At 46.7% G+C, this 56,657-nt stretch carries 57 protein-coding genes, 1 pseudogene, 1 riboswitch and 2 other annotated features (2 of these 61 only partly in view); of the genes and pseudogenes, 44 read left to right on the top strand and 14 right to left on the bottom strand.

From position 1 onward, the window contains the following. Positions 1–1,204: the 3' portion of a YjiH family protein gene (locus CYJ37_RS05600; protein WP_101548369.1), read on the top strand. It extends 128 nt beyond the left edge of the window; 1,204 of the gene's 1,332 nt are visible here — the last part of the coding sequence; the start codon falls outside the window, past its left edge; its stop codon occupies positions 1,202–1,204. A gap of 53 nt (positions 1,205–1,257) precedes the next feature. On the opposite strand, the gene CYJ37_RS05595 is transcribed toward CYJ37_RS05600, so the two are convergent. The 3 genes from CYJ37_RS05595 to CYJ37_RS05585 form a co-directional block, all read right to left on the bottom strand. Further along, positions 1,258–2,301, bottom strand: coding sequence for a ribonucleotide-diphosphate reductase subunit beta (locus tag CYJ37_RS05595; protein ID WP_101548367.1), 1,044 nt, complete (start codon positions 2,299–2,301; stop codon positions 1,258–1,260). Positions 2,302–2,318: 17 nt separating this feature from the next. Then, positions 2,319–4,550 carry a ribonucleoside-diphosphate reductase subunit alpha gene (locus CYJ37_RS05590; protein WP_022544057.1) on the bottom strand — a complete coding sequence of 744 codons (2,232 nt, stop codon included), beginning with the start codon at positions 4,548–4,550 and terminating at the stop codon, positions 2,319–2,321. A 134-nt stretch (positions 4,551–4,684) separates the two neighbouring features. Continuing rightward, positions 4,685–4,881: riboswitch (cobalamin riboswitch) on the bottom strand. Between the two features lie 222 nt (positions 4,882–5,103). After that, the gene (locus CYJ37_RS05585) at positions 5,104–5,487 is read right to left on the bottom strand and encodes a hypothetical protein (protein WP_009795560.1); all 384 of its coding nucleotides are present in this window, start codon (positions 5,485–5,487) and stop codon (positions 5,104–5,106) included. A gap of 227 nt (positions 5,488–5,714) precedes the next feature. On the opposite strand from CYJ37_RS05585, the gene CYJ37_RS05580 reads away from it, so the two are divergent. The 3 genes from CYJ37_RS05580 to CYJ37_RS05570 are packed head-to-tail and all read left to right on the top strand — an operon-like array spanning position 5,715 to position 9,263. After that, positions 5,715–6,467, top strand: coding sequence for a DeoR/GlpR family DNA-binding transcription regulator (locus CYJ37_RS05580; protein WP_009795561.1), 753 nt, complete (start codon positions 5,715–5,717; stop codon positions 6,465–6,467). Continuing rightward, a complete protein-coding gene (gene pfkB, locus CYJ37_RS05575; protein ID WP_009795562.1) occupies positions 6,464–7,375 on the top strand; it encodes a 1-phosphofructokinase in 912 nt (303 codons plus the stop codon). The genes CYJ37_RS05580 and pfkB overlap by 4 nt, the downstream gene beginning before the upstream one ends. 13 nt (positions 7,376–7,388) lie before the next feature. Next, positions 7,389–9,263: a PTS fructose transporter subunit IIABC gene (locus tag CYJ37_RS05570; protein WP_101548365.1), complete on the top strand. Its 1,875-nt coding sequence runs from the start codon at positions 7,389–7,391 to the stop codon at positions 9,261–9,263. 53 nt (positions 9,264–9,316) lie between these two features. On the opposite strand, the gene CYJ37_RS05565 is transcribed toward CYJ37_RS05570, so the two are convergent. Next, on the bottom strand, positions 9,317–9,850 hold the full coding sequence (locus CYJ37_RS05565) for a DJ-1/PfpI family protein (protein WP_094768956.1): 534 nt from the start codon (positions 9,848–9,850) through the stop codon (positions 9,317–9,319). 157 nt (positions 9,851–10,007) lie between these two features. Between CYJ37_RS05565 and CYJ37_RS05560 the strand changes: the two genes are divergently transcribed. The 6 genes and pseudogenes from CYJ37_RS05560 to CYJ37_RS28075 all read left to right on the top strand — a co-directional run. Further along, entirely contained in the window at positions 10,008–10,805 is a 798-nt protein-coding gene (locus CYJ37_RS05560; RefSeq protein WP_101548363.1) for a DUF2935 domain-containing protein, read from the top strand. Between the two features lie 91 nt (positions 10,806–10,896). Beyond that, positions 10,897–11,247 carry a hypothetical protein gene (locus tag CYJ37_RS05555; protein ID WP_009795566.1) on the top strand — a complete coding sequence of 117 codons (351 nt, stop codon included), beginning with the start codon at positions 10,897–10,899 and terminating at the stop codon, positions 11,245–11,247. 102 nt (positions 11,248–11,349) lie between these two features. After that, complete coding sequence (locus CYJ37_RS05550) at positions 11,350–11,586, top strand: hypothetical protein (protein ID WP_009795567.1); 237 nt, start codon at positions 11,350–11,352, stop codon at positions 11,584–11,586. Positions 11,587–11,732: 146 nt separating this feature from the next. After that, the gene (locus CYJ37_RS27635; protein WP_009795568.1) at positions 11,733–11,855 is read left to right on the top strand and encodes a hypothetical protein; all 123 of its coding nucleotides are present in this window, start codon (positions 11,733–11,735) and stop codon (positions 11,853–11,855) included. A gap of 2 nt (positions 11,856–11,857) precedes the next feature. After that, positions 11,858–12,622: an alpha/beta fold hydrolase gene (locus CYJ37_RS05545; RefSeq protein WP_101548360.1), complete on the top strand. Its 765-nt coding sequence runs from the start codon at positions 11,858–11,860 to the stop codon at positions 12,620–12,622. A 1,016-nt stretch (positions 12,623–13,638) separates the two neighbouring features. Next, positions 13,639–14,193: pseudogene (locus tag CYJ37_RS28075) on the top strand (methyl-accepting chemotaxis protein); the annotation flags it as partial. 75 nt (positions 14,194–14,268) lie between these two features. Here the strand turns inward: CYJ37_RS28075 and CYJ37_RS05535 are convergent. Beyond that, positions 14,269–15,540 (bottom strand): MFS transporter, encoded by a 1,272-nt coding sequence (locus tag CYJ37_RS05535; protein WP_009795571.1) that lies wholly within the window; start codon positions 15,538–15,540, stop codon positions 14,269–14,271. A 168-nt stretch (positions 15,541–15,708) separates the two neighbouring features. Here CYJ37_RS05535 and CYJ37_RS05530 point away from each other — a divergent pair, with 168 nt between their 5' ends. The 12 genes from CYJ37_RS05530 to CYJ37_RS05465 all read left to right on the top strand — a co-directional run bounded on the left by CYJ37_RS05530 (position 15,709) and on the right by CYJ37_RS05465 (position 27,443). Beyond that, entirely contained in the window at positions 15,709–16,353 is a 645-nt protein-coding gene (locus CYJ37_RS05530; RefSeq protein ID WP_022544055.1) for an MOSC domain-containing protein, read from the top strand. A 61-nt stretch (positions 16,354–16,414) separates the two neighbouring features. After that, positions 16,415–16,662 (top strand) — a binding site (T-box leader). Positions 16,663–16,704: 42 nt separating this feature from the next. Beyond that, positions 16,705–16,953: a binding site (T-box leader), on the top strand. Positions 16,954–17,026: 73 nt separating this feature from the next. Beyond that, entirely contained in the window at positions 17,027–18,430 is a 1,404-nt protein-coding gene (gene trpE / locus CYJ37_RS05515) for an anthranilate synthase component I (protein ID WP_101548358.1), read from the top strand. Further along, the gene (locus CYJ37_RS05510) at positions 18,414–19,025 is read left to right on the top strand and encodes an anthranilate synthase component II (RefSeq protein ID WP_009795575.1); all 612 of its coding nucleotides are present in this window, start codon (positions 18,414–18,416) and stop codon (positions 19,023–19,025) included. The genes trpE and CYJ37_RS05510 overlap by 17 nt, the downstream gene beginning before the upstream one ends. Then, a complete protein-coding gene (gene trpD, locus CYJ37_RS05505; RefSeq protein WP_101548356.1) occupies positions 18,997–20,022 on the top strand; it encodes an anthranilate phosphoribosyltransferase in 1,026 nt (341 codons plus the stop codon). Before CYJ37_RS05510 ends, trpD begins: the two co-directional genes overlap by 29 nt. Before the next feature lies 1 nt (position 20,023). Continuing rightward, the gene (gene trpC, locus CYJ37_RS05500) at positions 20,024–20,812 is read left to right on the top strand and encodes an indole-3-glycerol phosphate synthase TrpC (protein WP_101548354.1); all 789 of its coding nucleotides are present in this window, start codon (positions 20,024–20,026) and stop codon (positions 20,810–20,812) included. Further along, complete coding sequence (locus CYJ37_RS05495) at positions 20,809–21,438, top strand: phosphoribosylanthranilate isomerase (RefSeq protein ID WP_101548352.1); 630 nt, start codon at positions 20,809–20,811, stop codon at positions 21,436–21,438. Before trpC ends, CYJ37_RS05495 begins: the two co-directional genes overlap by 4 nt. Beyond that, complete coding sequence (gene trpB, locus CYJ37_RS05490) at positions 21,435–22,643, top strand: tryptophan synthase subunit beta (RefSeq protein WP_009795579.1); 1,209 nt, start codon at positions 21,435–21,437, stop codon at positions 22,641–22,643. The genes CYJ37_RS05495 and trpB overlap by 4 nt, the downstream gene beginning before the upstream one ends. Continuing rightward, the gene (trpA, locus tag CYJ37_RS05485) at positions 22,636–23,424 is read left to right on the top strand and encodes a tryptophan synthase subunit alpha (RefSeq protein WP_009795580.1); all 789 of its coding nucleotides are present in this window, start codon (positions 22,636–22,638) and stop codon (positions 23,422–23,424) included. The genes trpB and trpA overlap by 8 nt, the downstream gene beginning before the upstream one ends. Positions 23,425–23,627: 203 nt before the next feature. Then, on the top strand, positions 23,628–24,416 hold the full coding sequence (locus tag CYJ37_RS05480; RefSeq protein WP_009795581.1) for an ABC transporter ATP-binding protein: 789 nt from the start codon (positions 23,628–23,630) through the stop codon (positions 24,414–24,416). Further along, the gene (locus tag CYJ37_RS05475) at positions 24,400–25,161 is read left to right on the top strand and encodes an ABC transporter permease (RefSeq protein ID WP_094768947.1); all 762 of its coding nucleotides are present in this window, start codon (positions 24,400–24,402) and stop codon (positions 25,159–25,161) included. The genes CYJ37_RS05480 and CYJ37_RS05475 overlap by 17 nt, the downstream gene beginning before the upstream one ends. Positions 25,162–25,172: 11 nt before the next feature. After that, on the top strand, positions 25,173–26,168 hold the full coding sequence (locus CYJ37_RS05470; RefSeq protein ID WP_009795583.1) for an aliphatic sulfonate ABC transporter substrate-binding protein: 996 nt from the start codon (positions 25,173–25,175) through the stop codon (positions 26,166–26,168). A gap of 267 nt (positions 26,169–26,435) precedes the next feature. Beyond that, positions 26,436–27,443, top strand: coding sequence for a YeiH family protein (locus CYJ37_RS05465; protein ID WP_257964179.1), 1,008 nt, complete (start codon positions 26,436–26,438; stop codon positions 27,441–27,443). Between the two features lie 99 nt (positions 27,444–27,542). On the opposite strand, the gene CYJ37_RS05460 is transcribed toward CYJ37_RS05465, so the two are convergent. Then, complete coding sequence (locus CYJ37_RS05460; protein ID WP_009795585.1) at positions 27,543–28,151, bottom strand: class I SAM-dependent methyltransferase; 609 nt, start codon at positions 28,149–28,151, stop codon at positions 27,543–27,545. Positions 28,152–28,274: 123 nt separating this feature from the next. On the opposite strand from CYJ37_RS05460, the gene CYJ37_RS05455 reads away from it, so the two are divergent. From CYJ37_RS05455 to CYJ37_RS05420, 8 genes are all read left to right on the top strand, one after another. After that, positions 28,275–29,084, top strand: coding sequence for an MBL fold metallo-hydrolase (locus tag CYJ37_RS05455; RefSeq protein ID WP_009795586.1), 810 nt, complete (start codon positions 28,275–28,277; stop codon positions 29,082–29,084). Between the two features lie 18 nt (positions 29,085–29,102). After that, positions 29,103–29,711: a sporulation-specific diadenylate cyclase CdaS gene (gene cdaS, locus CYJ37_RS05450; protein ID WP_009795587.1), complete on the top strand. Its 609-nt coding sequence runs from the start codon at positions 29,103–29,105 to the stop codon at positions 29,709–29,711. A gap of 150 nt (positions 29,712–29,861) precedes the next feature. Beyond that, the gene (locus CYJ37_RS05445; protein ID WP_009795588.1) at positions 29,862–30,725 is read left to right on the top strand and encodes a manganese catalase family protein; all 864 of its coding nucleotides are present in this window, start codon (positions 29,862–29,864) and stop codon (positions 30,723–30,725) included. Between the two features lie 464 nt (positions 30,726–31,189). Further along, the gene (locus CYJ37_RS05440; protein WP_180827253.1) at positions 31,190–31,858 is read left to right on the top strand and encodes an SOS response-associated peptidase; all 669 of its coding nucleotides are present in this window, start codon (positions 31,190–31,192) and stop codon (positions 31,856–31,858) included. Positions 31,859–31,900: 42 nt separating this feature from the next. Continuing rightward, complete coding sequence (locus CYJ37_RS05435; RefSeq protein WP_094768944.1) at positions 31,901–32,365, top strand: STAS domain-containing protein; 465 nt, start codon at positions 31,901–31,903, stop codon at positions 32,363–32,365. A 20-nt stretch (positions 32,366–32,385) separates the two neighbouring features. Beyond that, the gene (locus tag CYJ37_RS05430) at positions 32,386–32,724 is read left to right on the top strand and encodes a nuclear transport factor 2 family protein (RefSeq protein WP_009795592.1); all 339 of its coding nucleotides are present in this window, start codon (positions 32,386–32,388) and stop codon (positions 32,722–32,724) included. 156 nt (positions 32,725–32,880) lie between these two features. Further along, complete coding sequence (locus CYJ37_RS05425; protein ID WP_257964178.1) at positions 32,881–34,404, top strand: M3 family metallopeptidase; 1,524 nt, start codon at positions 32,881–32,883, stop codon at positions 34,402–34,404. 87 nt (positions 34,405–34,491) lie between these two features. Beyond that, on the top strand, positions 34,492–36,207 hold the full coding sequence (locus tag CYJ37_RS05420) for an ABC transporter ATP-binding protein (protein ID WP_009795596.1): 1,716 nt from the start codon (positions 34,492–34,494) through the stop codon (positions 36,205–36,207). A gap of 59 nt (positions 36,208–36,266) precedes the next feature. Here the strand turns inward: CYJ37_RS05420 and CYJ37_RS05415 are convergent, their stop codons facing one another. Next, a complete protein-coding gene (locus CYJ37_RS05415; protein WP_101548346.1) occupies positions 36,267–38,648 on the bottom strand; it encodes a putative bifunctional diguanylate cyclase/phosphodiesterase in 2,382 nt (793 codons plus the stop codon). Positions 38,649–38,914: 266 nt separating this feature from the next. On the opposite strand from CYJ37_RS05415, the gene CYJ37_RS05410 reads away from it, so the two are divergent. Genes CYJ37_RS05410 through CYJ37_RS05400 form a run of 3 tightly spaced genes read left to right on the top strand, consistent with a single transcriptional unit; the run spans position 38,915 to position 41,164 of the window. Next, the gene (locus CYJ37_RS05410; RefSeq protein ID WP_009795598.1) at positions 38,915–39,790 is read left to right on the top strand and encodes a carbon-nitrogen hydrolase family protein; all 876 of its coding nucleotides are present in this window, start codon (positions 38,915–38,917) and stop codon (positions 39,788–39,790) included. A 4-nt stretch (positions 39,791–39,794) separates the two neighbouring features. Next, positions 39,795–40,472, top strand: a complete 678-nt coding sequence (locus tag CYJ37_RS05405) for a GNAT family N-acetyltransferase (protein WP_009795599.1) — start codon at positions 39,795–39,797, stop codon at positions 40,470–40,472. Between the two features lie 20 nt (positions 40,473–40,492). Beyond that, positions 40,493–41,164 carry a hypothetical protein gene (locus tag CYJ37_RS05400; protein ID WP_009795600.1) on the top strand — a complete coding sequence of 224 codons (672 nt, stop codon included), beginning with the start codon at positions 40,493–40,495 and terminating at the stop codon, positions 41,162–41,164. A 146-nt stretch (positions 41,165–41,310) separates the two neighbouring features. Here CYJ37_RS05400 and CYJ37_RS27630 read toward each other — a convergent pair whose 3' ends face one another. Both CYJ37_RS27630 and CYJ37_RS05395 read right to left on the bottom strand, forming a co-directional pair. Continuing rightward, positions 41,311–41,445 (bottom strand): hypothetical protein, encoded by a 135-nt coding sequence (locus CYJ37_RS27630; RefSeq protein ID WP_022544052.1) that lies wholly within the window; start codon positions 41,443–41,445, stop codon positions 41,311–41,313. 16 nt (positions 41,446–41,461) lie between these two features. Further along, positions 41,462–41,623 carry a hypothetical protein gene (locus CYJ37_RS05395; RefSeq protein ID WP_022544051.1) on the bottom strand — a complete coding sequence of 54 codons (162 nt, stop codon included), beginning with the start codon at positions 41,621–41,623 and terminating at the stop codon, positions 41,462–41,464. Positions 41,624–41,813: 190 nt separating this feature from the next. Here CYJ37_RS05395 and CYJ37_RS05390 point away from each other — a divergent pair, with 190 nt between their 5' ends. Then, on the top strand, positions 41,814–42,137 hold the full coding sequence (locus tag CYJ37_RS05390) for a MerR family transcriptional regulator (RefSeq protein ID WP_009795602.1): 324 nt from the start codon (positions 41,814–41,816) through the stop codon (positions 42,135–42,137). A 294-nt stretch (positions 42,138–42,431) separates the two neighbouring features. Here the strand turns inward: CYJ37_RS05390 and CYJ37_RS05385 are convergent, their stop codons facing one another. Continuing rightward, positions 42,432–42,737 (bottom strand): antibiotic biosynthesis monooxygenase family protein, encoded by a 306-nt coding sequence (locus CYJ37_RS05385; RefSeq protein WP_009795603.1) that lies wholly within the window; start codon positions 42,735–42,737, stop codon positions 42,432–42,434. Positions 42,738–42,897: 160 nt separating this feature from the next. Between CYJ37_RS05385 and CYJ37_RS05380 the strand changes: the two genes are divergently transcribed. From CYJ37_RS05380 to CYJ37_RS05370, 3 genes are all read left to right on the top strand, one after another. Continuing rightward, positions 42,898–43,776 carry a MurR/RpiR family transcriptional regulator gene (locus CYJ37_RS05380; protein WP_101548345.1) on the top strand — a complete coding sequence of 293 codons (879 nt, stop codon included), beginning with the start codon at positions 42,898–42,900 and terminating at the stop codon, positions 43,774–43,776. A 125-nt stretch (positions 43,777–43,901) separates the two neighbouring features. Further along, positions 43,902–44,837, top strand: a complete 936-nt coding sequence (locus CYJ37_RS05375; RefSeq protein ID WP_101548344.1) for an MBL fold metallo-hydrolase — start codon at positions 43,902–43,904, stop codon at positions 44,835–44,837. A gap of 146 nt (positions 44,838–44,983) precedes the next feature. Beyond that, on the top strand, positions 44,984–45,748 hold the full coding sequence (locus CYJ37_RS05370; RefSeq protein WP_101548343.1) for a Cof-type HAD-IIB family hydrolase: 765 nt from the start codon (positions 44,984–44,986) through the stop codon (positions 45,746–45,748). A 101-nt stretch (positions 45,749–45,849) separates the two neighbouring features. Here the strand turns inward: CYJ37_RS05370 and CYJ37_RS05365 are convergent, their stop codons facing one another. Genes CYJ37_RS05365 through fdhD form a run of 3 tightly spaced genes read right to left on the bottom strand, consistent with a single transcriptional unit; the run spans position 45,850 to position 48,150 of the window. Further along, positions 45,850–46,299, bottom strand: coding sequence for an OsmC family protein (locus CYJ37_RS05365; protein ID WP_009795609.1), 450 nt, complete (start codon positions 46,297–46,299; stop codon positions 45,850–45,852). Positions 46,300–46,331: 32 nt separating this feature from the next. Continuing rightward, on the bottom strand, positions 46,332–47,345 hold the full coding sequence (gene moaA, locus CYJ37_RS05360) for a GTP 3',8-cyclase MoaA (protein WP_022544048.1): 1,014 nt from the start codon (positions 47,343–47,345) through the stop codon (positions 46,332–46,334). A 19-nt stretch (positions 47,346–47,364) separates the two neighbouring features. Then, a complete protein-coding gene (gene fdhD, locus CYJ37_RS05355) occupies positions 47,365–48,150 on the bottom strand; it encodes a formate dehydrogenase accessory sulfurtransferase FdhD (RefSeq protein WP_009795611.1) in 786 nt (261 codons plus the stop codon). 237 nt (positions 48,151–48,387) lie between these two features. Between fdhD and CYJ37_RS05350 the strand changes: the two genes are divergently transcribed. After that, positions 48,388–49,647, top strand: a complete 1,260-nt coding sequence (locus tag CYJ37_RS05350) for an L-lactate MFS transporter (RefSeq protein ID WP_101548342.1) — start codon at positions 48,388–48,390, stop codon at positions 49,645–49,647. A 341-nt stretch (positions 49,648–49,988) separates the two neighbouring features. Here the strand turns inward: CYJ37_RS05350 and CYJ37_RS05340 are convergent, their stop codons facing one another. Continuing rightward, complete coding sequence (locus CYJ37_RS05340) at positions 49,989–51,119, bottom strand: amidohydrolase (RefSeq protein WP_101548340.1); 1,131 nt, start codon at positions 51,117–51,119, stop codon at positions 49,989–49,991. 183 nt (positions 51,120–51,302) lie between these two features. Here CYJ37_RS05340 and CYJ37_RS05335 point away from each other — a divergent pair, with 183 nt between their 5' ends. The 6 genes from CYJ37_RS05335 to CYJ37_RS05310 form a co-directional block, all read left to right on the top strand. Beyond that, on the top strand, positions 51,303–51,749 hold the full coding sequence (locus CYJ37_RS05335; protein WP_009795615.1) for an Lrp/AsnC family transcriptional regulator: 447 nt from the start codon (positions 51,303–51,305) through the stop codon (positions 51,747–51,749). A 25-nt stretch (positions 51,750–51,774) separates the two neighbouring features. After that, positions 51,775–52,836: a M42 family metallopeptidase gene (locus CYJ37_RS05330; protein WP_094768933.1), complete on the top strand. Its 1,062-nt coding sequence runs from the start codon at positions 51,775–51,777 to the stop codon at positions 52,834–52,836. An 86-nt stretch (positions 52,837–52,922) separates the two neighbouring features. Continuing rightward, positions 52,923–53,771: a M55 family metallopeptidase gene (locus CYJ37_RS05325; RefSeq protein ID WP_022544047.1), complete on the top strand. Its 849-nt coding sequence runs from the start codon at positions 52,923–52,925 to the stop codon at positions 53,769–53,771. 48 nt (positions 53,772–53,819) lie between these two features. Continuing rightward, on the top strand, positions 53,820–54,746 hold the full coding sequence (locus tag CYJ37_RS05320) for an ABC transporter permease (RefSeq protein WP_022544046.1): 927 nt from the start codon (positions 53,820–53,822) through the stop codon (positions 54,744–54,746). A gap of 2 nt (positions 54,747–54,748) precedes the next feature. Then, on the top strand, positions 54,749–55,693 hold the full coding sequence (locus CYJ37_RS05315; protein WP_101548339.1) for an ABC transporter permease: 945 nt from the start codon (positions 54,749–54,751) through the stop codon (positions 55,691–55,693). Positions 55,694–55,705: 12 nt separating this feature from the next. After that, positions 55,706–56,657 carry the 5' portion of an ABC transporter ATP-binding protein gene (locus CYJ37_RS05310; RefSeq protein ID WP_009795620.1) on the top strand. Its footprint extends 62 nt past the window's final position, so 952 of the gene's 1,014 nt are visible here — the first part of the coding sequence; its start codon is at positions 55,706–55,708; its stop codon lies beyond the right edge, outside the window.

Below are 56,657 nucleotides of genomic sequence, written 5' to 3'. Positions count from 1 at the left end.
GAAATCCATCCTGCTTGATCATTTTGTGACCTATATCCAAACGGCAGCGGAACCTGCCATCCCTTTTTATACTCTGTTCATTTTGGCTGCAGGAGCCATATATCCTTTTTGGACAGGGAAATGGAAGAAATCCGCTACAGATATAATTTTTTCTATGTTTAAAGTGGCTGGTCTGCTGACAGGCATTATGATTCTCCTGAATCAGGGTCCAGCCTGGCTGTTTGATCCGGATATGGGGCCGTTTTTATACAACAAGCTTGTAGTTTCCGTCGGACTGCTGGTGCCGATAGGGGCTGTATTCCTTTCTTTGCTGGTAGGCTACGGCCTTTTGGAATTCATCGGGGTCCTTGCAAGGCCAATCATGCGGCCCATCTGGAAAACGCCCGGGCGTTCTGCCATTGATGCTGTCGCTTCTTTTGTGGGCAGCTATTCGGTCGGCCTTTTAATAACCAACCGCATCTATAAAGAAGGCAAGTATAACGGCAAGGAAGCAAGCATCATTGCCACCGGCTTTTCAACTGTTTCTGCCACGTTCATGGTCATTGTGGCAAAGACCCTCGGGCTGATGGAAATGTGGAATCTGTATTTTTGGCTTACTTTCTTCGTAACCTTCCTTGTAACAGCGATTACGGTCAGAATCTGGCCGCTGTCGAAAATTAAAGAAGATTATTACGAAGGATCTGTTCCGCAGCCTGAAAAAAAGGTCCAAGGAAACCTTTTCACTGCAGCATGGGCGGAGGCCAGGCAGACAGCGGAATATTCACCGCGCCTCTTGGAGAATATATGGGTCAACTTGAAAGATGGGCTGCTAATGGCTATGGCCATCCTGCCATCCATCCTGTCGATCGGACTGCTTGGCCTGGTTTTAGCTGAGTTCACCCCGGTTTTTGACTGGATTGGCTATATCTTTTATCCGTTCACATCCGTTCTGCAGCTGCCGGAGCCAATGCTTGCTGCCAAGGCAAGCGCACTTGGCATAGCAGAGATGTTTCTCCCTGCCTTGCTGGTCACTGAAGCTGCACTGGAACTGAAGGTTGTCATTGCTATTGTCTCTGTATCAGGTATCATCTTTTTTTCGGCGCTTGTGCCTTGTATTGTATCGACGGAAATTCCTCTTTCAATTCCCGTGCTGATCGTCATATGGATTGAAAGGGTGATCTTGACGCTGATCATTGCTGCACCGCTTGTCTATTTGCTTTTATAAAGATAAAACCAGCATGGCCTGTGCCGTGCTGGTTTTTCTGGTCCTGATGCCATTTATAAATCATCAAACCCATTATCCACTGTATTCACCTTCACATACTGCCTCGGCTTTTGTTCAAAAAAGTCCGATTTTCCAAGATCGACCTCTTCATAGGCCTTGATCCAGCGAAGGGGATTGGTCCTTGATCCTTCGAATGGGCGGTTAAAGCCCAGCTGGTTGGAGCGGACATTGGCATAGAATCTTATATATTCTTCCACATCCCCGATCAGGATGCCGCTTATTTTATCCCCGATGATGGATCGGGCCCATTCAATTTCAAGATAGGCCGCTTCCCTGAAAGTTGATTCTGCGAATTCCGCCAGCTCTTTTGTGTTCTGCTCAGGATATTCATCAAGGATTTCACGGAAAATTTTAACGAAAAGGTCGATATGCAGCTGTTCATCTCTATTAATATAGTTGATCATCGTGCTGGTAGCGACCATTTTCTGGTTTCGTGCCAGATGATAGAAAAAGGCGAAGCCGGAATAGAAGAACAGCCCCTCTAAAACAACATCAAATATGATGGACTTAAGAAGGCTGTCGACAGTGGGCGACTCTGCAAAATTTCTGTAGCCTGAAGCCACGAATTCATTCCGCTTTATTAGGGCAGGCTCGGTCCGCCAGAATTCAAATACCTCATCCTGCTTATTCTTATCAACAATACTTGAAAGCACATAAGAATAAGAATGGTTATGGATCACTTCCTGCTGGGCAAGGATGATCATCAGGGCGGAGAGGCTGGAATCTGTCAGGTAGTCAGCGACCTTACCGGCATAATCAGTCTGAATGCTGTCAAGCAGTGCCAGTAGGCCGATTATTTTTAATAAAGCCTCCTTTTCTTCTTCTGATAAATCAGGAAACTGCTTGATGTCCTGTGACATATTGATTTCAAAAGGGGTCCAGAAATTGGCGAGCATCCGTTTATATTTAGGAAAGGCCCATTGAAACCTCACATCGTCCCAGTTCAGGATATTGGAACATTCTCCGTTGATGATTCCAGTAGAGCGGTTTGGTGCTGTTTTATTCATGATTTCTCTCTTATTGACAGGGGTTGTCATCGAATCACTCCTTTTCATTAGCTTGAGCAGGAATCGCAGTCTTCAAAGTCGGAAGAAGTAGAGCGGACATAGTATGTCGTCTTCAGTCCGTTTTTCCAGGCAGACAGATGCAAATCCAGCAGTTCCTTCGCTTTAATATTGTTCTGCACATATAAATTAAAAGAAATTGCCTGATCGATATGCTTCTGTCTTTTGCTGTTCTGCAGGATGCTCCAATGCTGGTCAATCACATAAGCCGATTTGTAGTACCAGGTTGTATGCTCATTCAGGTCGGGTGCCGTTACCGGAATCTTATAATCTTTCTTTTCCTCAGAGTAGAATTTCCTGAATATCGGATCAATGCTCGGGCTGCTTCCTGCAATGATGCTAGTTGATGCATTTGGTGCTACAGCCATCAGATATCCATTTCGGATTCCATTTTTCCTGACAGCCTGCATCAATGAATCCCAATCATGCACAGAATCCAAACTGCTGTATCCCCGGGATGTAAAATATTCGCCTGAATGCCAGTCAGAGCCCTTGAAGCCCGGGTATGATCCTTTTTCCATCGCCAGATTCATGCTTGCTTTAATCGTCAGGAAGGCAATCTTTTCGTACAATTCATCTGCCAGCCGGACGGCTTCTTCGTTTTCCCACCTGAGCTTTTTCAAGGCGAGCAAATGGTGCCAGCCAAAGGTCCCGAGTCCAATTGCCCTGTATTTCCGGTTGGTGGCCACTCCCTGCAGGACGGGAATGGTATTCAAGTCAATCACATTATCAAGCATCCTGACCTGAATGGGAATCAATCTTTCCAATACATGGTCGGCTGCTGCCCTTGCCAGATTGATAGATGAAAGATTGCAGACGACAAAATCGCCGGGAATTTTCTCTATGATGATCCGGCCATCTTCCTCGCGCTGGTCTTTTGTGATCGTTGCGCTTTGATTCTGCACGATTTCAGTGCAGAGATTAGTGCAATAAATCATCCCCAAATGACGATTGGGGTTCTTCCTGTTTACCTCATCACGGTAAAACATGAATGGAGTGCCGGTTTCCAGCTGGCTGATCATAATCCTTTTCATAATATCGATTGCCGGAACTTTTTGCTTCGACAGCCGCGGGTTTGCGACGCATTCTTCATACTTAACCCTGAATGAACCTGCACCAGGCTTTTCATCATAAAAGTCTTCAAGGGAGAAGCCCATAACGCTGCGGACCTCATGGGGATCGAACAAATGCCAGTCCCCGCGGGCTTCTACCGTTTCCATGAATAGATCCGGCAGGCAGACCCCGGTGAATAAATCATGGGTGCGGTAGCGTTCATCACCGTTATTCAATTTGCTGTCCAGGAAGGAAAAGATATCTTTATGCCAGATGTCGAGATAGACGCTGACTGCCCCTTTGCGCTGGCCGAGCTGATCGACGCTGACAGCTGTGTTATTAAGCTGCTTCATCCATGGAAGGACCCCTGATGAAGCCCCTTTAAAGCCTTTTATATCACTGCCCCTGCTTCTGATTTTTCCCAGATAGACCCCGATGCCGCCGCCGTTCTTGGAAAGATTGGCGATATCTGTGTTGCTGTCATATATGCCCTGGAGACTGTCATCTACAGTATCAATAAAGCAGCTTGAAAGCTGGCCCCAATTTTTTCCTGCATTGGAAAGTGTAGGGGTTGCTGCTGTCATATACAGATTGCTTAAAGCCCAATAGGATTCCTTAATGAGGGACAATCTGCGTTCCTTTGGCTCTGAACGGTTCAAAGTCATGCTGATGATCATGAATCTTTCCTGAGGCAGCTCAAAAAGCCTCTTTTTCTTATCCCGGCTCAGGTAGCGGTCAGCAAGCATTTTCACTGCTATATATGTAAAAAGCCTGTCCTTTTCCGGGTCAATATAAGTCCCGATTATATCAATTTCTTCTTTTGTGTAGGATTCCAGCAGGACTGGGGAGTAGACGCCGGCATCGGTTAAATCGGTGATAAGCCCATACAGTGGGCCATAGCTTTCTCCGGCAGTGGAGCGCCGGTGCTCGGCAGCCTTCTCATAAAGACTTGATAAGTACAGGCGGGCGGCCACGTATGTCCAGTCAGGCTCAGCCTCGCTGATCATGGAAAGGGAATCAAGAATCAGCTGGTTTAGCAGTTCATCATTACTTGGAGTGTGATTATCCTGAAGCTGAGTCGCCCTTTTATAAAGCGGCTGAAAATCCAAATGCGGGAAATCAGAATCAATGGATGCCAATGGCAGCGGTTTTGCGGAAGAAATGTTCATAGTCGTACCTCCTGGGTTGATCAGTATTTTGACAATAAAAAAATCCGCCCACAATTTGGGCGGATCAAACGACGGCATAAAGGAAAATAAAACGATTTATACCATCGTTTCATCTTCCCAATCCCCGAAGAACCGAAACTCGTACAAGCATGGCAGGTCTCCTGGCTTGTGCTTCATCCTACTCTGAGCCCTTCCCATATATGCGCCTATTCAGCGTTCATATACAGTGGATGCTCATTTCGTACACACTTACAGTTGCGGGGACAGCTCCGGCGTTGAACCGGATTCCCTATTATGCCCTAAAAGGGCACCATCGCTTGCGGATTCTTATTCAATTGAAGGCTGGTGCCAAAAATCGGCAGCCAGGACGATTATTCGCTAAAATCCCCGGACTCTCTGCAAAAAAAATCGCTTCCCGAGTTTCAGAAGCGAAAAAGGAAAAAGAGACCATAAACAAAATTCATTCACAAGGACAACAATATGTAGTGCTGATTCCTGGTGGATTATCAATATGTTGTACCATGATTGTAGCATAGTTAAAAACCAACAGCAATCATAAAGCGATAAAATAATAAAAATATGGAAGGAGAAGCATGGCGCTCCCTGCAATTAGCAGAATCCGAGCCGTATTTGTCGAAAGCCTGCCGCTATTTTTCCATTTTTTATACCAGCTCCACCTCTGCAGATTTGTCTTATAAAGAAGAAAAAGAAGCATGCATAAAGCAGCAGACTGAATATAGAATGGCAGACCGAACGCTTTGCCTGTTATATCTTCATCTGCCGGAACCGCAAGTTCAAGAATCTTTTCATGGAATGACCCAAAAAGGGCAAACGCAGCAACAGCAATGATGATTACTTTAATCAATTCAAGATAAAAACCGCCAATATTTTTCACTGAGACACTCTCCAAAACATTTATATATTTTTGCTCTTTCATTATAGCCTCCCTTTATACAGCTAACAAAACATAACGATTATCAAAATAATTAAAATAAAACAAAAACATTCATAAACAATCAAATATTGAATCTATTTGATTGTTTATGAGTGAAAATGATTGATTTTTGAAATCGATTCCATTACAATTGGCTTACATAATAAATCTTAAACTTCTAAGCCAAAAGCCATGAAGCGGCAATAATAAAGAGCTGGGAGGTGACAATCTTGCTGACGCCAGAGAGACATCAGCTCATTCTGCAAATGCTTAAAGAGAAGCATACAGTTAAAATACAGGAACTTGTAGAAATGACAGATTCCTCAGAATCAACCATCAGACGGGATTTATCACAGCTTGAAAATGATAAATTTTTAAAAAGGGTGCACGGAGGCGCTGCCAGGCTGCAGGGAAAGCTTCAAGAGCCGAGCATGGTTGAGAAATCATCCATAAACCGTCATGAGAAGAAGGATATTGCCAAGTATGCAGCAGGCCTTGTAGAAGAAGGGGATTGCCTATATCTGGATGCAGGGTCAACCGTTCAGGAAATGATTCCCTTTCTGCCTCTGAAAGACATTGTTGTCGTGACAAATGGCCTTATGCATATTCAAAGCCTTATGGAAAGAGGGATTAAGACCTTCCTTGTGGGCGGGTATGCAAAGCCGCACACAAATGCCATCATAGGCAGGGGAGCCTTAGCGAGCCTTGGGCAATACAGGTTTGATAAATGCTTTATGGGTGTTAATGGAATTCATCCGCAGTTCGGCTATACCACACCGGACCAGGAGGAAGCAATGATTAAGCAGACAGCTATTTCACTGTCGAGGGAAGCATATGTACTTTCGGATAGTTCGAAGTTTTCTGAAATCGCTTTCGCAAAAATTGCTGAGCTCCATGAAGCCTCCATTATCACAAATGAACTTGATGCAGACAGCAGGGAACAATTTATAAGTAAAACAAAAATTAAGGTTGTGACAGCATGATTTATACATTGACACTTAATCCTTCAGTTGATTATATTGTCGAGCTTGACAATGTCGAGATAGGCAGTTTGAACAGGACAAAAAGTGAATCTAAATTTCCAGGAGGAAAAGGCATCAATGTTTCCCGAGTCCTGAAAAGGATGGGAGTTGACAGCGAAGCAATCGGTTTTGCCGGCGGATTCACCGGCAGATATATCACAGACTCTCTCCAGGAAGAGAATATTAGAACCCGTTTTGTCCAGGTAAAGGATGACACGAGAATCAATATCAAATTGAAAAGCGGTCAGGAAACTGAAATCAATGCCAGGGGGCCTGAAATCAGCAAGGAAGACCTGGATGCATTGACTTTTGAAATCAGCCGGCTGGGACAGGGAGATATGCTTGTGCTTGCAGGAAGCATCCCTTCCACAATGCCGGACAACACGTATGAAGCATTCGCGAAGATGTGCCATGAAGCAGGTGCAGGATTTGCAGCAGACGCAGAGGGCGAGCTGCTTAAAAAGGTTCTTCCGTACCGTCCTTTCCTGATCAAGCCGAATCACCATGAACTTGGAGAATTATTTGGCACAGAGATCCATACGTGCGAAGAAGTGCTTCCATACGCTAAGAAGCTTATCGAAATGGGTGCGCAAAACGTCATTATTTCACTGGCAGGGGAAGGTGCTGTATTCGTGAATGAAGATATGGCCATCGCGGCGACTGTTCCAAAGGGCATCTTGAGAAGCTCGGTGGGAGCAGGCGACTCTATGGTTGCCGGATTTCTTGCCGAATTCAGCCGGAGCGGCAGCTATGAGGCAGCATTTAAATACAGTGTAGCTTCCGGCAGTGCAACAGCCTTTTCTATTGGCCTGTGCACGATTGAAAAAGTAGAAGAGCTGCTGCCTCAGGTAGCGGTCAGAATAATATAAAGGGGAGAGCTTTATGAAAATTACAGAGCTGTTGACAAAAGATACAATCCTGCTCTCTATTAATGGCAGGGATAAGCGCGGAGCGATTGACCAGCTGGCAGAGACACTGGATAGAGCTGGAAAGCTTAATGATATTTCCGCTTTCAAAGAGGCCATTCTTAAAAGAGAAGAACAGAGCACTACGGGGATCGGGGACGGCATTGCGATTCCCCATGCGAAAACCGCGGCGGTTTCCAATGCTGCAATTGCGTTCGGCAAGTCAGCTGAAGGGGTGGATTATGATTCACTGGACGGACAGCCGTCACATCTATTCTTCATGATTGCTGCCCCTGAAGGTGCGAACAATACCCACCTTGAGGCACTTTCCCGCCTTTCTTCCATCCTTATGAGAGAAGAAGTGCGCAGGGAGCTTATGGAAGCGGATTCTGCGGAAACCGTTTTGAATATCATTAATGCACATGATGAAGAAGGCGAAGAAGAAGAGCAGAGCATGGAAAACAAAAAAGATTTCATCGTCGCCGTCACAGCCTGCCCTACAGGAATTGCACATACCTACATGGCAGCAGATTCCCTGAAAGCAAAAGCGGCTGAGCTGGGCATTGATATTAAGGTAGAGACCAATGGTTCCGGCGGAGCTAAAAATGTCCTCACCCGGGAAGAAATTGAAAACGCAGCTGCAGTTATTGTGGCAGCAGACACAAAAGTGGAAATGGAACGCTTCAAAGGGAAGCATGTCATTCAGACCGCTGTAGCAGACGGCATCCGAAAGCCTAAGGAGCTTATTGACAGGGCTGTTAAAAAAGATGCGCCGGTCTATCAGGGATCAGGCAATGCTTCATCTGAAGACAGCGGAAATAAGGAGAAAAAGGGCGGCATCTACAAGCATTTGATGAACGGTGTTTCCAATATGCTTCCGTTTGTTGTCGGCGGCGGAATCCTGATTGCGATTTCCTTTATGTTCGGCTATAACTCTGCGGATCCGAACGATCCTTCTTACAATGAATTTGCAGCGGCACTTATGACAATCGGCGGCGGCAATGCCTTTGGCCTGCTGGTTCCTGTGCTTGCCGGCTTCATTGCAATGAGCATCGCGGACCGTCCGGGCTTTGCACCTGGTATGGTCGGTGGTTTCATGGCAGCGAGCGGCGGGGCTGGATTCCTTGGCGGCTTGATCGCCGGATTCCTTGCCGGTTACATTGTTGTACTGCTTAAGAAGCTCCTATCCGGGCTTCCGGCTGCTCTTGAAGGAATAAAGACGATTCTGCTTTACCCGCTTCTTGGAATATTACTGACTGGCCTTGCCATGCTGTATGCAGTGAATGAGCCAGTCGGTGCACTGAATAATGCAATTACAGACTGGCTTGCCGGTCTCGGCACCGCCAATGCTGTACTGCTGGGTATTGTACTGGGCCTTATGATGGCCTTTGATATGGGAGGCCCTGTCAACAAGTCAGCATATGTATTTGGAACAGGCCTCCTGGCAAACGGCGTCTATGAGCCGATGGCTGCCATCATGGCGGCAGGTATGGTTCCGCCGCTTGCCATCGCTCTGGCTACTACTTTCTTTAAGAATAAATTCACGAAACAGGAAAGAGATGCAGGCACTGTCAACTATATCATGGGTGTATCTTTCATCACGGAAGGTGCCATCCCATTTGCGGCAGCAGATCCAATCAGGGTCATCCCATCTATCATGGCGGGTGCTGCCACAACCGGTGCTCTGTCCATGCTCTTTAACATCGGCCTCCGGGCACCTCACGGCGGAGTGTTTGTTTCCTTCCTAGTAGAAGGAAATGCGCTGCTGTATCTTTTGGCTATCCTGATTGGCTCGGTTGTATCTGCCGTCCTGTTGGGAATCTTTAAAAAACCTGCAGCACAAGTGAAGTGAAAATGACCGGAAAGCCTCTGTGCTTTCCGGTTTTTTCTTTTCTCAATAGTATCTCACCGATACCAGCCAGGGTTAAAATCAAGCTCCAGCACCTGGCCGAATTTAATGGCAAAGTCCACAAAGGCATTGCCCTTCGCTGTCAATATTCCCCTGTCAAACACATAAGGGGCGTCTACATATCTTTCTTCATTGAAAACCCCTAAGAACTCCCTGGACTGTTTGGAAATACCCGCTGTGTAAGAACGGTCATCCAGGATGCCGGATTTCGCCATAAGGTAAGGCGCACTGGAAATTGCGGCAATGACGGCATCTTGTTTATATCCGCTCCGGATAAAGCTGAACAAGTCATCTTCCGCCAGCAGGTGCTTGAAATCATCAACACCTGGAAGTATCAGACTCTGGTATTGGGAAATCTCTGCCTCATTAAGAGAAATATCGGGATTGCACGAAAGTCCTGCTTCTCCTATTACAGGTTCATCATCAAGGCCGATGAAGACCTTTGGATGATTTGCCTGCGTCAATACAGAAATGACGGCTGATAATTCGTACTCGCTGAATCCGGGATACAGAATAATGGCTGTAGTCATCTTTCATACCTCCAATTCAAGGGAATTTACAATACTATTCGCCGCTCCTGCAGTAAACCCTTTTCAGTCCGTGCTTAATCCTGCTTCTTGGGCCAGGCATATTCTCAGTCAAGTTTAATATGAATGAGAGAAGAAGTTTTAACAGGGAGGGAAACATATGGCCAAAACATTCGAAGAAGCAGCAAAGGAAGAAAACGGATTCTGGCTGCAGATCCTCGGGGATCATGCGCGGTTCATCCATGATGCCCTGGCGCCGTCTGAAAAGGAAAATATCCGGACAGCGGAATATTTTATAACGGTCTTCGATGAATTGCTCGCACAGTCAGGAAGCGCAGATCCTATACAATTAAGCATACTGGCAGAAGGAGAGGCTGAAAAGCTGCGAGGCTTTAAGCTGAAGCTGATTGAAGAGCATCTGACCGGCAAAATCAAAATACATCTTGGCCCGACCTTCATCAACCATATGGTGAACGAGCTTGAGGAATACCTGCTTGTGCTTAGTTACTTAAAAAAAGGTGAAGCTCCGCCAGTATTTCATGAGCTTCATCATCATCTGATCTGGCTGCTTGATGCTGCGGGTCATGCTGGTGCGATATCAGACAATATGGACCGGATCGAGAAGATGATTAAAGAAAAAAGCGATGATTATACAAAACATTTTGAGGGCTTTTACTTAAAGGCTGTAGAGCTTACCGGATTTTTGAGGACGAATATCCAAAGCTTTCCGGCACTGGACCGGTTTAACAAAAACGTCAAGCTCGAGATGAAGTTATTTATGAATTTCCTGGATGAAATTGAAGAGCTTGAACTCTCAAACCAGGCCCTCGGAACGTTTGCTCCCCTGATGGCCGACCATATGTTCAGGGAAGAATGCTATTATTTGTCTAAGCTAGCCGAGGCACAGTCAGAAGGAAAGCCGGACTGTGATCCAGCGAAACCCCGGCTTCAGTATTAGCAAGCATTTCCCGGGCTGATAATATTACGCATTTTAACCTTCTCTAATGTGAACATACTAAAAAAGAACACATTTTGAGGAGGAATTCTTAGTGAAAAAAAGAGCAGCATCCATTCTGGCGATATTGTCCATTGTCCTGCCTTTGTCAGCCTGCGGCACAAACAACAATCAAATGAATGAGCCGGAAGAGATGAATTATACACCAATGCGCAATAATGGCGATGGTTTTGATAACGACCAGGTCAATCAGCCTAATAATGACAGCAACAGAGTTATTCCTTCCCGCTATGTTGATCCGGCTGACATGAGGCAGCTTGATGAACAAATTGAAGAGCAAAATGAAAGCAGCGAAGACTGGAGCGACCGGGGAATGCGAAACGACGAGACGCCGAAGACTGAAGACAAACCGGATCTTGGCGGAAATTTGTCTGGTGAAAGATAAAAGGAAAAAGCACAGCCGCAGAAATGCGGCTTTTTCTGTTTATGTGATAATCCCCATGGATTAGGGTAAAGGGTAAAAAACTAATCAGATTGCAGGGATTGTATGGACATTTTAAAATGGGGCTATATGCGGAGGGGGCAAAGAAAAGCAGTCTTTGATAAGTACCCGAATACCACTGTTATTTTCCGCCGGGTCAGGGGGTATTTCCTTGTTTACAGCATCGGATGGAATGAGAAAGACGGCGTTGTGGATCGAAGTGATATAGAACAGATGGAAATCCTTCTGAATAATGAGCTGGGACTGCTGGGAAATTACAAGGAAAGAGGCGGCAGGATCTAGCCAGCCGGTAAATCAAGGCAATCCGTTTCAGGTGCATGGCAGTTCTCTAATGCGAGCCATACTATTAAGGCAGCCAGGGATATGGCTGGAGACATAACGCACCAGTAATGGCTGTCCAATCATGCTTCAGAAGGAGACTAAATTTCATGACTAAGCGCAATAGAAAAACGAAATCCGGCCTGCAAAGCGCCAAGAGCATAAACGATATGGAGTTTTCAAAGGATATGACAGCTTCAGAAAAGAAAGCTGAGAAACAGAGGCCTCACTGACTTTGGCCAGTTTTGAATATCGGGGCGGGAGGATTTTTTATGAAGAGATGGGGAGCGGGATTCCGTTAGTCTTCATTCACCCGCCTGGTATGGGAAGCGAGGTTTTTGAATGCCAAAAGCCCCTTTCTGGATGGTTCAGGGTTATTCTTCCAGATCTCAGCGGGCACGGCAGATCACCTGTCTGTCAGACAAACATATCTATTGGCGGGTATGCTAATGAAATAGCCGCTCTGCTGGATTCCCTGAAGATTGAAAGAGCAGCAGTTCTTGGATATTCTGCCGGGGGGCTGATCGCACAGGAATTTGCCCTCACTTATCCGGAGAGGGCTGCGGCGCTCATCCTGGCAAGCGGCTACCCGGAGGTCCAGTCAGCTGCATTTAAGTATGAACATCTTGCAGGCATGTATATGATCAAGCATCATCCGGATATCCTGATCCCGCTGCTTGCGGCAAGCCATACGCGAGATCATGCTTACCGGGCCAGGCTGGCGGAGCATATGGAGCTTGCAGACAAACAGATATGGTTCCAGTTCTACGGCCAGTCACTGCATTATAGTTGCACAGACAGGCTGAAAGAGCTCAAGGCTCCGCTGCTTCTGATGTACGGTTCCCGCGATTTTGCCAATCAGCATATCAGATCATACAAAAAGCACATTGATTGTCAATCAGCTGTCATTAAAAAAGTGGCCCATCAGCTGCCTACAAAAAAATGGCAAGCTTTTAACCAGGTTATACTTGGATTCCTTTTTTCGGAGGCAAAAATTTAGAACAGCCAGAGTGCTGTTCTTTTTAGCGTAAAAAAGCTTTTCTTAGGTATTATTTCCCATTATAATAAAGTTACTGAATTTATGCTGAGTAAATTTAGGAATAGATGATCAGGAGAATATATATGACAGATTACTTGGCTGACCTGCATAAACGGAATCTATTGCTTGTCTATCTTTTATGGGCATGCGTGATACTTGGGGTTGCAGTAGCATCGGATACACCCAAAACAGTAGTGACCATATTGGCAGCGGGAGGGCCATTCTCCCTGTTTTGCAGCTTTATGATTTGGAGGAAAAAGGCCATCCCTCTTATCATGTATTTTATATCAATAGGATTGGCAGTCGTTTCTTTCTTTTTTGTCCAATCGACTGCTGAATTCACAAATTTGCTTATTTTCTTTTTAGCGCTTGGGATCATCTCCCTGTATCATAATTACCGGCCGCTTCTCTTGAATGGACTGATCGCACTGGTGATGATGAACTATTTCCTGGCTGTTAAACCGGATTATGGCGAGGTTGATAAACTGGCTGTTAATGCATTTTTCATTTTGGTGCTTTCGGCTCTTACCGCCCAAAGCGTGCTGGGGAACGGGATGCTGAAAAAAGTTGAATCAGGCAGAAAGCAGTCAGAGCTCCAAAAGCAGAAAACGGAAGTGGTCCTGCAGGAAGTTCAAAGAACAATCGAGGTATTGGGAAAGTCAAACCGAGGATTGAATGAAAATGCAGAAGTAACGGGAAAAATTACAGGTGAGGTGGTCCTCGCTTTCCAGGAGCTTGCAGGAGGGATTGAATCTCAGGCTGCAAGTATTACAGATGTTAATTCCGCTATTCAGGATGTGTATGATGGAGTTATGAAGGCAAATGAGGCATCAGGCATCATGGAAGCCTCTTCAACTGCTTCGGCTGAAATGACGCTGCAGGGTAAAGAAAAGATGGACAGGCTCTATGAAAAAATGAACAGGATTGGAATGATGGTTGAAACGACCAATTCTGTCATGGCGAAGGTCAATGAGGAAAACAAACAGATTGAGGGCATTGTCAAACTGATTGCCGGCATTGCAGATCAAACCAATCTATTATCACTGAACGCCGCAATTGAAGCAGCCCGGGCAGGCGAGCATGGCAAGGGGTTTGCCGTTGTGGCCGAGGAGGTCAGAAAGCTTGCCCAGCAGGCTCATGATGCTTCCGGCCGGATAACAGGGATTCTGGAAGGGATTCAAGGCACATTCAAAGAGGCAGCGGAGCTGATCGGGAACGGTATGGCTGAGGTCTCTGATGGAAGGCAGTCAGCGGAAGAGGCGGAGAACCTGTTCTCATCTATCCAGGAACAGTCTTCTGCTGTCTTGGGACAGGCGGAATATCTAAGGTCACTCAATGAGCAGCTCCAGGAGGCTGCAGCCAGCGTCCGGGAAGAAATGACTGCTGTTGCAGCCATCACCGAGCAGTCGGCAGCTTCCGTTGAAGAAGTGCTGGCAAGCGCAGAAGTGCAGGAACAGCGGGTAATGGGAATTGTTGAAAACATCCGCGAGCTGAACGAAATGACAGGGAGCCTGGAGAAAGCGATAAAATGACTTAAAGCCCGGCTATTTTGCCGGGCTTTTGGTTTGCCGATTCATTCTTTTCCGGAAGACCCGCTGTATGCTCCCCTACCCCTCTTTATCCGGCTTTATGGCAAACAGGACTGCCAGTGCAGCGAGAATGGAAACTCCGCATAATATATAAAACAAGAGCTGATCTGACTGCTTAACGATGATTGCGACAGCTGGCGGGCCTGCTGCTACGCCGATGAACCTCATCGAGCTGTACAGTGAGCTGATCGTCCCTCTTTCTTCCTTCTCAATGCCCTCAGTGATCAGGGCATCCAGGCAGGGCAGGCTGACACCGATTCCGATTCCCCCAACAGCAAACATGGCCATGAGAAACCAGAGATTGGTTGAGAATCCTAGGATTCCGACTGAGGCAGCCAGCAGGATGCTGCCGGAAAAAGTAATCCACTTCATCAGCGACTTATTCTCTTTGATCAGCTTTCCGGTAATATAGGACGATAAACATAGAGCGCCTAATGGAATGGCAAGAAACAGCCCTTTTTTCACATCTTTGATATCATACTGCTTTTCAAGGATATCAGAGAGGTGAAACAGCACTCCGAATAATACGAACATTAATATGATGCCTGCCACAAAAATGGCATAAAGCCATTTGCCATTATTTTTGAAGATTTCCTTGATTTTTTTGAAAAAAGCTTTAAAGGGAATAGGCTCTGTCCGCTTCTCAGGTGTTTTTACCAGCAAGACCATCAGAAGGATAGAGATGGCACAAAATACCGGAAAAGCAAAAAAAGGCAAAAACCATAGGAAACCTGCCAAAAAGGCGCCAAGAATCGGGCTTAATACCTTGCCAAAGGTGTTTGAAGTTTCTATCACTCCAAGAGAACTGCTGACTTCTTCCTCGTTCTTGAACATATCCCCCACCAAAGGCATGACAATAGGCGCCCCTCCAGCTGCGCCAATCCCCTGCAGTGATCTTCCAATAAGGATAAGCCAGTAGGGATCAGCCATCTTCCAGGATGCCCAGCCGGATATAAGACCGCCGACAGCAGCAATCAGGAGACTGGGAATGATAACCTTTTTCCTTCCGATATGGTCTGAAAGGTATCCGGCAAGCGGTATCAGAATAATGGCCACAATGCTGTACACCGTAATGATCATACTGGACTGGAAGGAAGAAATGCCAAGCTCCCGCTCCATGACAGGCAGAACTGGAATAAGCATGGAATTCCCCAGTGTCATAACTAGAGGGATTGAGGAAATAGAAAGGACAGCCCATTTTTGATTATGCGTGTCATTATTCTTCTGGCTTTTCTTTTCCTTTGCTTTTTTCTTGGATTTCTTTAAAACGACTTTCTCCACATGCTCCATTTGAAAACCTGCCTCCTGTGTTGATACTATTACTATTAGCAAACAGGCTGACTTCTTTCCCTGCTATTTTTTGGCAAAGAGAAGGGTTGGAACATTCCGCCAAAAGAGATAGAATAGGGAATAATGCCAGCGGGCAGACTAATTGGGTTCATGGAGGGGAAAAAAGCAATGAAAGGCCGGATTATTGAATTCAGCATAGGCAAACCAAAGCAATTTGACTGGAAAGGAAAAAAAGAAACTTCTGCAATAGGGAAAACTCCACTGGAGGAAGCCAGACTGGTGCCAGAGGGTTTTGCCGGCGACGGTGTCGCCAATCCTGATTTCCATGGCGGCCCTGACAGGGCAGTATGTTTGTATCCTTACGAGCATTACAGCATGTGGGAAAAAGAATTTGGAAAAGTATTTCAGCCCCCGGCATTCGGAGAGAATATCTGTGCAGAAAATATGAAGGAAGAAGATGTTTTCATCGGGGATATTTTCACACTGGGCGATGCGGTCATCCAAATCACCCAGGGGCGGGTGCCGTGCTCGACCATCTCTAAGTTCAATGAAGCAGATAAGCTGCTGGCAAGAATCGTGGAGACAGGATTTACAGGATATTTTTTCAGGGTGATCGAACCAGGCGTTGTCCGGAAAGATTCACCAATGATCCTTCTTGAACGGAAGCAGGAGGATATTTCGGTCTTGGAGGGAAATGAAATCTTTTTCCGGGGGCGGAAAGATGCCAGAGCAATGGAGAAGATGCTCAGTATAGAGGCGCTGGCGGATGTCTGGAAAACGAAGCTCCAAAAGGCTTTGTATAATATTACATAAATTTATATAAAAAATGATTTGACAAACGGATATATCCGATTTATCATAATAATCAATATATCGCACGGCAATGACGAAGAGTAGTAACTTTTGCAGATGCTTTAGAGAGCTGATGAATGGTGGGAATCAGTGCAGATGCAATCGTGAATGGACTTCCGAGCCTCCAAACCGAACCCTTTTGAGCAGTAGGCTTTGGCGAACAGTCTCATCGTTACAAGAGACAGATGGCAGGAATATTGTCCTGCTGTCTGTAAAGTGAGCTGATTGATCAGCTAATGAAGGTGGCACCACGGGTTTCTCGTCCTTTTTATAAGGATGAGGGACCCTTTTTGTGTTATACAAAAAAGAATATAAAAATCGCTGAACAAGAGGAGTAGCAGAGCATTCGTTCGTTACAGAGAGCCGGGTGTGGTGGAAGCCGGCACGAACAGCATTGTGAATGGACTTGTGAGAGGCATCCTGAAAAAAAGTAGGGATGCACGGGATTCCGCCGTTATCAGGATAGGGTCTGCAGGGCTGAAAGTCTTGCGCACCCGAAAAGAGAGAGCATTTCTTGCTCTAACCAGAGGTGGCACCGCGGTCCGGAATATCGTCCTCTATATGCACAATACCTGTGCGTATAGGGGACTTTTTTTATAGGAGCCGAGCCGAGAAAAGCATAGGAGGAAAAATAATGAGCAGAGCAGAGGCAGTACCAGGCATTCTGATTGAAGAACTGGAAGGTGATATACTGACGCCCATCAGCATTTATCAGCGGATCAGCGGGGAAAAAAAATTCCTGCTTGAAAGTTCGCTGAAGCATGAGCGCTCAGGAAGATATTCGTTTATCGGTGCAGATCCTGTATTTGAATTAAAGGGGAATGGCGGCAAAAGCATTCTGATCAAGGGAGGAGAAGAAACCGAATTGGAGGAGCCTGCCCTTGAAATGGTAAAAAAACTGCTTCCTGAAATACCCATGCATGCACCCTTTCCCCTAGCAGGAGGAGCGGTGGGCTATGTCGGGTACGACAGCATCAGGCAGTATGAGGATATCGGAAGTATCCCAAAAGATGAATTGGGAGTTCCGGATGTGCATCTGATGTTCTTTGAAATCATGGCTGTCTATGACCATGCTGAACAGAAAGTTTACCTGATCGGCACCTCTCTGACACCCGATACGACAGAAGAGAGCCTAAGGCACGGGATTGCCGGACGGAGAAAGGAAATAGAAGAAGGCTCTGCCGGTCCTTCTGACAGCGGTATAAAGATATCAAGGTACTCGGCTTCAGAAACGAAAGAGTCTTTTGTTGAAAAGGTAAAGAAAGCCAAAGAGTATATCATCCAGGGAGATATCTTCCAGGTGGTGCTTTCACAGCGTATGCAGGCAGACATTGAAGGAGATCCGTTCTCGTTCTACCGCAGGCTCCGTATTCAGAATCCTTCACCATATATGTATTTTCTGAATTTTGGTGAATATGCAGTCGCCGGTGCATCTCCGGAAAGCCTGATCAAGGCAGATTCTGACAAAGTAACCACGAACCCCATTGCCGGAACAAGGCCTAGGGGAAAGGACGAGGAAGAAGATGAGAGGCTGTCAGCCGACCTTTTGAACGATGAAAAAGAGCTTGCCGAGCACCGGATGCTCCTGGACCTTGGTAGAAATGACCTTGGCAGGGTTTGCGAATTCGGTTCAGTAAAGATAGAGAAATACATGCAAGCCGAGAAATTCAGGCATGTCATCCATTTGGTTTCTGAGGTATCCGGAAAGCTGAAGCCGGATTATTCACCCGCAGATTCACTTGCTGCCTGCCTGCCGGCAGGGACAGTATCAGGCGCACCGAAAATAAGGGCGATGGAAATTATTAATGAACTGGAGGAATACAAGCGGGGTGTTTATTCAGGGGCGATCGGCTATTTTTCTGCGGGAGGCAGTATGGACTTCGCGCTTGCGATCCGCACCATGCTGATAAAGGGGAATAAGGCCTACATCCAGGCTGGGGCAGGCATCGTACATGACTCGGTGCCCGAAAAAGAGTATGAAGAAACCATTCATAAATTAAGGGCATTTTTGGAGGATCAAGATGATTTTATTAATTGATAACTACGATTCATTTACGTATAACCTGTATCAGTATTTGGGAGAGCTTGGCGAAGAAATAAAGGTTGTCCGGAACGACAAGATCAGCCTTGATGAAATAGGCAGCATGAAACCTGAAGCCATTGTATTGTCTCCGGGTCCCGGCCGGCCGGAAAACGCAGGCATTTGCATAAATCTGATCCAGGAATTCTGCAGCAGAATCCCGATCCTCGGGATTTGCCTGGGACATCAGGCCATTGGCCAGGCATTCGGTGCCAGTATCGAGAAGGCTTCCAGAATTATGCATGGAAAAACATCAAAGCTTAAGCATACCGGCTCTTATTTGTTTCAATACATGGAGCAGCCCATCGATATCATGAGATATCACTCACTTGTCATCCAGACCGGAACGCTTCCGGCACAATTCAAGGTGCTGGCGAGATCGATGGATGATCAGGAAATCATGGCCATCAAACATGAAGACTACCCGCTCTTCGGCCTTCAGTTTCACCCGGAATCAGTCGGGACGATAAACGGAAAAAGGATGCTGGCAAACTTTTTATCGGAAATCAGGAAGGAGAATAGCTATGAGGCACATACTGGAACGCTTATCTGAACGGACAGAACTGACGGAACCAGAGATGATGGAGGCGATGGCCCACCTGCTGTCCGAAGAGGTGACAGACAGTGAAATTGCGGCTTTCCTGGTCGGGCTGAAAACAAAGGGAGAAACGGTTGCTGAAATCGCAGCGCTGGTGAAAGGCTTAAGGGGCAGAAGCCTTAGGTTTGAAAAGAAAATTCCCGGAGCCCTGGACAATTGCGGGACTGGCGGGGATGGATCAAAAAGCTTCAATATCAGCTCAACCAGTGCATTTGTCATCGCAGGAGCGGGAATCCCTGTTGCCAAGCATGGAAACAGGAGCGTGTCCAGTAAGACTGGGAGCGCTGATGTCCTGGAGCACTTGGGGATCAACCTGAACCTGGCGCCGGAGCGTCTTGAAGAAATCCTCCAGGAAATTGGCATTGCCTTTCTTTATGCACCGCATGTTCATCCTCAGATCAAAAGGATCATGAAGGTAAGGAAGGATTTAAGGATTCCGACGATTTTCAACCTGATTGGGCCTCTCACCAATCCGATGGAGCTTGATTCACAGCTTCTGGGGATCTACAGAAGGGATTTGCTTTCCATGTTTGCAGAGGTACTCAATGAACTGGGGCGTAAAAGAGCGGTTGTATTGAACGGTGCCGGATACATGGACGAAGCTTCCCTCCAGGGAGAGAACCATTTGGCTATCCTTGACAACGGGAAGATTACACAGCAAATCCTCCGGCCTGAAGAGACTGGGCTTGGCATATATAGTAATGAAGAAATACGTGGCGGAGATTCAAAGGAAAATGCGGAAATCCTGCGGAAGGTGCTCAGCGGTGAAAAAGGGGCATATCGTGATACTGTCCTGCTGAACAGCGGGATTGGCATTTTCGCCGGCGGAAAAGCGGATACCATCCAGGAGGGAATCAAGCTTGCTGCAGAAAGCATTGACAGCGGTGCTGCACTGGAGAAGCTTGAACTCCTGGTTAACGCCGGCAGCAAGTTCAAACAAGAGGTGATATAAGATGGCGACCATTTTAGATAAAATTATCGAAGAAAAAAAACGGGAAGTTGCAAGGCTGAAAGCTTTTGGGCTGCCTGAGATCCCTGAAACACCAAAACGGTCTTTCATTTCCAGACTTGAAGCAGCCGAACATTTGAGCATCATTGCCGAATTCAAGCGGGCTTCGCCTTCAAAAGGCGATATTAGCATGGATGCATCACCGGCCGAACAGGCTGCCAAATATGTTGAATATGGTGCCGATGCTATTTCCGTATTAACTGACACGTCCTTTTTTAAAGGAAGTTTTGAGGACCTGGCAGCAGTCAGAGGCGCTGTCGATGTCCCGATTCTCTGCAAGGATTTTATGATTGATAATATTCAAATTGCCAAAGCAAAAAGTGCAGGGGCCGATATCATTCTGTTGATCGCAGCAGCGCTTGGGGAAGGGCAGATGAATGAGCTGTACCAGTATGCTTCCAGTTTGGATCTTGAGGTACTGGTAGAGGTTCACAATGAGGGGGAAGCAGAAAGAGCCATAGCAGCAGGCAGCAGGCTGATAGGGGTTAACAACCGTGATTTGCGGACATTTAATGTAAATCTCTCTGTTACAGAAAGCCTCGCTCCGGCAATTAGAGAATCAGGTGCATTTCTGATCAGCGAAAGCGGCATGAAAACGGTCGAGGATGCTAAAAGAGCAGTCTCTGCAGGGGCAGGAGGCATCCTTGTCGGGGAAACCTTCATGAAAGCCTCTGATCTTGAATCATCGCTCAGCGGCATGAAGCTTCCTTTAAAGGAGGTGCGGATCCCATGAAGGTGAAAATCTGCGGCATCACTGATCTGGAGAACGGTCTTTATGCAGCCAAAAGCGGGGCCGATGCATTAGGATTTGTTTTTGCCGAAAGCAGGCGCCGCATCGCGCCTGAGGAAGCGGCCGAAATAATAGCAAAGCTTCCCGGGGGGCCCCTGAAGATTGGCGTCTTTGTTAATGAATCCAAAGAAATAATTGAAAAAACGGCGGAAATTGCCGGATTGGATATGGTCCAGCTTCATGGTGATGAGACTCCGGAATTCTGTGCAGGCATCAATCTGCCAGTCATTAAAGCCCTGAGTGTGCAAGGTGAGGAAGATCTTGCCCGGATTGCGGAATATCCTTGTGATTATATCCTCCTGGACAGCCCAAAGGGAAAATACAGGGGCGGGAACGGAATCGCCTTTGACTGGAGTATTCTTGAAGGCAGGGATTTTGGCGGTAAAAAAGTAATCCTTGCAGGCGGTTTGAATCCAGAAAATGCAAGAGAAGCAATCCGTAAGGCAGCGCCTTTTATGGCTGATGTCAGCAGCGGCGTGGAAAAGGACGGAAAAAAAGATCCCGCCCTGATTGCGGAATTTATAGCAGAAGCAAAAAATGCGCTCAAAAATGAGGAGGAAGTAAAATGACAGCAGTCTATACGATGCCAGATGAAAAAGGGCATTTCGGCATATACGGTGGAAGATATGTGCCCGAAACACTTATGCAGGCAGTTACAGAACTGGAGGAAGAATATAAAAAGGCCCTCCAGGATGAAAGCTTTACAAAGGAACTGAACAGTCTTCTGAAAGACTATGTTGGCCGGGAAACGCCGCTTTATTTTGCCGAAAACCTGACGAAGCATGCAGGAGGGGCTAAGATTTTCCTGAAAAGGGAGGATTTAAACCATACCGGCGCTCATAAAATCAATAATACGATCGGCCAGGCTTTATTGGCAGTCCGCATGGGGAAGAAGAAAATCGTTGCAGAAACTGGGGCAGGGCAGCATGGCGTAGCCACTGCAACCGTCTGTGCCCTGCTGAATCTTGAATGCGTCATTTATATGGGGGAAGAGGATATCAGAAGGCAGGCACTGAATGTATTCAGGATGGAACTACTGGGAGCGAAGGTCGTCGGTGTCAGCTCAGGCAGCAGCACATTGAAAGACGCAGTCAATGAAGCGCTGCGCTACTGGGTAGCCAATGTATCAGACACACACTATATACTCGGCTCTGTGATGGGGCCCCATCCATTCCCGATGATTGTTAGGGACTTCCAAAGCGTGATTGGGGCTGAAACGAAGCAGCAGTATCTTGAAAAAGAAGGAAAGCTCCCGGATGCGGTTGTAGCCTGCATCGGAGGGGGAAGCAATTCCATGGGGATGTTTTATCCTTTCATAAAAGACAAGAGTGTCCGCATGTATGGTGTGGAAGCAGCAGGCCTTGGGGTAGATACCGGAAACCATGCGGCATCATTGACTAAAGGAAAACCTGGTGTGCTTCACGGAGCCCTTATGTATCTGCTGCAGGATGAGGACGGCCAGATCCAGGAAGCACATTCCATCTCGGCAGGCCTCGATTATCCGGGAGTAGGACCTGAGCACAGCTATCTTAAGGATACTGGCAGGGCAGTCTATGAATCTATCACAGATGAGGAAGCTCTTGAAGCGCTTAAGCTGCTGTGCAGGCTAGAAGGAATCATTCCGGCACTCGAAAGCGCCCATGCTGTAGCTTTTGCCTTAAAGCTTGCAGGGACGATGAATAATAGTGAAGGAATTGCCGTCTGCCTGTCAGGGCGGGGGGACAAGGACGTAGAAACGGTGAAAGCCAGATTAGGAGGGAAGAAGGATGAATAGAATTGAAAAAGTGTTCCGCCTTTTGAAAGAAAAAGAGGAAAAGGCCTTTATCCCTTATATTATGGCAGGAGATGGCGGGCTTGCCACACTGGGGGACAAAATCACGTTTCTTGAAAAATGCGGTGCCACAGCTGTAGAAGTCGGCATTCCCTTTTCGGACCCGGTAGCGGACGGCCCGGTCATCGAAAAGGCGGGAATCCGCTCGCTGAAAGAAGGGACTACGCTTAAAACAGTCCTTGAAACCTTGAAAACGATCAGGCCGATCGTCCATATCCCTATCATTATCATGACTTATGTAAATCCTGTCATGGCTTATGGAATCGAACGGTTTACAATGGAAGCAAGCAAGGCTGGTGTAGACGGCCTGATCCTTCCAGATCTCCCTCCTGAAGAAGAAGATCTGATTGCACCCCATGCAGAAAGGGACGGCCTTGAAATCATCAGGCTTGCTACATTGACAAGCCCGATTGAGCGGATACAGCAAATTTCGGAAAAGGGAAATGGCTTTTTATATGCGGTCACAGTCAAAGGGACAACGGGTGCAAGGAGAGATTTTTCCGGAGAGCTTCAGGAGCATTTGCAAAAGGTAAAGAGTGTAAGCAGGCTGCCCGTGCTCGCTGGATTCGGCATCTCAACCCCCGAACATGTCAAGGCTATGAATCAAATCTGCGACGGTGTGATCGTCGGAAGCAAAATCGTCCAGCTTTTTGAAGAAAATAATCTTGAAGAAATCGAGAAGCTCATTAAAGCTTCCAAAAAGGAAAATGCCTTTCAGCCATAATGAAAAGCCTCTCCCGATTAAGGGGGAGGCTTATTTTTTTCCATTCTCCAGCTGCTGAAATACTCTGCCATGCTTGGTTTATGCCGTTAATTTATTATGGGTTTTAAATTTATTCTGAAAGCTTGACATGCCCGGTGAATACATTATAATTACATACTATATCCGAGTATTATAATAAGATTTCTTAGAATAGGTGGTTTTCTGTGTTTATTGATGTTCAATCTGTAAATAAACAGTATTTTGATAAAAACGGCATGGCCGCAGATGTGCTGAAGGATATAAACCTGAGCATTGAAAAAGGCCAGTTTATATCGATCCTCGGTCCTTCCGGCTGCGGTAAATCAACACTGCTGAATATTGTGGCAGGCCTTACCTCAGCGACGAGCGGCAGTGTCCTGATCGATCAGCAGAAGGTGACAAAGCCGGGCAGGGACAGGGGGATGGTTTTCCAGCAGGCCGCATTATTTCCATGGCTGAATGTACTGGAAAATGTGACATTCCCGTTGAAAAAGGAAATGTCAAAGAGTGCGGCTAAGGAGACAGCACTCAGATATCTGCAGATGGTTCAGCTCGGCAAATATCCCGGCCATTATCCGCATGAACTGTCCGGCGGCATGCAGCAAAGGGTCTCAATTGCGCGGGCCCTGGCCATGAATCCTGAGATCCTGCTCATGGATGAACCCTTTGGGGCCCTAGATGAACAAACAAGATCAAGGCTTCACCAGCAGCTTGAAAAGATCTGGATGGAGACAAAGAAAACGATTCTCTTTGTGACCCACAGCATCTCCGAATCTATTAAGCTCTCTGACCGCATCATAGTGATGGGCACCAAGCCGGGAACGATCCTCCAGGACATCACGGTGGATCTCCCCCGGCCAAGAGACCAATATAAAAAGGAAATGCTTGAAATAGAAGATCATATTATGAGCTATCTAAAAAAGGAAATCGATAAAGTCGTAAGCGAGGAATTAGCCAATGAAACCAGCAATTAAACGAATCATCTTCTTTGCAATCGTCATTGGCTTATGGGAGCTGGGCTCAAGGATGGGCCTGTGGCTGCCGACCATCCTTCCATCGCCGACTGATGTGTTCCAATCACTCGTGACAGGAATCAGTGATAAAACACTTCTTTATGATCTTGCGGCCAGCTTCAGGAGACTGCTTATTGGCCTTGGCATCAGTCTAGTGCTGGGCTCGGCCCTCGGGATTCTGCTTGCCAAATCAAAGACGGCCGATGAAACACTGGGCACCGTCATCCTTGCGCTCCAAAGCGTACCGAGCATCGTCTGGCTGCCGCTTGCGATCATGTGGTTCGGCTTAAATGAAGTGTCTGTCATCTTTGTTGTCATTCTTGGCGGCACTTTTGTCATGACCCTGAATATGAGGGTCGGAATCAAGAATGTTTCACCATTGTTCATTCGTGCGGCACAGACAATGGGCTCCTCAGGGATCGACTTGTTCACAAGGGTCATCTTCCCAGCCTCAATCCCATATGTCGTGACAGGGGCAAGGCTTGCATGGGCATTCGCATGGCGTGCATTGATGGCAGGGGAACTGCTCAGCACGGGTCCGGGACTCGGGTATACGCTGAGATATGCTTCTGATTTCGGGGACATGAGCCTTGTAATCGCCGTCATGATTATTATCGGGGTCATTGGTTCCATTGTGGACCAGCTGATTTTCCAGCGTATTGAAAAATCGGTACTTGAAAGATGGGGACTTGAAAATAACAAATAGGGGGAAATAAAATGAAAAAGAAAGCCTTTATCTTCATGGCGTCATTATTGACAGCTGCTGGGATCCTCTCAGGCTGCGGATCCTCAGAAAACAGCTCGGGCTCTAAAGAAAAAATCGTTATCGGCTACTTCCCGAATATCAACCATGTGCCTGCGATGGTTGCAAAGGACCAGGGCTTCTTCCAGAAGCGCCTTGGAGATGGAACAACGATCGAATATAAGACTTTTGCGGATGGTGGCCAGTTTATGACTGCGCTCAAAACAGGTGATTTGGATGCCGGTCTGGTCGGTCCCGGACCTGCGATGAATAATTATTCTACTGGAGCAGATGTTAAGCTGATTGCCGGAGCTTCTACAGGCGGCACAGTTGTTCTGGCAAGTAAAGACAGCGGCATCAAGACAGCAGCTGATTTTGCGGGGAAAACGTATATTACGCCTGCAGTCGGATGTACACATGATGTTCAATACGAAACTTACCTGGAAGAGTCCGGCATCACATCCGAAAGGATCGGCGGAACAATGAAACACCTGACTGGAAATCCGGCACAATATGCCAATATGCTGAAATCCGGCAAGATTGATGTAGCGGTTGCTCCTGAACCATGGGCTGCAGTAATTGAAGAAGAAACCGATGCTAATGTTGTCATCGGCTGGGATGAAGTCGCTTTCGGGGAAACCCTGCCGGCGTCTGTCATGGTAACATCAGGAAAAGCAATTGAAGATAATCCTGAAGTGATCCAAAAGATTGTCGAAGCCCACAAGGATGCTGTGAAATATATTACAGAGAATCCAGAGCAGGCAAAGGAAATCACAATCAAGGATATTAAAGAGGTTACTGGCCAGGAGCTGGAAAAGTCAGTTGTAGACAAAGCCTGGGAACGCATTGGCTTTACTTATGAAGTGGATGAGGATACAGTCCAGGCATTTGCAGACTCTTCTTATGCATTAAAGTTCCTGAAAGAGAAACCTGATTTCTCGAATTTTATTGATAAGGAATTTATCAACTAAGAAAAGCTGAGGGAGATTATCGAGCGCCAAGGACGCGACTTGGATATCGACGAAGTATGCTTGAAATCCGGAAAAATATTTACCGATAAAAGGAGCATCAGGCTTTCGGGCCTGATGCTTTTTTATCGGAATTTTCTTGCTATTCCCGCAGATTTTACTAAGAGTCCTTTTATGTTAAGATTATTTGTGGATTTTAACAAAATAAGAGAAGAGCAGTTTTATAGAAGCTATAAATTTGCCTTATCATCAGGGAGTAGTGAGAGAAAGATGGAACGGCTACAGCAAGCGGCCGCCAGGCTTCCGCAATGGTTGCCGGGGCTCATTTTGGCTATTGCGATTGCAGCAGCGGCAAAATTTCTGGGCGGCATTTTTCCTTTGGTCGGCGGAATATTATTTGCCATCCTGATAGGGGCTGCCCTTCGCAACACAGCAGGCATAAACCCGGTTTTTGAACAGGGGCTTACACTGACGGTTAAAAGGCTTCTCAAAGCCGCAGTCGTATTGCTCGGGGCCGGCCTGAATATTTTTGATATTTTTGAAATAGGGAGGCAATCCCTGCTCATTATTTTTGTATCTGTTTGCTCAGGCATACTTCTTACACTTTGGTTCGGGCATTTTCTGAAGCTTGGTAAGACCTTATCACTATTGATCGGGGTGGGGGCAAGCATTTGCGGAGCAACGGCCATTTCAGCTGTAAAAGGTCTCCTGGGGGCAAAGGACGATGAAACCGCATACGCCATCTCGACAATCGTTTTTTTCAACCTGATTGCCTTTTTTCTATATCCGATCATCGGTCATGTATTTCATATGAACGAGCAGGCTTTCGGAATATGGGCAGGTACGGCAGTCCATGATACCTCCTCTGCAATTGCAGTCGGATATGTTTATGGAAATGAAGCAGGGGAAGTTGCGACCACGGTCAAGTTGGGAAGGACAATATTCCTTCTGCCGCTGATACTCATCCTCCCTATCCTGATGGGAACGGCAGATAAAAGCAGCCGGGCAGGTTCTTTCAAAAAAGCCTTTCCCTGGTTCATCGTCTGGTTTCTGGCTGTCAGCATGCTCAATTCATTCGGAGCATTTCCAGCTGCAGTCCAAGATCTGCTGAGCAGCATTTCAAAGTTTGTCATTATAATGGTCATGGCGGCTGTCGGCCTGCAGACAGACCTTAAACAGTTTGCCAAACTCGGCGTAATGCCGCTGCTTACAGGACTATTTGCATCGGCTGCGGTATCGCTCATCAGCTTTGGGCTGGTCTATTGGCTGATTCTGTGATTCTAAATATAAGAAATGAAAAAATGGAGCCCTTCACTGAAGGAGCTCCATTTTTCAGTATGCTTATTCTTGCGATCGAAGTTTGATTTTCAGCCGTTTTTATTGCCTGCCTTTTTTGGCGGTCACACATACAGCCAGTACAGGCTGCACATCCTTAAAGGATGCCTGTATTTCTTCGTAGCCTGCAGAGGCCAGATCTGCTTCAATGACTTTTGCCAGATTTTTTGTAATAAGGGTGTCAGCATCTTTCTCGCGCGGCTGTACAGTTATGGCAATTTCTCCGCCGGCCTCCGTAATTTCATAAAGCATGCCCAGGGTTTCCCTTGGTTTAGTCCAAAGGGGATAATTGTTTATTGAAACAATTTTATGATAGGTGTCCAGGTCTGATGCAATGCTGTGTATATCTCCTGTAAACAGCCTGACCCTTCCTTCATCTATCCATTCATTATTCCTCTTTTCCGCAGATGCTGCCATGTCTGGTGAGAGATCAACTCCATCGATATAGACACAGCGGAATCGGTTCATAATATATTTTATGCAATAACCGGGACCGTATCCGACTTCAAGGATGCGGTCCTTGTTCTTAATATTAAGCTTCTTGGCCGTCCAACTGTTGATGGTCCGATTTTCGCTGTACATAATTTTGCCTGCCAGCTTGCCGAGCATTCCCTTAGGGTTTTCAAATTGTCTTGCAAGTATATTGAACATGGGGTTCACCTCTAGAAAGAATATTTATATATAAACCACATCCGGCTGCCTGTTAAACCTTTCTATCGAAAAAAAACAAAAAAACGGGGATAGTAAGAATAATTCTTCAGTAGGAGGCACGAAATGGAACAGCAAAAAACATATGTCGAGAAACACAGGATTGCAGAAAATGTATACGTTTATAGAACGGCAATTGCGAATATCGCTTTTTTAACAGGGCTGGGCCCTAAAGGGAGAGATTGGATTCTTGTCGATGCAGGCGTGCCTTTATCCGGCGGTTTCATCATCAGGTTTGCAGAGAAGATGTTCGGGAGGGAATCCAGGCCTCTTGCCGTCCTGATGACACACGCTCATTTTGATCATATAGGCGGGTTGAGGGCAATACTTTCTAAATGGGATGTTCCCGTCTATGCACACAGAGCTGAGCTTCCGTATCTGACAGGAAAAGAAACCTATCCGCCGGCAGACCCTGCTGTCGGGAGAGGATTAATGGCCCTGATATCGCCTTTATATCCCAGAAGGCCGATCGATATCGGGGAGAGCGCTAAGGAACTCCCTGAGGATGCTTCCTTGCCCGGTCTCCCGGGATGGAGGTGGATACATACCCCGGGCCATACTCCCGGGCATGTATCTTTTTTCCGGGATGACGACGGTGTTCTGCTTGCAGGCGATGCCTTTATTACTGTTAAGCAGGAGTCACTGATGGCTGTAATGAGCCAGGCTAAGGAGATACATGGGCCGCCGGCATATTTTACACCTGATTGGGACACCGCAGGACAATCGATCCGCAAGCTGGCTGCTCTTAATCCGAAAGCGGCATTAACGGGGCACGGTCAGCCATTTTATGGAAAAGAACTCACGGAAGGGCTGGAAAAGCTTACAAAAGGTCATGAAACGTTTGTGGTTCCCAAGCAGGGGAAATATGTTCATTAACACAGAACTGTTAAAAGGATGGATAGCGTGAAATATAGCGAAAAGCATTATAGAAGTGACCTTGCCCGCTATTTCCGCGATATAGAAGGACAGCTGGGGACGGTCGAGACTACGATGAAAGAGCTGGACTGCTGTATACTGACAGAGTTCGAAAAGCTGCAAAAGCTCGTAGCAGATGCCCAGAACCTGGCTTCAACCTATTATCTCCAGACCTTCCTCTCTCCGTTCAGCAAAGAGTATGCCGGCATTTCGCTTGCTGCCCAAAGGCTGTCAGAGAAAAGGCATGGAGCCCTTATTGTCGTGCAGCGGGAAGAATCGCTTGCAGCATTCCTCCATAATGGCGTCCCGGTTACGGCCAATGTCAGCCCGATTTTGATTGAAACGATCTTCTATCCGGGCAACCCGCTTCATGACGGCGCCATGCTGATTGAAAAGGATAAGATCATTTCAGCAGGCAATATCCTTCCTGTGGCGGATACGGAGCTTCAAGGCAAGAAGGTCGGAACGAGGCACCGTGCTGCCATGGGGCTGTCTGCACAGACAGACGCTTTGGTCATTGTTGTTTCTGAGGAAACCGGCCGGATTTCCTTCTCGGTGAAAGGAAAATTATACAGTATAAAAAACTGATTCCAATAGGGGTCAGTTTTTTTCAGCCCAATTTGATGGGTAATTACCATTGTACGTGCAATATTGGCCGATTATTCCATAAATATATAAGGGCTGATATCACGGAATGTACAATTCCAGATATATAGAGGGAATTTGAGGAGGGTATTTATGTTTTATCATATTAAAGAGCTTCAGTATCAGGCAAAGCCGGATCGGCCGGATCCCCTATTTGCTAAAAAGCTTCAGGAAGTATTGGGGGGGCAATTCGGTGAAATTTCTGTAGCACTTCAATATCTCTTTCAAGGCTGGAGTGTGAGAGGAAATGGAAAATATAAAGACTTGCTAATGGATACGGGCACAGAAGAACTAGCCCATATTGAAATGCTCGCAACGATGATTGCCCGTTTGCTTGATGGTGCTCCTGTTGGTGATCTGGAAGATGCAGCCAAGGATCCAATCATGGCGGCCATCCTTGGCGGAATGAATCCTCAGCATGCCATCGTCTCAGGCTTGGGGGCAATGCCGGCAGACAGTGTAGGCAACAGGTGGACAGCAGATTATATCATAGCGAGCGGAAATCTTCTCGCCGATTTCAGGGCCAACCTGAATGCGGAGTCGCAGGGACGTCTTCAGGCTGTAAGGCTGTATGAGACTACAAACGACAGAGGCGTAAAGGATATGCTGTCATTCCTGATTGCCAGGGATACGATGCACCAGAACCAATGGATAGCAGCTATTAAGGAATTAGAAGCTGCTGAAGGCGGAATCGTAGTTCCTGTTTCTTTCCCGAAAGAATTGGAAAAGCGCCAGGTCAGCTATACGCTGTTTAATTTCTCCCAAGGAAATCAGAGCGCTGAAGGCCGCTGGGCGCAGGGTGTCAGCATGGATTGCCAGGGAACCTTTAATTATGTGGAAAACCCGCAGCCGTTTGGCAAGGCGCCGAAGCTGAAGCCGGCACCTCCATATATACACGACACACCGCCGGCTGCGCTTAAAGCGAATCCAGCAAATATTCCACCAAGCATGTGCTGAAGGACACCGGAGAACCTTCGAATGCGATTAAAATAAGGCCCAATGCCTCAATATAAATAATGGTCCTTCTTAGTAAAGCAAGCTGCTTTACAAAGAAGGGCTTACATAACACTGGTATGATAGAAAGACTCTTTGCCGATCCGATTGCTGCTGCCAAATCTCCAAGAGGCCTGGAAGGGCTATTTTTGAATATTTGGCAGCTTTATAAACAAAATATTAGGACTAACTGCCTTATATCTGGTTAAATAGATATTAGGTACACATTAAAAATGTGCATATAAACCAGACAACCTGTCTATACGGACAAAGCATACGAGCATATGATACAGTAACCACTAACCACTAACCACTAGTACCCATTAACACCTTCCTTTTCAGCGGGGGATCTTCCTCCGCTGCTTTTGCTTGCCCTTGAGCAGTTTCCTGGGCAGAAGGAAATCCAGACAGAAAGCGGGATGATCTTTTTGTGCGGCAGGTTTACTTTAACAGAAGTAATACATGAGCTTCAGTCACAATTCAATTTTTCCTTCGAAGGGGAAATATCACCAAGATACAATATTGCTCCAAGCCAAAATATCCTGGCAGTAGCTGCTGGAAAAGGCGGAAGGAAAGCTGCTGAATTGCAATGGGGGCTTATACCATTCTGGGCGAAAGATCCGAAAATCGGCTATAAAATGATCAATGCCCGTTCAGAAGGGATTGAAAGCAAACCAAGCTTCAGGGATGCATTCAAACAAAGGCGCTGCCTGATTCTGGCTGATGGATTTTACGAATGGAAGAAAACGGCGGATGGGAAGCAGCCTTACCGTTTCATTTTGAAGGAGGGCAAGCCTTTTGCCTTTGCCGGGCTGTGGGAAAGATGGGAAGGGCCGGATGCACCTGTTTTCTCCTGCACGATCATTACAACCGAACCAAACAGCGTAACAGAAGAAGTTCATGACCGGATGCCTGTCATCCTGAAAAGCAGTGATTATGATACATGGCTGAATCCCAGAGAAAAAGACCTTGGGAAACTCAAAGAGCTTCTTGTACCTTATCCTGCGGAGGAAATGGAATCTTATCCAGTATCAACGCTTGTGAATTCACCCAAGAATGAGCTGGCTGAGCTGATATCGCCGCTCAACAGCCAATAAAAGTGCAACTTTAAATAAATAGAAGATTGGTGAAGAGTAACAATGACGAAAGAATACATAAGAATGCTTGAAGAAAAGGTAAAGGAATATGAAGAAGTAATATCGCTGATGTCTGCACCGATCATTCCATCCATTATTCCCAGTACAATCCTTGTTCCGATAACAGGTTTGCTGGTTGCTGAAAGGTTTGAGAAAATCCGGGGGAAGATCATGCAGTATATCCAGAAAAATGAAGTGGAAACGGCTATTATCGATTTTACGGATATTACAATCGACCGGATCGAGCAGATGAGCCTGTCAGAGCTGGGCATTGAAATCGATCAGCTGACAAAGTCGGTGCGCCTCATGGGGGTTGAACCTTACTTTGTCGGACTTTCCCCGGTTCTTATCCGTGAGGTTGTTCTGACTGGCATCAATCTTCAGGCAGAAACTTTTTCTGATTTCCAGGCAGCTCTGAAATATCTGATGAAAAAAAAGGGACTTTCCTTCTCAGCATCTGATAACTGATAGAAAATGGGGGAGTAAGGATGGCTATAGTGGAGCAATTAGCAGAAAGGCAGCTTGAAGCCTATAATCGCCAGAATCTTGAAGAATTCCTTGAAGTGTATAGTGAAGATGTTGAAATCCGCAGCTTTCCTTCACAGGAACTGCTTTATGCAGGAAAAGAGGAAATGCGCAAAGTGTATAAGAGATTGTTTGAAAGCAATCCCCGCCAGAAGGCAGTCCTTTTATCCAGAATAATAAAAGGCAGCATCTGCATCGACCATGAGAGCGTGAAGGGAAGGGCAAGCGGAGAAGAAACAGAAGCAGTTGCCATGTACGAGGCGGAAGCTGGCAGGATCAAAAAGGTATGGTTTGTTTTATGATCACCTTGTAAAGCGGCGTGGAACCACGCCGCTTTTCCTGTGAAAGGCACAATAAAAGCTCCAAGCTGCAAAAATCCTTCTTGCTGGCAGAATATTCTTTTTATATAATAGATTCAATGTATTTCGATTATAGAAATAAAAAATGGGGGAATCAGCTTGGGACAGCATATGGAAGAGATTGAAGGAATATACAGTGAAGTGCATGATGCACAGACGCAGTACGGGCGTCTCCTTTGGACACAATATACAGCCGGATACGATTTCGGCCTAAAAGACCAGTACCAGAAAATAACCAGCCTTCTGAAGAATGAGAAAAGCTATGAATTGGTGAGGGAAGCACTGGAAACAGAGCAGGACCCACTGAACAAAAGAAAACTGCAGCTGGTTGACAATCTATTCAAACCTTACCATTTGTCACAGTCGCTGAATGAACTGGATGAGGAAATCCAGGGGAAAGTCAGTGACCTGTCCAAGTTGTTGAACCAGTTTCGATACACCTTTCAGGGCAAGGAGGTTTCCTCTGTTGAACTTGGCCAGGTAATGAGCCGGGATGAGGATAAGAACAGGAGAAGGGAGGCTTTCTTTGCCAAAAATCAGATCAACCAGCCCATGATTGATGCAGGATTCCTCGATCTTATCAGCCTGAGGAAAACGTATGCCAAAGAATATGGATCAGCCAATTACATAGCGCATCAGCTTGAGATGAATGAATTGGACGAAGACATCTTCAGCAATTGGCTCCCTGAGCTCCATCAGTCCCTGCCTGCCATGGAGAAGGCGAGGGCCGGATTTGCAGAGCAGTTCCTCCATGAAGACAGGATCCTGCCCTGGGATGAGCAGTATATCGATGCAAAGATTGCCCCTCTGCTGAATCAGGAAGTGGATATGTCCGATTATTTCGGGAATATCAATAAATTATTTTCTCTATTCGGGTTTGATATTAGCAGCTATAATATTACGTATGACATTTTTCCGAGAAAAAACAAACCGGAATGGGGCTATAACTTCCCGATTGAAACGGCAAAGGATTCACGGATACTGGCTAATGTGAAAAATAAATTTCATGAGTATGGTGTGCTTCTCCATGAAACAGGCCATGCCGTCCATTCCTTTCTGCTGGATCCGGAGGAATTGATATTGAATACAGGCGTGAGCGGGATCATCAGTGAAGGGATTGCCAACCTATTTCAGGGATTTCTTTACAGCCCGCAGTTTTCCGGGAGCTTTTTCAGCGGGTCTGATGGCGCGGCAGAGCAATTTTCCAGGCTGAAGGAATACCGGAAGACAAACTCGCTGCGAGCCATCAGCCGGATCTTTTTTGATCACAGCTTTTATCTCAATGAAGCCTCTTCACTGGATGACGTGTATCAGCTTTACTGGAAGAACCACAGGGAAGTGCTGCAGGAGGAGCCGTTTGGTGATGAGCCGCCATGGGCTTTCACGATTCATTACACTACCCATCCGATTTATCTTCACAATTATTTCATGGGCGATGTGACTTGTGAAATGCTTAAGGGGGTTTTTGAAAAGAAGCATGGAAATGGCCTGCTCGCAGACCCTGAAGCTTTCGGCAGCTTCCTTCTGAATGAAGTCATCAGGCCCTCAGGCAGTCTGAAGTTCGGGGAACTGTTCAAAAGGATAAGCGGGGAAGAATTTTCTTTGAAATTCATGAGATCATAATAGATTGCGCAATGCTGCGGCGCTGGCAGATCCTGCTCCGCAGCATGCTGTATTTGAAGATGCACCACGAAAAGGAGAAAAAGAAAGATGCTAAAACGCTTTTTTTCATATTATATACCTCATAAAAAACTATTTACGCTCGATTTCAGTTCGGCCGTCATAGTCGCCCTTCTGGAGCTTGCCTTCCCCCTTGCTGTACAATGGTTTATCGATAAGCTCCTGCCAAGCGGCAACTGGTCGATGATAGTTTCAGTCAGTGCAGGTCTGCTGGCTTTATATATAGCGAGCACTTTCCTGCAGTATATCGTCAATTACTGGGGCCATAAGCTGGGCATCAACATTGAAACAGATATGCGCCATCAGCTGTTCACACATGTCCAAAGGCAGTCTTTCCGATTTTTTGACAACACCAAAACAGGGCATATTATGAGCCGGATAACGAATGACCTTTTCGATATCGGCGAGCTTGCCCATCATGGGCCGGAGGATCTGTTCATTGCCATCATGACCTTTGTCGGGGCCTTCTGGATCATGCTGACCATCAATGTGAAGCTTGCTCTCGTAACGATCCTGATCGTGCCATTCCTCGTATGGCTGATCACTTTCTGCAATATCAGGATGAACAAAGCCTGGAAGCAGATGTACAGCGACATAGCTGATGTCAATGCCAGGGTAGAGGACAGTGTCTCCGGAGTCCGCGTTGTCCAGTCATTCACCAACGAAGACTTTGAAATCTCCCGCTTCTCTGTCAATAACCGGAAATTCCGTAAAGCAAAGCTTGCCGCATATAAAATCATGTCCTACAGCTCATCAGGCATTTATATGATGACAAGGATGATGGTGCTTATCGTCCTTGTTCTCGGGGCATGGCTTAGCTACCAAAACCAGCTGTCCTATGGCGAGCTCGTCGGATTCGTTCTGTATGTGAATGTCCTTTTCAAGCCGATTGATAAAATCAGTGCCCTGATGGAGCTTTATCCGAAAGGGATGGCAGGATTCAAGCGGTTCATGGAACTCCTGGATACAGAACCGGAAATAAAGGATGCTCCCGACGCTATTGAAGTGGCTTCCCTTAAGGGGAATATCGCTTTGGACAATGTTTCGTTCAGCTATGATGACAGCAAACAGGTGCTGAAAGACATCGACCTTACCATTAGGGCAGGGGAAACGGTGGCTTTTGTCGGGCCTTCAGGGGCGGGGAAAACAACCATTTGCTCGCTGATCCCGAGATTTTATGATGTGAATGGAGGAAGCATCACCATTGACGGCATGGATATCCGGGATATGACCCAATCATCCTTGCGGAAGCAGATCGGGATCGTCCAGCAGGATGTATTTCTCTTCACCGGAACTTTAAAGGAGAATATCGCTTATGGCATGCTGGATGCATCTGAGGAGCAGATCCGGTCAGCCGCCAAGCGTGCCCATCTGGAAGGGTTTATCCATTCCCTGCCTGACGGGTATGAAACTCAGATCGGCGAACGGGGACTCAAATTATCCGGCGGGCAAAAGCAAAGGATTGCGATAGCAAGGATGTTCCTGAAGAATCCGCCAATCCTGATTTTGGACGAAGCCACATCGGCCCTTGATACTGAAACGGAAATGATCATTCAGAAGGCCCTTTCAGAGCTTGCACAAAATCGGACGACGCTCGTAATCGCACACCGTTTGGCAACCATCCGCAATGCAGACCGGATCGTTGTTGTGACAGAAGACGGGATTGCGGAGCAGGGAGGGCACGATGAACTGCTCGCGAAAGGCGGCATTTTCGCCGGCCTTCATCAGGTTCAGTACCAGCAGTAATCAGATCTTCATAAAAAAGAAGCAGCCAAGCGCATAGCCGGCTGCTTCTTTTTCGTTTTCTATATTATCCGCGCTTTCTTTCCTCCAAACTCTCTTTCGATTTCTGCGGCAGGCTTCGGCGGGCTGAAATAATAGCCCTGGATTTCATGGCAATCCATCCTGGACAGCATATCGGCCTGCTCTTTCGTTTCTACACCCTCAGCAATAAGATGCAGCTTTAAAAAGGAAGACATGGAAATGATGGCAGACACCATCGAATGCCCGTTTCCATTATCGCCAAGCCTGTCTATGAAAGACTTATCGATTTTAATGGTATCGATGGGAAGTTTATCAATATAGCTTAAAGAGCTGTAGCCGGTCCCAAAATCATCGAGGCTGATTTTCATTCCGTATTTTTTCAGGAACTGGAGCTTTTCTATTGTTTCCTTCTCGTTGAACATGGCAAGACTCTCAGTGATCTCGATTTCGAGAAGGGAAGGGTCGATGCCTGCCTGTTCAGTGCAGCGGGTAATGCTTTTAACCAATCCGGGATTCGAAAAAGATTTTTGTGATAGATTAATTGAAACCGGGAGCCCCATGAGTTCTGTGCTGTGCCATCGCTTCAGCTGAAAGCATGCTTCTCTCAGCACCCAAAGCTCAAGCGCGGCAATCAGTCCTGACTGTTCGGCAACCGGTATGAAAACACCCGGAGGGAGAATGCCCTTTTGTGGATGCTTCCACCTTACAAGCGCTTCAAACCCGGTTAGGCATTCTTTTAAAACATTATATTTCGGCTGGTAGTAAAGCATCAGCTCGTCACTTTCAATGGCTTTTTTCAGTTCATTCTCAATAACGATCTTTTCCAGGCTGTGCTGGTTCTGTTTTCTTTCATAGAGCGCAAAAAAAGCATGATCATTTTTGCTTACCGTCCTCTTGGCGTTTTCGGCATTCCGCAGCAATTCGGTCGCTTCTTTGCCATGATCCGGAAAAATGGCAGCGCCAATCGAACACTCAAGGAAGATTTCATGATCATCCACCGTGAAGGGTTCGGCAAAGGCTCTTTCAATTAGCCCTGCTGCTTTCTCGAGGTCCAGATTTTCCCTGATCAGGAGAGCGAACTCATCGCCATTCAGCCTGCCGAACAGGGCGCTCTCGCCAAAGGCATTCTTCAGCCTTGAAGATGCCTCTCTTAGGAGCCCGTCGCCCTCCTTTATCCCAAAAACCTCCCTGATACTCCTGATGCGGCCGATTTCAATGCTGAGGATTGAGACAGGACTCCCTTCTGCAATGACCTTGTCTGCTTCATAAATGAACTTTCTGGAATTATAGTGGTCCGTCAATTCATCATGATTGACTAGATGCCGGATCCTTTCCTGGCTTTGAATGATTTCCGTTATATCCTTAGCAATTCCATATACGCCAATGACTTCTTTTTGCAGAACGATAGGAACAGCAATAATCCTTACAATAGCGGAGATTCCATCTTTCCGCTGCATAGTGACCTCAAACTCAGAAGGGATTCCCTCCTTCGCTTGCAAAAAGTAATCCAGCGTCTTGGAGATATCCTTTTCAAAGATCAATGGAATGAAAGTCATTTGAAGCAGCTCCGCTTCTGTATAGCCGGTCAGTTTTTCCGCCATTTTATTAACCGAAATAAAGCGGCCCTCCAGATTGATGGAGAATACTGAATCGGGATTGGAATCAAACAGCGAGCTGAAATGCTGCTCGCTTTTCTCAAGCCTCGTTTCGTTGACGGTGTTCCTGTATTCGCCGAACAGGTCCGGTACTATGGCGAGCGTAGTCATTGCCAGGATCTCCACTGCATATGGGAATAAGAACAGCTCATTAAAATAACCGCTCTGGATGCCGACAGCCGAAATGGCAGTCAGATACGGGATGCCGGACAGTGCCAGGCCAGCTGCCAGGCTTCCGATCAGCTCCCACCGCCTGCTACTGCTGTTTTCAGGCTCCTTGCTCAGCTGCAGGAGGAAGCGGAGGGATGAAAAGGATATCCCTAGAGTGATTAGGCCGGTCATTAAAACGAGCGGCAGATTCAAATGTAAATCATGGTGAAACAGAATAAAAACGGCAGAATAATCAGCGAGCAGTATGATACTGGTAATCATAAAGCCGGCAAGCAGATACAAACCCGTTCCCAGCTGTTTCTTGATGCCCATCTTAATGGCCAGGAAACTGCCTCCGATACAGCTGAAAAGGAAATATAGAAAATAAAAAAAGAAATCGACTGCATCGACTTTGGCATTCAAAGCAAGAACAACAAACAAGTTTGTCAGGAAAAAGGTAATGCCAATGATTGAGGCATCTCTCAGAAGATGATCTGATGTATTGCCCTTCGAATTCGAGGATTTCCTGACTGAGCGGAGTAAAAGAGAACAATTAATGATGGAAAAAATAATTCCGAGCAGAGCATAAAAATATTGCAGGTTATCAAGCGAGACCAAGATGCCCCTCCTCCAGATATAGTTACTAAATTTAGGTATATTTTATTATATCAGGTAAAAGAGCGCCGGGACGATTGGCACAGGACTTTTATTGAAAATAATAGAGATGTATTCTGCAGAGCCTTCAACAGGTGGAGAAGAAGGATAGTTACAGAGAAGTAACCAACTTACTTCAAAGTGAGTACTTGTTAAAAATCAAAAAATATTCCATAATCAAAAAGATAGTGCAGCGTGCACTAGCCCATCAATTTTTAGGGGGTTTTTTTATGAAATTAAGAGTTTCTGCAGTTCAATACCACCTGCATACTATTCGTTCATTCCAGGACTTTGCTGACCAGTGTGAACATTATATAAAAACAGCACAGGAATATGGATCAGAGTTCGTCCTGTTTCCAGAGTTTTTCACAACGCAGCTTCTGTCAATCGGGAGTGAGCAGGGAACAAGGCTGACCATCAATGAACTCCCAGGGTTTACGGATCAATACAGGGAGCTGTTTTCCCGTTTCGCAATTGAAACAGGGATGCATATCATCGGAGGCACCCATGTTGTCAGCCGAAATGGAAAATTATACAATGTGGCCCACCTGTTCTATCCGGACGGCAGGATAGGGGAGCAGGCAAAGCTCCATATTACACCGACAGAGGTACATGAATGGAATATGTCCCAGGGAGACGGCCTCAGTGTCTTTGATACAGATAAAGGGCGCATTGCGGTCCTCACTTGCTATGATATTGAGTTTCCTGAAATCGTCAGGATGGCGAAAGCGAAAGGGGCGGATGTGATTTTCTGTCCTTCCTGCACAGATGACCGCCATGGCTTCCACCGTGTCCGCTATACCAGCCATGCAAGGGCGATTGAAAACCAGGTATATGTAGTTGTGACTGGCACTGTCGGATCTCTTCCTACAGTTGACTTCATGCGCGCCAACTTCGGGCAGGCCGCAGTGCTGACGCCTAATGATGTTCCGTTTCCGCCTAAGGGTATCATGGCTGAAGGCGAGCTTAATAATGACATGATCGTAACTGCTGACCTTGATTTGAGCCTGCTTTACGAAGTGAGGGAAAGAGGTTCAGTGACAACCTGGCGCGACAGGCGCAGTGACCTGTATACAGACTGGGAAAATACCGGGATAGAAGGCTGAGAGTATGGAATACGAAAGCCGTTTCTATGTTCGAGATGGTGAAAAGATGCTGCAGGCGGCAGTCAGGAACTATCAAAGAAAAGATTTTCCTGAGCTGATCAGCATCCAGGCGGAATGCTTTCCGCCTCCTTTTCCAGAAGAACTGTGGTGGAACAGGGAACAGCTGGAAAACCATGTTTCTCTCTTTCCGGAAGGTGCGCTCTGCATAGAGGTTGATGGCGAGCTTGCCGGCTCAATGACAGGGCTTCTCGTGCAGTTCGACCCTTCTTCACCTTCCCACACATGGGAAGAAGTGACAGACGGAGGGTATATCCGCAATCATAATCCGAATGGAAATACTTTATATATCGTGGATATCAGCATCCGGCCAAAATACCGTAAGCTCGGCCTGGGCAAGATTCTGATGCAGGCTATGTATCATACGGTCATTGGCCTTGGGCTGGAGCGGCTGCTTGGGGGAGGGCGCATGCCGGGCTATCATAAGCATGCAGCGCTCATGAGCCCTGAAGAATATGTCCGGAAGGTTACAGCAGGAGAACTGAAGGACCCGGTCCTTTCATTTCTCCTGGGATGCGGGCGGGTCCCGATTGCTCTGGTGTCCGGTTACCTGGAGGACGGGGAGTCCTTGAATTATGCCTGCCTGATGGAATGGAGAAATCCTTTTTTACAGGAGAATAAATAACTATTTTTGGAGTGTGTCAGATGGAGTATATCCGCATTACAAGTATTGAAGATCCATTATTTGTCAAGATGCATAATTTAATGAAGGACGTTTTCCCTCCGGAAGAGGTGCTGGAATATGAATTGTGGAAAGAACCGCTCGAGGATCCCGGCATCAGGGTGTTTATTGCCCTTGAAGACGGCGAAGCCGTAGGCGCAACAGAATACCGCTATTATCCTGACTGGAATATCGCCATGACCGATTTTACCATCATCGGCAAGCCGGGCCTGAGCATCGGGCGCTTTCTTGCAGTTAACAGGCAGAAAGACCTTGAAGGGCTTGCAAGGGAAAATGGCAAAGAGCTTTTTGGGATGTTTGCAGAAATTTATGACCCTTATCAGGCCGGCAGCCATGAGTTTGGCGGAGTGAAGGCGATGAATCCGTTTGTCCGCCGGGAAGTGCTCTCACATCTGGGGTACAGACGTCTGAGTTTTGAATATGTACACCCATCATGGAAGAATGACGGTGAAGCGGTGAAAGGTCTTGATCTATGCTTCATGCCGGCAAATGAAGAAACGCAGGAAATACCTGCAGCCCTTGCTGCAGATTTTCTTGAAACTTATTACAGCGTCCTTTCCAACAAGCCTGCCGAATGGCTCGCAATGGTTGAAGGATTGAAGAATAAAGAAACAATCGAACTGCTGCCATTGTAAAAGCAGCACTAAAAAATAGAGAAAGCCCGCGGCAGCGGGCTTTTTTTCAATTGCGGGTGACAGGCACCTATACCACTCCTATACCACTTCCAAGAAGATTTCTGCACTTACCTTAACATCCATTTTCAATCAGATATTAGGTTTCCTCAGCTGTTCTGAGCCATTCGGAGCAATTCATGGGCACGTTCACCTGCAAGTTCGGCGAGAACTTCCCAGATCTCATCACGGAGCAGATCCAGTTCTATGATTTTCTTCGCAAGTTCGGCTGCTTCTCTTTCCATCCATTTCCCCTCCGGTTCAACTTTTGTCCAGACCCTTTTCTCTTTGCAGTTTCTTATATTCTCCCTCAAGTTCTGTCAGCGTCAATGATTTTACATAAGAATCGAGCAAACCGCCTTTAACGAGCAACTGAATGAAATACTTCTTCTTTTTCTCAACTGCCTCGCGAAGAAATGGCACCGGCCCTCATCCTTTCTTTCGTTTTTTATAGTGTAGAAAAAAACATGAGAAATTTCATTTGCTTTGTAAGAAAATCTTCCTGTTTTTTCATAAAAGGGTTAATTAATGTCAGATTTTCTTACATAACTCTGTGAAAATCTGTTTCTGCATATATATAATGGAACAAAGATAAAGCCATCGGGGTGAGTGTATGAAAGAAGAACCTTCGTACAAGAACAGAAAAGTCATTTCCATTGGGGTGGTAAGCGAGCTGACAGGATTGAGTGAAAGGCAGATTAGATATTATGAAGAAAGAAGCCTCATTTTTCCCGAAAGAACTGAAAAGGGGAGCAGGAAATATTCCTTCTCAGATGTTGAACAGCTCATTGATATTGCCAACAAAAGAGAAGAAGGGGTCAGAACAGACGAAATCAGGAGCGATTATCTGAAAAAAAATAATACCAAAGATGAGAAACTCCGCGAGCAGATGCTAAAAGGGCAGATTAATGCCCGCTTTGGGATCCGGAGGAAATAATAGTTATTCACTGAATTTTATAAATTTTTCCGCCTTTGAAAGATATACTGGCCTAAGAGAATACAACATGATTTCATCCAAATGGCGTCCCATCCACACATCCTGCCTATGCTTCAAAGTGTTACAGTGAGAAAGACCATTGGGCTTGTGAAAAATAATGAAAAGAGTTCTCCTCTATGGAGGGCTTTTTTGATCCTGTATAAATTAAAGGGCCAAATATGCCATGCAAAAAGGACCCCCGCTCAAAACTGGAGCGGGGGTCCCGGGCATTTAGTAGTCTGATAAAATGATATGCTAGTCTCCAACAACCTCGAATTGAGTTACCTTTGGAATGACAGAGGCGAGCTCCTGGTCTGGGTATTTCTTTTCAAGATCATGGATTTCCTTGAATTGGGCGCTTTTTACCCAATTTAAATAGCTTTCCTTCGTATCCCATTCCATATGGACGGTAATGTCCCCTGGTCGTTTGCTGTTCTGGAGCAGAAGGAATTTTTTGAAGCCTTCGGACTGATCTACTTTCCGTGAGCGGTTATGGTAGATTTCTATTACCTCTGCAGCCTTTTCAGCCGGCACGGTAAAGGTAGAATGGACAATATACATAGTAAGCACTCCAACACTTTTTTGTCTATCATAACATGGAGGAGTCCTGCTTACAATGAAGCAGCAAAGCATCTTTCACCTTCTGCACTGCTCAAAAATGATAGAACAGGGAAAAGGCGTTATAATATAAATAATAAATATATCGCAAGTGAGGTATTCCATGTCTTTTATTAATGGCGGGCTTGTCATGCTTTCCGAAATGCTGGGAAAGCTGCCTCCTTCAGAGAAAAAAATAGCATCCTTCATCCTGGAAAATCCAAAGGAAGCGATCGCATTGACAGCCAGTGAACTGGGCAAGCGGAGCTCCACAAGCAGTGCGGCCGTAATCAGGCTCTGCAAATCACTTGGGCTGAAAGGCTACCAGGAATTGAAGCTTAGGATTGCCGGTGATCTGCAAAAAACTGACCACCCCGGATTCCGTGATATTGAACCGAATGAATCACAGCATTCCATCATTGAGAAAATGTCGAGCAACAGCATCCAGACAATCAGGGAAACTGCCGATCTGCTGAGCACAGAAGAGCTTTCCAAAGCTGTCGAAGCCATCCAGAAGGCGGAAACAGTGCATTTCTTTGGGGTAGGCGCCTCCAGCATCATCGCCCAGGACGCCCAGCAGAAATTCCTCCGCATCAATAAGCATGCTACAGCCTTTGCTGATATCCATATGACTGCTACACTGGTCGCGAATGTTAAGCCGGATGATGTGGTTTTCGGGATATCTTTTTCAGGCAAGACATTTGAGGTCGCCAAGATACTTGAGCTTGCCAATAAGCGGGGCGCTGTAACAATCTCTCTTACAAAGTACGGAAGCTCCCTCGTTTCAGATCAAGCGGATATCAGGCTGTTCACATCTTCCACAAAAGAGCCAACATTCAGGAGCGGTGCAACTTCCTCGAGGATCGCACAGCTTCATGTTATTGATATTCTTTTCATGTGCGCCGCTTCCAGACAGTATGATGAAAGCGTTGCCTATCTTGATCAAACGAGGAGTGCCATTGATTTTCTGCGCGAGAATGTTAAGTCGAAGCATTTGAAGTAGTTTGGACCGGGTGATCTGCCCGGTCCTTTTACTTTGGAGAAAAGTGCAATCTTTTGCCGCTTCCCAGCCGCCCTAGTAAAATATAAGAATCAAAGCCATATATGGCGGTTAAGGAAGGTAATGGTATGAAAGGCTCCAGATATGAAAATTATGATGGTGTGAAAAACGAACATGGGTTCAGGGATATGCTGCGCTGGTCGAGGGAGAGGCGGAGGAATAAGAAAGATCTTAATGTGCAGATAGCTCAGGCTGAAGAGAAGGAAGCAGAGAAGCTTAAGAAAAACCGGGAGTCCATGTCAGTGACTTGGATAGGGCATTCGACCTTTCTTATACAGATGGGCGGATTGAATATGATCACTGACCCAGTGTGGGCTTTAAGGATGGGGGTGCAAAAGAGACTGACGGAGCCTGGACTGCCAATCACTTCCCTTCCTCCCATTGATTTGGTCCTGATTTCGCATGGCCATTATGATCATCTTGACTTTCCTTCAATCAAAAAGCTTGGGGGAGATCCGGCTTTCTATGTGCCGGCAGGCTTGAAGGGAGTTTTTACAAAGAGGGGCTATAAGAATATCCACGAGGCAGACTGGTGGGACAGTTTTAAAGCGGGCACCCTTAAGCTTACCTTTGTCCCTGCCCAGCATTGGACAAGGCGGGGCCTGAATGACACCAATACTTCCCATTGGGGAGGCTGGATCATAGAGAATCCTGAAGATGAACAATCAGTTTATTTTGCAGGGGATACGGGCTATTTCAGGGGATTCAAGGATATAGCGGAAAAGCACAAGCTTGATATTGTCCTGATGCCGATCGGCGCATATGAGCCGGAATGGTTCATGTCTGTTTCTCATATCAATCCCGAGGATGCAGTAAAAGCCTTTCTTGAGCTGAAAGGGAAGCTGTTCATTCCCATGCATTATGGTGCGTACCGACTGGCAGATGATACAGGGCCTGAAGCGTTGGAAAGGCTTGAAAAAGAATGGGACAGGCTCGCATTGCCCAAGGAACAGCTGAAGGTCCTGAAGCTTGGCGGAACAATCTGGCCTGGAGAGCAATTGTAAAGTTTATGCTAAGATTGGCTGCCAGAGCTTCTTCCCGGTGCAGAATATATATAAGCTTAAAAGAGCGGGGAAGTCTATCATTGGATAGACATGCCATATTTTTATTATAATAAGATAGACATAATTCGAGAGAGGACTGAGCCGCGTTGCAAAACAGAGAAGAAAGTCCAGAGATTAAACTGATTGCATTGGATATGGACGGAACATTATTGAATGAAAAAGGCGAAGTATCGGATGGGAACCGTAAAGCTGTAAAGGAAGCCATTGAAGCAGGCATCAAAGTGGTGTTAAGCACTGGCAGGACAAGGCTTACCTGCAGGGATCACGCAGATTCCCTGGAGCTTGACTCCTATCTTGTGACAATCAACGGAGGGGAGATATGGGGACCGGACGGGAGCCTTGTGGAAAGGAATCCGGTTTCTGCAGAGCTGATCAGCTGGATGTGGGATTTGTCAAAAGAGCATAAAGCCGGCTTCTGGGCAGTTAACAGCGAGAAGGTGTTCCGAGATGAGATGCCGGAAGATCTGCTGTCAAACGAATGGCTGAAGTTCGGTTTTAACATCGAGGACGATGCCGCAAGGGAAACGGTTCTGCAGACATTGGCAGAACGGGGAGAGCTGGAAATAACGAACAGCGCCCTGACCAATATCGAAGTCAATGCACTGGGAGTCAATAAGGCTAATGGCATTAAGAGGGTCTGCGAACTTCTTGGCTTAACGATGGATCAGGTGATGGCTGTCGGGGACAGCCTGAATGATATTTCAATGATCAGGGAATGCGGCTGGGGTGTAGCGATGGGAAATGCCCAGGAGACAGTAAAGGAAGCAGCCGACGCAGTGACCGCTGCCAACACTGAAGATGGAGTAGCAGCAGCTATCAGAAAGTTTGCCCTCAAAAAGCAGCTAAGCTAGTTGAATTGAAAAATAAGGCACTCTTTATGTTCAAAAAATGCCCGGGAAATCTGAGGCGGCCACATTATGTGGTATCGTTCAGTTTCCCGGGCATTTTTTTGTTATTCAGCTTTTTTTATATCCGTATAAAGTGAAATTTCCACATTTCCTTTTACAGCCCTTGAAATCATACAGGATCCCTCCGCTTTTTGGGCAAGCCGTTCGGCAAGCTGGAGGTCCCGGTCTGACGCGTCCGATTTCAAAATAATCTGAGGGCGGTGGATAATTTCTTTATAGGTTATGACTCCGTTAGTAACATCGACTATTCCTGTCGATTCTATCGTTAAGTCCTCTTTTTCGAGCCTGCTTCTCTCCATCATGGCAGCCAGTGTAATGATATAGCATGTCGCGGCTGCACCGAGGAGCATTTCATCCGGATTAGTGCCGACGCCAGGCCCGTCCATTTCCGGCGGGATGGATATTTTCGTAGAGAGCCCCTTTGTTTCCAGTGTTCCAGAATCATTGCGCAATCCTGGCCAGTGGGCTTTTAGTTCAAATCGGTGTTCCGCCATTATGCATCCTCCTGACAATAAAAGAGACCAGATCAGCCTCCAATATGGGACATTTCAACTTTTTTCCGGGAAGTGCCGCTGCTTTTCAGCTCATCCCTCGTCTCTGAATACCGGTCATCCCTGGCATTCCAGATACCAGTGATGATGCTTTCAAGTTCATCATCGGTTTTTCCTGCACGGAGCGGCTCTTTGAGGTTATGCCCGGCAGAAGAAAACAGGCATGTATACAGTTTGCCTTCAGCAGAAAGCCTTGCTCTGTTGCATGATGAGCAAAAAGCATCAGTGACGGAAGAAATAATCCCAAATTCAGATTCTGAGCCTTCATATACATATCTTTTTGCAACTTCCCCCGGATAATTCGGCGGGGCAGGCTGGAAGGGCAAGACTTCCGCTATATCGCGGAGGATATCTTTCTTTGTATAAACGGTATCCATATTCCACTGGTTTGTGTTCCCGACATCCATGAATTCAATGAATCTAAGAGCATGGCCTTTTTCTTTGAAAAATTTGGCCATTGGGATAACATGATGATCATTTACGCCTTTCTGGACAACCATGTTAATTTTTACTTTCAAGCCGGCTTCAGCTGCTGCGTCAATTCCTTTCAGCACTTGATCAACTTTGATTCCGCGGCCGTTTATTTTTCCGAACAGCTCATCATCCAGTGAATCGAGGCTGATGGAAACCCTGCGCAATCCTGCAGATTTCAGTTCTTTTGCATAGCGGGGCAGCAGTATTCCATTAGTGGTCATGGCTATATCATCAACCCCGGGGATGCTGGACAATTTCTCAACAAGCTGGGGGAGATCTTTGCGCATTAAAGGCTCACCCCCGGTGAGCCTGAATTTTTGGATTCCAAATGCCTTCGCAAAAACGGACGCAAGCTTCTCTATTTCCTCAAACGAAAGGAGCTGGTCCTTCGGCAGGAAGGCATATCCGGGGCCAAAAATTTCCGCCGGCATGCAGTAGGTGCAGCGCAGATTGCATTTATCGGTAACGGAGATGCGCAGATCCCGCAGATTTCTGTCTAGTTTATCTATGAGCATGGGATGGCCTCCTTTAAATTTAAATTTCTGTTATCCGTTCCGGGCAGGAGTAAACGTTAAAGGAATTTCCCCTGATAAATCCTGCTGCAGTAATGTTCAAATCTTCCGCAAGATCAATCGCAAGGCCGGTCGGGGCAGACTTGGACAATAAGATGCCGACCCCGATTTTGGCGGCCTTCAGAAGCACTTCAGAGGAAATCCTTCCGCTGAACGCAATCGCTTTATCCCGTACAGGTATCTTATTTATTATACAGTATCCCAGAATTTTATCTAAAGCATTATGCCTGCCAATATCTGTACGGCTGATGATCATCCTGTCGCCATGGAATAAAGCTGCATTGTGGACACCGCCGGTCTGCCGGAAATCAACACTGGCTTCCTGCAGCTGCTTCATCGCTGATAGGCATTCTTGGGCTGTTAATGAAGCTGTTGAAGTGGAGGTCTTTGCTGTCTTCACATCACTGAGGAGATAAAACTGCCGGCTTTTGCCGCAGCAGGAGCCGATGAATCTTTTGGAATGGGCCGGTTTTAAGGCTGGGGTGTAACTGCTTACCTCGGCATAAGCGAAGCCCTTGCTGCTGTCTACCTGGAGGCTTGTCAGCTCTCTGCTGCTGCGGATGACTCCTTCAGAAGCAAGGAATCCGACCGCAAGCTCTTCCAGTCCGTCCGGGGAACAAACCATTGTAGCGAATTCCTCGCCATTTATAAAGATGGTGAGAGGGAATTCCTCTGCTATCAGGTCTGCACCCTCTTTAAGCTTTCCATCCTGAAATTGGACTATTTTTCTTTCTTTGCTTATATTCATTCTTTTCACCCGTTCTCTTGAATTACCACAAATATTAGCACATATATGAGAGAAAGCAAGAATTTAAGCCGTGGTATATTGCTGCTGTTTATCCAGCGCCGAATACAGGGCATCGCCTTGCCATTCTCTAAAAAACATCTAAATATTATGACTATTCTGTTTGGAGTGAAGCTTTTAAGGGAATATAGCAATGCTTGTTATGAAAGGGTTTTCTAATTAGAGGAGGGAGATGGAGTGATGGAAAAAACCAAAAACAGGTGGCTGATCGCGGCCTCGGCAGTGGGAATCCATATATCGATCGGGTCTGTATATGCCTGGAGTGTCTTCACCAAGCCGATTGTCAGCGAGTTTGGCTGGGATTTGACAGAGGTCAGCTTTACTTTCAGCCTGGCAATTTTATTCCTGGGCCTATCAGCTGCATTCCTGGGCCACTTTGTAGAAAGATATGGTCCGCGCAAAGCGGGGATATTGGCTGCCGTTTTTTTCGGCGCAGGAATAACCGGATCAGGGCTTGCGATCCAAATGGAATCTTTAATGCTATTATACATCTCTTATGGAGTACTTGGAGGCATTGGTCTGGGTGTGGGCTATATTGCTCCTGTTTCAACTCTCGTAAAGTGGTTCCCTGACCGCCGCGGACTTGCGACGGGGCTTGCTATCATGGGATTCGGTTTTGCTGCCCTTATCAGCAGCCCGATCATGCAGAGCCTCATCAATTCCGTGGGGATTGCAAGCACCTTCTATATCCTTGGGATCTCCTACTTTATTATTATGATCGCTGCCTCTCTCTATTTGGCTCCTCCAAAAGAAGGCTGGGTGCCGAAAGGGTTTGAAGGAAAAGGGGATGGCAAGGGTGGGGGAAGGGAAGATTTATCGCAGCTCACAGCCAATGAGGCAGTGAAAACGAAAAGATTCTACTTTCTCTGGATCATGCTTTTCATCAATGTCACCTGCGGCATAGCCATTATTTCTGCTGCTTCTCCTCTCGCACAGGAAAGCATCGGACTTACAGCAGCAGCGGCAGCAGCCCTTGTCGGTGTTCTGGGCGCTTTTAATGGATTAGGAAGGATCGGGTGGGCTTCGATCTCCGATTATATCGGCAGGCCCAATACCTATACGCTCTTTTTCCTGATCCAGATCATTGCTTTTCCGCTTGTCACCATGGTTGATAATCCGCTGCTGTTTCAGATCATCCTTGCCATCATATACACATGCTATGGCGGAGGCTTTGCCTCCATCCCGGCATACATCGGGGATTTGTTTGGGACAAAACAGCTGGGCGCCATCCACGGATATATTTTAACAGCGTGGGCTGCGGCCGGCCTGGCCGGACCGATGTTCGCTTCTTGGGTAAGGGAAACGACAGGGAGCTATTCTCAAAGCCTCTATGTTTTCACAGGGCTCTTTGCCGTTGCACTTACTGTTTCATTATTGATCCGCCTTGATATTAAAAGGCTCAGAGAGAAGAAAGCAGATAAAAAGTCAGTAGCCGTCTAGTTATAAAAAGGGCGTTTTACGGAAGACAGGCTGGCCGCCAAAACAGTTGATCGCTGTGTATGGCGGCTATTTGACGTTTGCTGAAACAAAAACAGCATGCTTTTCAAAAGGGGAAATAATCTTGTGGCCGGCATAACCTTTGGCAAAGAACCGATTGTGAACCAGCTCAAAAGCCGATGTTTTCTATTCATCGGCTTAATAAATGCTGTTAGTGGGGGGCCTTTGGCAGCGCCGCCCAATTTGCCTGTGAGATTCCTGGATACGAAGATACCATTTCTGGACAGTCAGCCTGCCAATCACCCTACAGCAGAATTGCCGGCAAAAAAGACTAACCGCCTGGTTCAGACTCTCTCCCCGTTGATATAAGTTTCCTCAACGGAGGAACGCAAGTCAAATGGATCCCCGCTCCAGATGACAAAGTCGGCGTCCTTGCCAGGTTCGAGCGATCCGACACGATCCTCGACTCCGAGATGCCTTGCCGCATTAATCGTAGTCGCTTCTAGTGCCTGCTCTTCACTCAGGCCGTTTTTGACAGCCAGAATGGCGCTGGTCATCAGGTGCTCGATTCCTACGACAGGGTGGTCAGTGGTAAGGGAAAATGCTATTCCCTCTTCTGCAAGGGCAGGAAGTGTATGCCAGCCTTTATCCGCAAGCTCAACTTTGGATCGGGAGGACATGGTCGGGCCAACGGAAACCCGGACATCATGTTTGGCAATGAATGGGGCAATCAGGTGGCCTTCTGTGCAATGCTCGATGGTCAGGTCAAAGCCGAATTCCCTTTTAAGCCTTAAGATGGTAATAATGTCATCGGCCCGGTGCGCATGGACGCGAAGCGGGATTTCTTTATTAAGCACCTTAGCAATGTTCTCAAGTTCTAGTTTCCTGTCTGCTTTTCCGGCTTTGCGGTTTTCGATGTAGCTTTGTGCCTCAATGAATTTTTCGCGCAGAATCGAGGCTACCCCCATCCTGGTAGTCGGCATGATGCCTTTTCCGCCATGGAATCTTTTCGGGTTTTCTCCGGTTGCCGCTTTCAGGCCGGAAGGGTTTCTGATAACCATATCATCAATGATTTGCCCGGCAGTTTTCAGGACGATCATCTCTCCGCCAATGACATTGGCGCTGCCCGGCATTACCTGAACCGTAGTGATTCCAAAGCGCCTTGCATCCTCAAAGCCTTTCTCCATCGGGTTGATCCCATCGATGGCTCTTACCTGGGCAGTGGCAGCAGCACTTGTTTCATTGAAATCCTGCCCCTCTTTACCCACACCTTCTTCATGCACACCCAGATGAGTATGTACGTCAATCAAACCTGGAGTGACAATTTTGCCTGCTGCATCAATGACTGTATATTCTTCCCCGATTTCAAGATCTTCTCCTAATCTTTGAATTTTCCCGTCCTGAATAAGAAGATTGGCATTTTCATATTTTTTCCCTGTTCCATCAAAAACTTTTGCGTTTGTAATCGCTAACATGATTTTTTCGCTCCTTTTTTAATAAAAAATGTTGATTTCTGAAAATTCTTTTTCTATAATTACCCTTAATTCCTTTTTTCGATAATAAAATATTTTTTAAATATTGTAAATGGTACATATATTGAATTTGCATTTCCGTTTTTCTTACTTATATTAAAATCTCATACCGAAAGGAGGTAATTTATGAAATACGAAATTGATGAGCTGGACAGGGGTATTATCAAGCTGCTCTCCAAAGACGGAAGAATGTCATTTACAGAGATCGCCGGCAAAATGAATGTGACCGAAAAAACAGTCAGGCTGCGCTATAAGAATCTGATTGACAATCACATCCTTGAAGTGGTCGGGGTAGTGAACCCAATCGCCCTTGGATTAAAGGCAGGCGCGATCATTCAGCTGAAAGTTAGGCCGCAGAGCATACATAAAGTGATTGACGAACTGAAAACCTTCCGGGAAATCAGGTATGTTACCTTGACATCCGGACAATATTCGCTTCTAGTCCAGATCGCGGTGCCGAGCCAGGATGAGATAACAGATCTGCTGCTCAGGCTGAATGGCCTGGAGGATATCACAGAAGTGAACAGCATTGTCCAGCTTGAAGTGTTTAAAAATACCTTTGAATTCATTTGAAAGCCAAATAGATAGGAGAGATATTATGCTGGAGATTTTAAAAAAGTTGACGTCACTATCCGGTCCATGCGGGTACGAGCATTCTGTGTCCTATTTTTTAAAAGAATACCTTGAAGATAAAACAGATTCCGTCACCATTGATCCGATCGGCAATGTGATTGCCAGGAAAAAAGGGGACAAACCGGGTCCAACAATTGTTTTGACAGCCCATATCGATGAAGTGGGATTCATCGTCAAAAAAATTGAACAAAACGGCCTTCTCCGCTTCGAGAAGCTTGGCGGCAATGATGACCGCATCATGCTTGCCCAGCCTGTCAGGGTGATGGGAAGCAAAGGGGAAGTGAGCGGTGTGATCGGCACGATTTCTGCTCACTATGCAAAATTTGACGACCCTGGGAAGGTAAGGAAGCATACGCAGATGTACATTGACATTGGCGCTTCTTCACCTGAGGAAGCAGCAGAAATGGGAGTCGGGATCGGCACACCGGTAACCTGGGGAACAGAATTTCAGGTGTTTGGGCCGGAAAAAAAGCAGCGGGTGCGCTCCAAGGCACTGGATGACAGGGCAGGCTGCGCTGTATTGCTTGAATCTCTGGAAGAGGTCAAGGATGGTTCCTTTGCCGGTGAGCTTATTTTCCTTTTTGCTGTCCAGGAGGAAGTCGGGCTCAGGGGGGCAAAAACAGCTTCTGAGCATCTGCAGGCTGACGCGGCTATAGCAGTTGATACTACCGCAGTCAGTGATACGCCGGAAGAAACAATGGATGGAAGCCTCGGACTTGGAAGAGGCACTGGCATCAAGGTCATGGATTTCAGCCTGATTGTACATAAGACGGTGAAAGACCTGTTAATAAGACTGGCTGAAGAAAACAAGATTCCGTACCAGCTTGAAGTATTTCCGGGCATCGGAACAGATGGAGGAGCGGTCAATTATGCCAATAAGGGAATCCCGACTGGCGTCCTTTCCATTCCATCCCGCTATGCACACTCACCTGTTGAGGTTGCAGATATCGGCGACCTGATTGCAACTAAAGATCTTGTCACAGCATTTATCAGGAATCTGACTGAAGATCAGACCTTCCCTTTTTAAGAGGGAAGGCTGACTTGCCTAAAACCCAGTTTAAAAAGACTGAAAAATTAAAATAATGAATGATTATTCATTTAGGAGGATATTTAATGAAAATATTTATCTCGGCAGACATGGAAGGCATCTCAGGAGTAGCGACAAACCAGCAGCTAAAAACAAACTCAGAATACCAGCGGTTCAGGAAGCTTATGACAGCCGATGTGAACGCAGCAATTGAAGGAGCTTTCAATGGAGGGGCAGAGGAAGTGGTCGTGGCGGACGGCCATGGCAATATGTCTAATATCATTATTGAAGAAATGGATCCGCGTGCCCGCCTTGTTTCAGGGAACAACCGGGTCATGTGCCAGCTGGAAGGCCTGGATGGGACGTTCAGCGGAATCATGTTCGTCGGCCACCATGGCAGGGAAGGCGGTTCTGATCTGACAGTCATTTCTCATACACTTGCAGGCATTTGTGTGAACGAAATGAAAATCAACGGAAAAATTGTCGGTGAAACAGAAATGAACACAATGGTGGCAGGAGCATTCGGCGTCCCGGCAATCTTTGTTTCCGGTGATGACGCTTATGTAAAAGAAGTGCAGGAAACACTTCCACATGTAGAAGGGGCCGTGACGAAGAGGGCTGTTGACAGGTTCGCGGCCGAACTGATCCATCCTGAGAAAGCAAGAGAAGAAATCAGGGCCAAGGCTGAGGCAGCCGTTAAAAAGGCAAAGGACCAGCAGGCCGTCGAGACGGAAGGGCCGGTAACATTTGAAATCGAAATGAAGGGGCCGCAGCAGGCAAAAATGACAACAACCCTCCCGACAGTTGAATTGATAGGGCCAAAAAGAATCAAGTTTACTTGCGATGATATGGTCACTGCCTATAAGCATATGTGGGGCTGCGTCATCATAGCAATGACTGCTACCAATGGAGTCCTGGGCCAGGTAAATGCGTAAAAAGAAAAAGGAGCTCTACTGCTCCTTCAATGCTGTGGAGGTGAGCAAATGTACATAGTCAAACGATTCCTCATCATGCTCTTAACGATTTGGGTAATCGCTACACTGACATTCGTCATAATGAAATTCATACCCGGGGATCCATTTGCTTCAGACGGCGATGTGCTGCCTGAGGAAGTTCTCCAGAATATCAGGGCCAAATACAATTTGGATGAACCGCTGCCTGTACAATATGCGCTGTTTATGAAAAATCTTGCGATAGGTGACCTTGGGCCGTCCATCCAGTCGGAAACGAGGAGCGTCAATTCAATCATCGCAGAAGGAGCGCCGGCTTCAGCACTCCTGGGTATCCAGTCCATCACAATCGCTTTGATATTCGGGCTGTCGCTTGGGATCATAGCGGCACTGAATCATAACAGGTTCATTGATTATGCGAGCATGATGGTTGCCATCATCGGCATCTCTGTCCCAAGCTTCATCCTGGCGCCGCTCCTGATTAAATATTTTGCGGTGGATTGGAGGCTGCTGCCTGTTGCTTCATGGGGAACATGGCAGCATACAATCCTCCCGTCACTCGCACTGGCTGCGACCCCGCTTGCAGTCATCGCAAGATTCATGCGTTCGAGCATGCTTGAGGTCATGAACCAGAACTATATAAAGACCGCCAATGCAAAGGGGCTTTCCACGTTCCAGCTTGTACTTAAGCACGGTATCCGGAATGCCATCATGCCGGTCGTTTCCTTTATCGGCCCATTATTTGTTGCGCTGATCACCGGTACCTTTGTTATTGAAAAAATCTTTGCCATACCTGGAATCGGCCGCTATTTCGTTGACAGTATCTTCAACAGGGATTATCCCGTTATCCTGGGGACAACGATTTTCTTCAGCGCCATTCTTGTCATCACCCTGTTTTTAATTGATATTTCCTACAGGCTGATCGACCCACGAATAAAACTATCGAGCGGAGGGGAATAAACATGCAGCCGAAACAATCAGAAGAGCTCCTGTTCAGGCCTGTATCGCCCGATAAAAAGAGCCATGATGAAACCCAGAGGCCGTCCTTGAGCGTCTGGAAGGAAACGGCACTGAATATTGTAAGAAATAAATTGGCATTGCTTGGCTTCAGCCTCCTTTTGGTTATCATCCTCCTTGCGGCTTTCGGACCATCATTTGTCCCGTACAGCCCTTCTGACCAGGATCTGACTAAAGGCAATCTTGCCCCATCTTCAGAGCATTGGTTCGGGACAGATGATCTGGGGAGGGATATGTGGACGCGTACCTGGTACGGAGCAAGGGTGTCCTTGACTATCGGTTTTGCCGCAGCCATCATCGACCTGATTCTCGGTGTAGCGGTAGGCGGGATCAGCGGCTATATGGCCGGGAGAGGGAAGTTCGGAGACCGGGTGGACAGCCTGCTTATGAGGCTTGTTGAGATTCTTTACGGCATCCCTTATCTGCTCGTCGTCATCCTGCTTATGGTCATCATGGAACCTGGCGTCACAACCATTATCATTGCCCTGTCTGTCACAGGCTGGGTCGGGATGGCCAGGATCATCAGGGGTCAGATCCTTCAGCTGAAGTCACAGGAATATGTCATGGCAGCAGAAAAATTGGGGACCTCCCACGGGAAAATCATCATGCGCCATCTGCTGCCAAATACGATGGGCATCATAATCGTCAATCTGACATTTACAATCCCGCAGGCCATCTTTGCCGAATCTTTTCTCAGCTTCCTTGGATTGGGTGTTCAAGCCCCATTTGCAAGCTGGGGGACGATGGCCAATGATGCATTGGGTGTCATCCTGAGCGGACAATGGTGGAGGCTGTTTTTCCCGGGGCTGATGATTTCCCTGACAATGTTTGCATTCAATGCATTCGGTGACGGACTTCAGGACGCGCTGGATCCAAGAGTACGGAAATAGGAGGCATGACAGATGAGCCATTTACTGGAAGTGAAAAACCTCGAAGTTAATTTCAAGACATACGGAGGAGAGGTAAAGGCAGTCCGGGACGTTTCCTTTCATATCGATAAAGGCGAGGTACTGGCAATCGTAGGAGAAAGCGGAAGCGGAAAAAGCGTGACTGTCCAGACGATCATGGGGCTGATACCCACTCCTCCCGGAAAAGTAAAGAATGGGCAAGTACTTTTTCAGGATAAGGATTTGCTGAAAATCTCCAAAAGGGAAATGCAAAAAATCAAAGGCTCGAAGATCAGCATGGTCTTCCAGGATCCAATGACTTCCTTAAATCCGACAATGAAAATAGGCAAGCAGATAGAAGAAGGCCTTCTCATCCATCAAAAGCTGGGAAAAACAGAAGCAAAAGAAAAGGCAATCGAGATGATCAAACTCGTCGGCATCCCAAATCCTGAAGAGCGGTACAGCCAGTATCCGCACGAATTCAGCGGGGGGATGAGGCAGCGTGCCATGATAGCCATTGCCCTTGCCTGCAATCCGGAGCTTCTGATCGCAGATGAGCCTACCACTGCACTTGATGTAACGATCCAGGCCCAGGTGCTGGATCTGATGAAGGATCTGCAGAAAAAAACAAATACTTCTATTATATTAATCACGCATGATTTGGGAGTGGTCGCTGAAACGGCCCAGCGTGTGATTGTCATGTATGCTGGGATGATGATCGAGAGCGGAACTGTCGCTGAAATTTTCGAGAATCCTAAGCATCCCTACACCTGGGGACTTCTTGAGTCGATTCCGGACACAGACTCTCCTGATAAGAAAAGGCTCGTGCCGATTGAAGGCTCCCCGCCGGATTTATTTTCGCCTCCAAAGGGATGTCCTTTTGCACCAAGATGCAAATATGCAATGGAAATCTGCCTGCAGCAAATGCCGCCAGCATTTGGAGAGGAAAATGGGCATCAGGCCAAAT

Source organism: Bacillus sp. UMB0728 (assembly GCF_002858875.1).
GTDB lineage: Bacteria > Bacillota > Bacilli > Bacillales > Cytobacillaceae > Bacillus_AB > Bacillus_AB infantis.
Note: the sequence above shows the minus strand (reverse complement) of the source record. Positions and strands in the feature narration are given on the sequence as shown.

Excerpts from the sequence above, each read along its gene's own strand:
- CYJ37_RS05315 (WP_101548339.1), top strand. The coding sequence starts at position 54,749 with ATGCAGCCGAAACAATCAGAAGAGCTCCTGTTCAGGCCTGTATCGCCC.
- CYJ37_RS05535 (WP_009795571.1), bottom strand. The coding sequence starts at position 15,540 with ATGGAGCATGTGGAGAAAGTCGTTTTAAAGAAATCCAAGAAAAAAGCA.
- CYJ37_RS05335 (WP_009795615.1), top strand. The coding sequence starts at position 51,303 with ATGAAATACGAAATTGATGAGCTGGACAGGGGTATTATCAAGCTGCTC.
- CYJ37_RS27635 (WP_009795568.1), top strand. The coding sequence starts at position 11,733 with ATGACTAAGCGCAATAGAAAAACGAAATCCGGCCTGCAAAGCGCCAAG.
- CYJ37_RS05385 (WP_009795603.1), bottom strand. The coding sequence starts at position 42,737 with ATGTATATTGTCCATTCTACCTTTACCGTGCCGGCTGAAAAGGCTGCA.
- CYJ37_RS05460 (WP_009795585.1), bottom strand. The coding sequence starts at position 28,151 with ATGTTCAATATACTTGCAAGACAATTTGAAAACCCTAAGGGAATGCTC.
- trpA (WP_009795580.1), top strand. The coding sequence starts at position 22,636 with ATGAATAGAATTGAAAAAGTGTTCCGCCTTTTGAAAGAAAAAGAGGAA.
- CYJ37_RS05550 (WP_009795567.1), top strand. The coding sequence starts at position 11,350 with ATGGACATTTTAAAATGGGGCTATATGCGGAGGGGGCAAAGAAAAGCA.
- CYJ37_RS05325 (WP_022544047.1), top strand. The coding sequence starts at position 52,923 with ATGAAAATATTTATCTCGGCAGACATGGAAGGCATCTCAGGAGTAGCG.
- trpC (WP_101548354.1), top strand. The coding sequence starts at position 20,024 with ATGGCGACCATTTTAGATAAAATTATCGAAGAAAAAAAACGGGAAGTT.
- CYJ37_RS05455 (WP_009795586.1), top strand. The coding sequence starts at position 28,275 with ATGGAACAGCAAAAAACATATGTCGAGAAACACAGGATTGCAGAAAAT.
- CYJ37_RS05350 (WP_101548342.1), top strand. The coding sequence starts at position 48,388 with ATGGAAAAAACCAAAAACAGGTGGCTGATCGCGGCCTCGGCAGTGGGA.
- CYJ37_RS05465 (WP_257964179.1), top strand. The coding sequence starts at position 26,436 with ATGGAACGGCTACAGCAAGCGGCCGCCAGGCTTCCGCAATGGTTGCCG.
- trpB (WP_009795579.1), top strand. The coding sequence starts at position 21,435 with ATGACAGCAGTCTATACGATGCCAGATGAAAAAGGGCATTTCGGCATA.
- CYJ37_RS05330 (WP_094768933.1), top strand. The coding sequence starts at position 51,775 with ATGCTGGAGATTTTAAAAAAGTTGACGTCACTATCCGGTCCATGCGGG.
- CYJ37_RS05470 (WP_009795583.1), top strand. The coding sequence starts at position 25,173 with ATGAAAAAGAAAGCCTTTATCTTCATGGCGTCATTATTGACAGCTGCT.
- CYJ37_RS05390 (WP_009795602.1), top strand. The coding sequence starts at position 41,814 with ATGAAAGAAGAACCTTCGTACAAGAACAGAAAAGTCATTTCCATTGGG.
- CYJ37_RS05445 (WP_009795588.1), top strand. The coding sequence starts at position 29,862 with ATGTTTTATCATATTAAAGAGCTTCAGTATCAGGCAAAGCCGGATCGG.
- CYJ37_RS05320 (WP_022544046.1), top strand. The coding sequence starts at position 53,820 with ATGTACATAGTCAAACGATTCCTCATCATGCTCTTAACGATTTGGGTA.
- CYJ37_RS05400 (WP_009795600.1), top strand. The coding sequence starts at position 40,493 with ATGGAGTATATCCGCATTACAAGTATTGAAGATCCATTATTTGTCAAG.
- CYJ37_RS05565 (WP_094768956.1), bottom strand. The coding sequence starts at position 9,850 with ATGACTACAGCCATTATTCTGTATCCCGGATTCAGCGAGTACGAATTA.
- CYJ37_RS05420 (WP_009795596.1), top strand. The coding sequence starts at position 34,492 with ATGCTAAAACGCTTTTTTTCATATTATATACCTCATAAAAAACTATTT.
- CYJ37_RS05375 (WP_101548344.1), top strand. The coding sequence starts at position 43,902 with ATGAAAGGCTCCAGATATGAAAATTATGATGGTGTGAAAAACGAACAT.
- CYJ37_RS05405 (WP_009795599.1), top strand. The coding sequence starts at position 39,795 with ATGGAATACGAAAGCCGTTTCTATGTTCGAGATGGTGAAAAGATGCTG.
- CYJ37_RS27630 (WP_022544052.1), bottom strand. The coding sequence starts at position 41,445 with ATGGAAAGAGAAGCAGCCGAACTTGCGAAGAAAATCATAGAACTGGAT.
- CYJ37_RS05475 (WP_094768947.1), top strand. The coding sequence starts at position 24,400 with ATGAAACCAGCAATTAAACGAATCATCTTCTTTGCAATCGTCATTGGC.
- trpD (WP_101548356.1), top strand. The coding sequence starts at position 18,997 with ATGAGGCACATACTGGAACGCTTATCTGAACGGACAGAACTGACGGAA.
- CYJ37_RS05510 (WP_009795575.1), top strand. The coding sequence starts at position 18,414 with ATGATTTTATTAATTGATAACTACGATTCATTTACGTATAACCTGTAT.
- cdaS (WP_009795587.1), top strand. The coding sequence starts at position 29,103 with ATGGATAGCGTGAAATATAGCGAAAAGCATTATAGAAGTGACCTTGCC.
- CYJ37_RS05340 (WP_101548340.1), bottom strand. The coding sequence starts at position 51,119 with ATGTTAGCGATTACAAACGCAAAAGTTTTTGATGGAACAGGGAAAAAA.
- CYJ37_RS05595 (WP_101548367.1), bottom strand. The coding sequence starts at position 2,301 with ATGACAACCCCTGTCAATAAGAGAGAAATCATGAATAAAACAGCACCA.
- CYJ37_RS05570 (WP_101548365.1), top strand. The coding sequence starts at position 7,389 with ATGAAAATTACAGAGCTGTTGACAAAAGATACAATCCTGCTCTCTATT.
- CYJ37_RS05560 (WP_101548363.1), top strand. The coding sequence starts at position 10,008 with ATGGCCAAAACATTCGAAGAAGCAGCAAAGGAAGAAAACGGATTCTGG.
- trpE (WP_101548358.1), top strand. The coding sequence starts at position 17,027 with ATGAGCAGAGCAGAGGCAGTACCAGGCATTCTGATTGAAGAACTGGAA.
- CYJ37_RS05530 (WP_022544055.1), top strand. The coding sequence starts at position 15,709 with ATGAAAGGCCGGATTATTGAATTCAGCATAGGCAAACCAAAGCAATTT.
- pfkB (WP_009795562.1), top strand. The coding sequence starts at position 6,464 with ATGATTTATACATTGACACTTAATCCTTCAGTTGATTATATTGTCGAG.
- CYJ37_RS05590 (WP_022544057.1), bottom strand. The coding sequence starts at position 4,550 with ATGAACATTTCTTCCGCAAAACCGCTGCCATTGGCATCCATTGATTCT.
- CYJ37_RS05380 (WP_101548345.1), top strand. The coding sequence starts at position 42,898 with ATGTCTTTTATTAATGGCGGGCTTGTCATGCTTTCCGAAATGCTGGGA.
- CYJ37_RS05585 (WP_009795560.1), bottom strand. The coding sequence starts at position 5,487 with ATGAAAGAGCAAAAATATATAAATGTTTTGGAGAGTGTCTCAGTGAAA.
- fdhD (WP_009795611.1), bottom strand. The coding sequence starts at position 48,150 with ATGAATATAAGCAAAGAAAGAAAAATAGTCCAATTTCAGGATGGAAAG.
- CYJ37_RS05435 (WP_094768944.1), top strand. The coding sequence starts at position 31,901 with ATGACGAAAGAATACATAAGAATGCTTGAAGAAAAGGTAAAGGAATAT.
- CYJ37_RS05410 (WP_009795598.1), top strand. The coding sequence starts at position 38,915 with ATGAAATTAAGAGTTTCTGCAGTTCAATACCACCTGCATACTATTCGT.
- moaA (WP_022544048.1), bottom strand. The coding sequence starts at position 47,345 with ATGCTCATAGATAAACTAGACAGAAATCTGCGGGATCTGCGCATCTCC.
- CYJ37_RS05430 (WP_009795592.1), top strand. The coding sequence starts at position 32,386 with ATGGCTATAGTGGAGCAATTAGCAGAAAGGCAGCTTGAAGCCTATAAT.
- CYJ37_RS05495 (WP_101548352.1), top strand. The coding sequence starts at position 20,809 with ATGAAGGTGAAAATCTGCGGCATCACTGATCTGGAGAACGGTCTTTAT.
- CYJ37_RS05365 (WP_009795609.1), bottom strand. The coding sequence starts at position 46,299 with ATGGCGGAACACCGATTTGAACTAAAAGCCCACTGGCCAGGATTGCGC.